We start from the raw sequence: 57,671 nt of genomic DNA on the forward strand, positions 1-57,671 counted from the left end.
TCCTAAATAACCTCAGTTCCAGCCGACACACAGCATTTGGGCAATGTGTATTACTCCAGCGAGCCATTTCAGGCGCGCTCTTAGCGTAAGCGAAATCCAGCGCTTACGGAGACTTATGCGTGAGGGCTCTCCCGAACGCATTAGTCGCAGTTAGCGATTAGTTCGCTGCAGCGTTGCGCCGGCGAGTGAGTAATACACATTGTCCAAATGCGTCCCTCCTGAAGAACTTTTAACCAACTAAATAGCAACTTAAAAGAGGCCATTGCGAACTCATTTCCAGTCCGCAACGGCCTCCCCTTAAGGAGTTTTATTTACTTTCTTTCACGCTCTTAAATCGCCCCAAGAATCCGTCTGGCATTATCAATCCTCTCCTGCGTAGGAGTTTTCACGCCCTCCAGCGGATAAGGAATCCCCAGCTTTTCCCATTTAAAAATGCCAAGAGTATGATACGGAAGAACTTCCACGCGCTCAACGTTTTTCAATGTATGGATAAAATCTGCCAGCTGATGCAGATACTCATCCTTATCACTTCCTCCCGGTACCAATACATGCCGGATCCAAACAGGCTTACCCATATCCGAAAGCTCACGGGCCATGGCAAGAATATTCGTATTGGTCTGCCCGGTAAGCTTCACATGCTCCTGCTCATTGATCTGCTTGATATCCAGAAGCAGAAGATCTGTATACTTCATCAGCTCCAGCCACTTAGAATGCCACGGCACCTTAGTCGTATAAGGATTTCCGCTGGTATCCAAAGTAGTATGGACTCCCGCTTCCTTTGCCTTACGGAAAAGCTCTGTGAGAAAATCCATCTGCAAAAGTGGTTCCCCGCCGCTCACCGTGATACCACCCTTATCTCCCCAGTAAGACTTAAACCGAAGTGCTGTCTTCAAAAGCTGATCCGTAGTGTACTCTTTTCCATCTGTCATATTCCAGGTATCCGGATTATGGCAGAACTGACAACGCATAGCACAGCCAGAAAGAAAAATCACATATCTCACTCCAGGTCCGTCCACAGACCCGAAGCTCTCCAGAGAATGAACATAGCCTTTTAACATTTCTAATTCCTTTGCATTCATATTTATAAAAAGGACATGCAACCTCTAACATATATTGTATTGCATGCCCTTTTGTTTCGCCGATACTATTTTAAAATATCAGACTTACATTCTGTCGTGGCAGGTTCTGGCAATAACATCCAACTGCTGCTCTCTTGTCAGATCGATAAACTTAACTGCATAACCGGAAACACGGATAGTGAAGTTTGCATACTCCTCTTTTTCCGGATGCTCCATAGCATCGATCAGTTTCTCTTTGCCAAATACATTTACGTTCAGGTGATGTGCACCCTGGTTGAAATATCCGTCCAGTACATGTACCAGATTATCTGTACGCTCTTCATCACTATGTCCAAGAGCTTCCGGATTAATGGTCTGTGTATTGGAAATTCCATCCAGTGCATCCTCATAGTCAAGCTTTGCAACAGAGTTCAGTGAAGCAAGAAGTCCGTTCTGCTCTGCTCCGTAAGATGGGTTTGCTCCAGGTGCCAGAGGCTCTCCAGCCTTTCTTCCATCCGGAAGAGCTCCGGTAGCTTTACCATAAACAACGTTAGAGGTAATGGTAAGAATAGAAGTGGTTGGCTTGGAATCACGGTAGGTATGGATGTGTTTCAGTTTATCCATGAAGGTGGAAAGCAGATTTCTTGCAATCTCATCTGCTCTGTCATCATCATTACCATAGCGTGGGAAATCACCCTCAACCTGGAAATCAGTGGTAATTCCATCCTCATCACGGATAGCTTTTACCTTCGCATACTTAATAGCAGACAGAGAATCTACTACATGTGAAAATCCAGCAATACCTGTTGCAAAAGAACGCTCAACCTTGGTATCGATAAGCGCCATCTCAGCTGCCTCATAGTAATATTTATCATGCATATAGTGGATCATGTTCAGAGTTCCTACATACAGATGAGCCAGCCAGTCCATCATCTGGTCATATTTCTGCATAACCTCATCATAATCAAGATACTCGGAAGTGATCGGCTTGTACTCCGGTCCTACCTGAGTCTTTAACTTCTCATCCACACCACCGTTGATCGCGTAAAGGAGGCATTTTGCAAGATTTGCACGAGCTCCAAAGAACTGCATTTCCTTACCAGTCTCAGTAGCAGATACACAGCAGCAGATGGAATAATCATCGCCCCATACCGGACGCATAACATCATCGTTCTCATACTGGATAGAACTTGTTGTAACAGAAATATTAGCAGCATATTTCTTGAAGTTTTCCGGCAGCTTGGAAGAATAAAGAACAGTAAGGTTTGGCTCCGGAGCCGGTCCCATATCCTCAAGAGTATGAAGGAAACGATAGTCATTCTTGGTAACCATATGGCGTCCGTCAACACCAATACCTGCAACCTCAAGAGTTGCCCATACCGGGTCACCGGAGAACAGCTGGTTGTAGGACTCAATTCTTGCAAATTTAACCATACGGAATTTCATTACCATGTGGTCAACAAGCTCCTGTGCCTCTTTCTCAGTGATCACGCCATTCTTAAGGTCTCTTTCAATATAGATATCAAGGAATGTGGAGATACGTCCAACACTCATTGCAGCACCATTCTGGGTCTTAATTGCTGCAAGATATCCAAAGTACAGCCACTGGAATGCCTCATGAGCATTCTTTGCAGGCTCTGAAATATCATAACCATAGACCTTTGCCATCTCTTTCATTCCTTTAAGAGCGCGGATCTGATCTGCGATTTCCTCACGAAGCTGGAAATCATAACGTCTCATACCCTGGCGGTCGCTGTCTGCAAAGTCTTTCTCCTTGCCTGCGATCAGAGCGTCAATACCGTACAGAGCCACACGTCTGTAATCGCCAACGATACGTCCACGTCCATAAGTATCCGGAAGTCCGGTAAGGATGTGGCTGTGACGTGCTCTTTTCATTTCTGGTGTATAAATGTCAAAAACGCCCTGGTTATGTGTTTTGAACTCATATTTTGTAAACATATCGTGGATCTGAGGATCTACCTTGTAGCCGTACATTTCGCATGCCTGCTCAGCCATTTTGATTCCGCCGTATGGCATAAATGCACGTTTCAGAGGCTTGTCTGTCTGAAGTCCTACAACCTTCTCAAGATCCTTCAGGTCTTCAGAAATATATCCTGGTCCGTATGCGGTCAGGCCTGTGACAACCTTTGTCTCCATGTCAAGCACACCATTGTTGGCACGCTCTGCTTTCTGCAGCTCCTGCAGCTTTCCCCACAGTTTGTCAGTAGCCTCGGTCGGGCCTTCCAGGAAAGAATCGTCTCCGTCATAAGGGGTATAATTGTGACGGATAAAATCACGAACGTTAATTTGTTCTTTCCAACGACTTCCTTCGAAGCCTTCCCACTGTGCAAAATCTTTCATTCTTGTACCTCTTTCTTTATTTTATAGTTCTCCGCGTATATTGAAGAATTGTTATTAGTTTAACGATTGTAGTATACGAGATTGTTATTTCTTAGTCAATCGGTTTGGGGAATGCTTTTAATAAAGTACAATTTATCTGGTAAAAAATGGATTTCCCTATATATAAGTCCTATATTATGTACTTTAATTCATTTTTCCATTTGTAAGTCCCATTTTCACTGTAGTAAATACAGAGAAATATTCTCGATATACTTTGTTAAATTTTATCAACTTAATTGAAGGGGGCTATCGCTTAACGAATGAATTTTCGTGAAGCTCTCGATGGTCTTATCTGTATCGCCATGTTCAATGCCATCGCGGAGCGTGTTGCTGTGAACGAAGTGGACAATAACTTATACTCCTTTCTGCTTGCTAAAAATTTAAGTATTTGTTTTACTATTATCTTGTCATATGTTATCCTATTCTTACAACATTAAGGGGGAAACAAATGTAATGGAAAAGAAATCAAACCATTTTTCAGGACAGCTTGGTTTTGTCCTGGCTGCAGCCGGAAGTGCTGTAGGAGTGGGAAATTTGTGGAGATTCCCATACCTTGCCGCAAAGGACGGAGGCGGCTTATTTTTAATTATCTACCTGATTCTGGTACTAACCTTCGGATTTGCCCTTCTCACCTCTGATATTGCGATCGGACGGCGTACACAGAAGAGTGCCATCGGAGCCTATACCCAGATGCGTCCCAGATGGAAGTTCCTGGGAATCCTTACCTTCCTTGTACCAGTGCTTATTATGACCTATTACGCGGTCATCGGCGGATGGATTACCAAATATGCGGTGGTATACATAACCGGTCAGGCACAGGCAGCTGCCGCAGATGACTATTTTACAGCCTTTATCACCTCTTCCACTTCACCGGTGATCTTCGCACTGCTTTTCATGGGGGTTACTGCTTTCATTGTATACAATGGCGTGGAAAAGGGGATTGAAAAAGTATCCAAATGGATGATGCCGGTCCTGCTAGTTCTGGTCGTAGTGATTGCAGTGTATTCTCTTACGATTTCACACACGGATGCTTCCGGTCAGCTTCGCACCGGCTTACAGGGATTTCTTTACTATCTGACGCCGGACCTTGAAGGACTGACTGTGCAGCGTTTTCTGCAGATTCTGCTGGATGCCATGAGCCAGCTGTTCTTTTCACTCAGTGTATCCATGGGAATTATGATCACCTACGGCTCCTATGTAAAACCTGAAGTGAACCTAAACAAGGCGATCCATCAGATTGAAATTTTTGACACAGGTGTTGCCTTTCTTGCAGGTGCCATGATCATCCCTGCAGTATATGTTTTTTCCGGCACTGAGGGAATGGGTGCCGGACCAAGCCTGATGTTTATTTCCCTGCCAAAGGTATTTTCTGCAATGGGAAAAGCTGGTACCTTCGTAGGAATCCTGTTTTTCGTAACTGCTATTTTTGCAACCTTGTCTTCCTGTATTTCCGTACTGGAATCTATTACCGCAAACTGCATGGAAATTTTTCATACCAGCCGTAAAAAAACAGTTCTTGTTTTATCTGTGATCTACCTTGCAGCTTCCGCAGTTATCGCTTTGGGATACAGTATTTTCTACGTGGAAGTGAAGCTTCCGAACGGTTCTGTAGGACAGCTTCTTGATATTATGGATTACATCAGCAACAGTGTTATGATGCCGTTTATTGCACTGCTTTCCACGATTCTCATCGGCTGGGTCGTAACGCCGGATTATGTGATTAGCGAAATGGAAAGAAGCGGGGATAAGTTCCGTAGGAAAAAATTGTACCGCGTCATGATCCGCTTTGTTGCACCGGTTATGATGTTTATTCTGTTTTTACAGTCTACAGGGATTTTATCTTAAACTGCAGAGCATGTTTGAGGAAGACTTTCTGCAAGATGTGCCTCACAATTTGTGAAAGATTATATTGTAAAAAAACATCCAGCCTGCCATCGTTATATGGAGACTGGATGTTTTTTATAATTTGTAATTGTAAAGATACTGAAGCTTTATTAATTTCTCACTGCCAGCGGTGTTCTGCCTCTTCGATTTCCTCAATAAACATTAAAAGGAAGCTGATGAGAAGCAGGATGCTGGATACCCAGATGGCTCTTTCGCCGTAAGCCATTGAAAGTCTGCCGCCAATTCCTGCGCCAATGGCAAACAGGAAAATAATGGCGAAGTAGCATAAGGCCTGACGAAGCAGGCGTGGCTTTCTTTCACGCATGTAAGCGGAAAGAGCGGCAGTGCCGCTTCTCAGATTTCCGATACACATGGTGCTGGCATAGGCATTTCCTTCAACCTTTCGGAAGGTCTGCACCTGAAGGGCGCAGGAGAAGGATACCAGGGTGGTGGCAAGCACGTTCAGGTTCCCTGGGATGAAGCCAACCAGAAACAGCAGGATGATCTCTACCAGAAGGATTCCCTGGCGCCAGTGAAGGCGTCTGGCATAGCGGAATTTTTCCTGAATGCGTTCCGCTAACAGAACTCCAAGAAAGAATGCGGTCAGGGGAATGAGATAATGCAATCCTGCTTTCACTTCGCCGTTCATAAACCGCTCACTCATCAGTACCACGTTTCCGGTCTGGGCGTTGGAGAAAACGCCATCGCGGGTAAAATAGGTATAGGCATCCTGAAATCCTCCTGACACTGCAAGGAATGCACTGTTTATGAATGCTTCTGAGGTCTGTACCCTTTTATGATGGTCCATAATAAGCTCCTTCTTTCGTCTTTCGTATACATATCTTCAGATTATAGAATAAATAATGCTTTCTGTAAACATCTATTTTGATATGTGGAGTATATATATCTTATATGCCTGGAGCGTATTTGAAAAAGACTTTCTGCAGGATTTCCGTCACAATTATTAGTTTTCTTTATGCGCTTCCAGATACTCTTTTCTTCCCTCTTCATAAAGATTGTTGCCTTCGCTGTCAATAATGACTACAAGGGGCATATCTTCTACGTAAAGCTTACGGAGAGCTTCTGCGCCCAGATCCTCGTATGCGATAAGCTCCGCTTTTTTGATACATTTGGCAAGAAGGGCGCCGGCACCGCCGATGGCTCCGAAGTAAACACCGTGATATTTTTTCATGGCTTCTACTACTTCAGGCAGACGCGCTCCTTTGCCGATCATTCCGCGGGCTCCTACAGACATCATGGTTGGTGCGTAGGCATCCATACGGCCGCTGGTAGTTGGTCCGGCAGATCCGATGACCTGACCTGGTTTTGCAGGAGTTGGTCCTACATAATAAATAGTTGCATCTGTTGGATCAAAAGGAATCTTTTCGCCTTTTGCAAGAGCCTCACACATACGCTTGTGACCTGCGTCACGGGATGTGTAGATGGTTCCGGTAAGGAGAACCTGATCTCCTGCGTGAAGGGTTTTTGCCAGTTCTTCCGTCAGAGGCAGTGTAATATGTCTTCTTTCCATGATCAGATCACCTCCGTTTTGTGGCGGGTAACGTGGCAGTTGATGTTGACTGCACATGGCATTCCCGCAATGTGAGTAGGCATTGTCTCAATATTCAGACCGATGGCTGTGGTCTTTCCGCCAAAGCCCTGTGGTCCGATTCCAAGCTTGTTTACTTTCTCCAGCATTTCATCTTCCAGCTCTGCATAGAATGGATCCGGATTGTGGGAATCCAGAGGACGCATCAGTGCCTTCTTTGCAAGAAGAGCACATTTGTCAAAGGTTCCACCGATTCCAACCCCTACAACCATCGGAGGGCATGGATTCGGGCCTGCTGTCTCAACGACTTCCAGAATGAAATCTTTGATTCCCTGAAGTCCTGCAGATGGCTTGAACATACGGATCATACTCATATTCTCACTTCCGAAGCCTTTCGGGCCCACTGTGATCTTCACTTTATCGCCAGGAACGATTTCTGTATAAATCATAGCCGGTGTATTGTCTCCTGTGTTTCCACGACGTACAGGATCTTTTACAACAGATTTGCGAAGATATCCGTTTGTATATCCGCGGCGTACACCTTCATTGATGGCATCAGTAAGATCTCCGCCAACAAAGTGCACATCCTGTCCGATTTCCAGGAACACACATGCCATTCCTGTATCCTGACAGATCGGTACATTTTCGTTATCTGCAATATCAAAATTCTCAATAATATTGTCAAGAATACCCTTGGCAATCTCTCCGTCTTCGCATGCGCGGCATGTTTTGATAGCGCATTTTACGTCTTCCGGAAGATGTTCGTTTGCTTCGATACAGAGTTTTTCGATGACGTCTGTAAGTCTGCTTACTTCTACTTCACGCATTTTGGTAAGCTCCCTTCTTTCATTTCTGGCATACCGCCAAAAGGCGACATATCCTTTTACATTATATAAAAAGCTTCCGATACCGGCAATTTAACGGTACCGGAAGTTCTTTTTAACTATCTGGTTATTATCTCTGCTCATGACGGGCATAGTTTGGAAGCAGTAACGGAGATACTTTATCGGTCTCTGCTCCTGCTGCTTTTAACTCTTTCTCATATGCGTAAATATGATCCAGGTTCATTTCTCCAAGCTCTACCTCTTTGCATTTTGCAGCTGCCTTTTTACCGGCATTTCTTCCGAATACGATTACGTCCAGAAGAGAGTTACCCATCAGTCTGTTTCTTCCATGGATTCCGCCTGCAGCTTCTCCTGCAACCAGAAGGTTCGGGATTTCTTTGGTAAATCCGTCTCCATCGATTTCCAGACCACCGTTCTGGTAGTGAAGAGTAGGATAGATCACGATCGGCACTTTTCTCATGTCAACGCCGTAGTTCATGTACATACGGAACATTGCCGGGATTCTCTTCTCAATAGTTCCCTCTCCTCCAAGGATCTCAATCATCGGAGTATCCAGCCATACACCTTTCAGTCCGCCAGGAACCTCTACGCCACGACCTTCCTCACACTCACGGATAACACCGGAAGCATTGACGTCACGGGTTTCCAGAGGGTGAATATAGGCTTCTCCGTTTGCATTTACAAGCTGCGCGCCAACGGAACGAACTTTCTCTGTTACCAGTGCGCCAAGGATCTGGGACGGATAAATGGCACCAGTTGGATGGTACTGGATGGAATCCTGATAAAGAAGGGAAGCACCTGCTCTGTAACCAAGTACAAGACCATCTGCGGTTGCGCCGTAGTGGTTAGAGGTAGGGAATCCCTGATAGTGCATTCTTCCTGCTCCGCCGGTTGCAATGACAACTGTTTTTGCTCTTGCGACGGAGTAATCGCCGGTTTCCATGTTAAGAAGAACAGCACCTGCTGTCTGTCCTTTTTCATCTTTCAGAAGCTCCACAGCGGAAGTAAATTCTACTACCGGAATGCCAAGGTTCAGAACCTCGTCACGGATAGTACGCATGATTTCAGATCCGGAATAATCCTTTGCAGCATGCATTCTCTTTCTGGAGGTTCCGCCACCGTGTGTGGTGATCATGGTTCCATCGTCTTCTTTATCGAACTCAACGCCAAGATCGTTCAGCCATTTAATTGCATCCGGAGCTTCCATTACAAGTCTCTTTACCAGCTCTGGCTTTGCAGCAAAATGTCCGCCGCCGAAGCAGTCCAGATAATGCTGTACAGGAGAATCGTTTTCTTTGTCAGCTGCCTGGATTCCGCCTTCTGCCATCATGGTGTTGGCATCACCGATACGAAGCTTGGTCACGATCATAACGTTGGCACCTGCATTGTGTGCTTCGATGGCACAGGAGGAGCCTGCACCGCCGCCGCCGATTACAAGTACATCTACATCATAATCGATTTTGTTAAGGTCAATTTTTTCATTCAGAAGACGGCTTTCGGAGTGAAGCATTTCTGCCAGCTCCAGCGGTGCCTTCTGTCCTTTGTTTGGTCCTACTTTGATTTCTGCAAATGCATCCGGGTTATAGTCTGGATGGAATTTCTTAAGAAGAGCATCTTTCTCATCAGCGCTCAGACGTCTTGGCTCTGTTGCCATACGCTGTGCTCTTGTAGCCTCTACCTTTTTGATGGATTCCATCATATTTTCTGGATATGGTGCGTACATGTTTTTATGCCCTCCTTATTTCTCAATTTCTCTGTTGTTATAAAGTTCTTCCATGTCTGTGATCGGTTTCTGCATGATCTGCTCGATCAGATCATCGTATTTGCCTTCATGGATCTCTTCTACACGTTTTTCAAGATGCTCACTCTTAGGAGCAATGTATTTTCCTGTGAGACGTCTTGCAAGAAGACCTACCATCGGGTGAGAGATACCTGCCGGACATCTTACGGAACAGCATCCGCAGCTTACGCAGTCAAAGGATTCTTCTGCACATTTCTCAAGCTCGCCTCTCTGTGCATATGCGATGTACTGCATTACATTTAAGCCCTGGGTACATGCTTTTGTACATGCGTTACAGCCGATACAGCTGTAAATTTCCGGGTAGAGCTCCATCATGACCTGCTGGTTTGGCTGAAGGTCTTCGATGTTGTAGAGTCTCTTGTCTGTAGGGAAGAACGGGATGCTTGCTACATACATGCCTTCCTGTACCTGCGTCTGACAGGCAAGACAGGTTTTCAGTTCGTTGTCGCCTTTGATTCTGTAGATTGTGGCGCAGGCGCCGCAGAAGCCGTGACGGCAGCCGCAGCCGCGTTTTAAAGTGTATCCGGCATATTCCATGGCCGTCATAATGGTCAGGTCAGCTGGTACGGTGTATTTTTTACCGAAGAAATATACGTTTACCATATTTTCCATTTTGGGAGTTCCTTTCTTCTGATTGTCTAACTCTATCTCTTACAAATTGTGTTACTCAGGATAATAATAATTACAACATCTATGACAATTAAAACTAATAGCACATAAACAAAACTGGATGGCAAAAAGCTTTCAAATAGTCCGGTTATCAGAAGGAGAATAGCGATCACGCCCATTCCAATTCCGTATACACGGCACAGCTTTTTCTCATCATATCTGGCTTTCTCTTCTTTTGAAGCAGTGTTATAGCCAGAAATAAATTTGCTGCCATGACCACTTAGTAAAGCAATGGTCAAAATTACAAAGACAGCAAAGACGCCCCAGAGTATCCAGTCTGATCCATGAGCTGTATCTGCCAATGTCATAAAAATCCCCCTTGTATTTACTGAAACTTTTGGGTTTACTTAGTACTCGTCAGGTAACTGGTCAATCTCGTCCATTCTAAATACCGGTCCGTCTTTGCAGACATATTTAGATCCAATGTTGCAGCGTCCGCATTTACCAATACCGCACTTCATGCGAAGCTCCAGTGTTGTGTAAACCTGGGTTCTTGTAAATCCAAGCTCCTCAAGGCCCTGAAGTACGAATTTGATCATGATCGGCGGTCCGCAGACTAATGCGACTTTGTTGGTGTCGAAGCCGATTTCTTTCAGATAGGTTGGTACGAAACCAACATGTCCGTCCCAGCCTTCCTGCTCACGGTCGATGGTCAGGTAGACGTTTACGTCTTTTGCATTCATCCACACTTCCTGGATTTCTTTTAATTTTACAAGATCATCTGCGGAACGGGAACCGTAGAGAATATCTACAGTGCCATAGTCATCGCGATTGTCAAGAACGTAGTTGATTACGGAACGAAGTGGTGCAAGACCGATACCACCGGCGATAAACAGAAGATTTTTCCCCTTCAGCTTATCCTCTACTGGAAAATGGTTTCCATATGGTCCACGAACTGTGATCTCATCTCCCACCTGAAGGCTGTGAAGATAAGAGGTCAGCTCACCACATTTCTTAATACTGAATTCCTGATACTCTTTATTCGTAGGTGAGGAAGTAATGGAAAACATACCTTCGCTTACACCTGGGGCGCAGACCATGGCACACTGACCAGGCATATGTTCAAAAAGCTTTCCTCCATCCGGTGCTGTTACACAGAATGTTTTTACATCCGGAGTCTCCTCATGAATATTTGTGATCACACCAACCTGTGGAATCAGAGTATCCAGAGTATAATTTTTATGACAAGTACACTCGCTCATTACTTTTCACCTCCATGCTTTTCAAAAGCCTTAATCACCTTCACGATATTTAAAGATGACGGACATTTTTCCACGCAGCGGCCACAGCCTACACAGGAGTACATACCGTTGTTATTAGCAGGGAAATATACAAGCTTGTGCATAAATCTCTGACGGAATCTCTGCAGCTGGCTGGTACGGTTATTTCCGTGAGCCATCATTGTGAAATCGGAATACATACAGGAATCCCAGCAACGGTAACGCTTTACACCGTGTCCTGTGTCGTAATCCTTGATGTCATAGCACTGGCAAGTCGGACATACAAAGGTACAGGTTCCGCATGCCAGGCATGGTTTATATAAAGTCTCCCAGACAGGAGAATTAAACTTCGCATCTGTAGCATTTCCATCCCATCCTTCCAGGGAAAGATGTGTATATGGAAGCTTTTCTACAATGTTATGGATTGCTTCTTTTTCAGCATCCACTTTTGCCTGATCGCCGTCAGCCGGGGTAAGAAGTTCTTTTACAGCTTCTGTAAGAGCCTCTCCTTTTTCCGTAAGGGCTTTCCAGTAAAGGCTTCCCTCCACCATCCAGGCTGCTACATCGGCAATTCCTTTTCCATCGGCGTCTGCTTCCGGATCTGCTGCATCTGTTCCAAAAACCTTACAGAAACAGGATTCCTCCGGCTCATGACAAGCCATGGCAACGATGGTTCCATGGTCTCTTCTTGCTGCATAGAAGGTATCAACAGGATCAGCAAGAAAAACCTTATCCAGAACTGCAACACCTTTTACATCGCAGGCCTTCATGCCAAATACAACAAACGGACGACTTCTCAGCTCTTCCGGCTCTACGGTCAGCTTCTTTCCATCACGAACACAGGTGTAAAGTGTTTCGCTCTGTGGGAAAAAGGCGTCTTTGCCGGATTTTACGGTTTTCAAGGTCTCAAGGTCTGCCTCTTCTTCTTCATTCCAAAGGCCGAAGTTGGTCTGTCCTGCCTTTTTGATCGGAAGGATCAGATCTTGGCTTTCTGCGATTTTCCGGAATAATGCTTCCAGATTTTCTTTTTCAATCTTATACATACATTATCCCCTTTCTGCCACTACACCTGGCTCTACATCATCAAATGTAAAGCTGGTCAGCGGGCCTTTTGACTCAGCATCTGCTCCTGCCTGATATTCGCCGTAGAAGGTATCAATATCTTTGATAAATTTACGGTTAAACAGGTGAAGCGGAATCCCCTGCGGGCAGACACGGCTGCACTCACCGCAGTCTGTACATCTTCCTGCAACGTGGAATGCACGGATAATGTGGAACATTTTTTCTTCAAAGGAATCCACATTTGCCTTCTGCGCACTGTCAAACTTGGTGCTGTCGAATACACATTTACGACAGCTGCAGGCTGGACATGCATTGCGGCATGCATTACAGCGGATACATTTACTGAGCTCCTTCTGGAAAAATGCGAAACGCTCTTCCGGGCTCATTTTCTCAATTTTCTCCACTTCTGCGAAACGGTCTGCATCCTTTGTATCCTTGGATTCGCCGATGATCTCATCATAGATCATATGCTCTTTTCCTTTGCATACATGGCAGCGCTCCATCATTGCATCCTTGTAAGCAACTGTTTTGTCACCGTAGATTGTGGAAACGTTAAGTGTTTCACAATCATCGGTAAGCTCAGCGCCGGAAATGCTCTGGATTCCCTTGATGCCCATTTTACGAAGCTTCTCCACATCCAGCTTGCCTTTACAGCCAACACCGATAATGTAGGCTTTTTCACGGTCTACACGGTGTTCCTTGATCAGCTGGTTAAAGCTGTAGGTATCACAAGGCTTCAGACAGACAAGAGTTTTTCCCTCTAATTTGGAAGCCTCGATCATCATTTTACTTAAGTTCTGTCCGCAGAAACCATTATAGACAAATTCGTCCAGGCTTTCAGCGGTTTCGAAATATGCTGCTTCCGGATTGTAAGGCAGGTCTCCGGCTTTCCAGCCAAGAACACGTGCTACGGTTCCATCAGCCAGCAGTTCTTTTGCACGAGCGATCAGTTCCTGCATCTTAAATCCTCCAATCTGACGTTTTTACCCAGAGAATGGATTTTTTCCACAAATTCATTCATGGTCTGGGAGAATTTTACACCTTCTGCGGCAGATACCCACTCAACACGGGTACGGCCATTTTCCACACCAATGAAGTCCAGCATGGAAAAAAGAAGTGTCATACGTCTTCTCGCATAATAGTTTCCGGTTGTGTAGTGGCAGTCTCCCGGATGGCAGCCGCACATGATCACACCATCAGCACCTTTTTCAAAGGCACGGAGGATGAACATTGGATTTACACGGCAGGAGCATGGTACACGAATGATCTTTACATCAGCCGGATAAGAAAGACGGCTGCTTCCTGCAAGGTCTGCGCCTGCGTAGCTGCACCAGTTACAGCAGAATGCCACGATCTTCGGTCTGAATTCTTCTTTTGCTTCTATCGACATATTGCATCTACCTCCGCTAAAATCTGTCTGTTGGAGAATCCCTGGAGATCCATTGCTCCGGACGGGCAGGTTACGGTACATGCACCACAGCCCTGGCAAAGAGCATTGTTTACAACAGCAATTCTTCTTGTCTCACGGATTCCGTGGTCATTTACCTGTTTTTCCTCATAGGAAATCGCACCATACGGACACACATTTGCACACTGGGAGCATCCGTTGCAAAGAAGCTCGTCAGAATGTGCGGTACATGGGTTGGTGGTCAGCTTGTCTTTTGCAAGAAGGCCGATTGCCTTCACTGCTGCTGCGCCAGCCTGTGCAACTGTCTCCGGAATATCCTTTGGTCCCTGGCAGACACCGGAAAGGAAAATACCAGCTGTAGGGGACTCTACCGGACGAAGCTTTGCATGTGCTTCTGTGAGGAAATTGTTGGTATCAATACTTGCGGTAAGCATAGTTGCAATTTTTCTTACATCCTTGTTTGGCTCGATGGCAGCTGCAAGAACTACCATATCAGCCTCCATAAGAATCTGTTTATTTTCAAGCAGGTCAGAAGCCTGAACCATAAGAGTTCCATCTGGCTGTGGGATTACCTTTCCAACCTGGCCTTTTACATAATTTACACCGTAGTCTTCAACAGCTCTTCTGTAGAACTCATCGAAGTTTTTGCCTGGAGTACGAACGTCAATGTAGAAAACAGTTACATTTGTATCCGGGTATTTGTCACGGATCAGCATTGCATGTTTTGCAGTGTACATACAGCAGATCTTGGAGCAGTAGCTCTTTCCTCTTTCATCAGAGCAACGGCTTCCCACACACTGTACAAATACAATGTTTTTCGGAGCTTTTCCATCGGAAAGTCTCTCAAGATGCCCCTTTGTAGGTCCTGCTGCATTCATGATACGCTCAAGCTCAAGAGAGGTGATAACGTCCTTACTCTGGCTGTAAGCGTACTCATCATATTTATCCAGCGGAATCACGTCAAAACCGGTTGCAACCACGATTGCACCATATTTCTGTGTAACGATCTCATCCTTCTGCTCATAATCAATTGCACCTGCGGCACAAACCTTGGAGCAGACACCGCATTTTCCGGTTTTAAATTTGGTACAATGCTCGCGGTCGATTACCGGAACATTTGGGATAGCCTGAGCGAACGGAATGTAGATAGCACTTCTGTTATTCAGACCGCGGTTAAATTCGTTTGGATTTTTCTTGGACGGACATTTCTCAGAACAAACGCCGCATCCGGTACATTTGCTCATATCCACGCTTCTTGCTTTCTTGCGGATATCAACGGTGAAGTCACCTACAAAGCCGCTTACCTTCTCAACTTCACTGTATGTATAGATGTTGATTTTCTCATGTGCTGCTGCCTCTACCATTTTCGGTGTAAGGATACATGCAGAGCAGTCCAGAGTTGGGAAGGTCTTGTCCAGCTGGGACATTCTTCCACCGATACTTGGAAGCTTCTCCACAATATCAACCTCATAACCAGCCTCTGCAATGTCAAGGGCTGACTGGATTCCGGCAATACCTCCGCCGATTACAAGAGCACGTTTGGTTACAAGGCTCTCGCCTGGCTGAAGAGGAGCATCCAGATTTACTTTTGCGATTGCGGCTCTTGCAAGGATCACTGCCTTTAAGGTAGCCTCTTCCATATCCTTGTGGATCCAGGAGCAATGCTCACGGATATTGGCAATCTCTACCATATATGGGTTTAATCCCGCTTTCTGTGCTGCCTTTCTAAAGGTAGCCTCATGCATACGCGGGGAACAGGAACAGACTACGATTCCTGTCAGATTTTTTTCATGGATGGCGTTAATGATCTTGGCCTGTCCTGCTTCGGAGCACATGTACTGATAATCTTCCGCATGAACAACGCCTGGCTCTTTTGCTGCCATCTCTACTACTTTTTTTACATCAACTGTGGCTGCAATATTGGTACCACAATGACATACGAATACACCTATTCTCTGCACCTGTTTTTCACCTCCTGTATCTTCTGAATGCACTTACCAGCAGCTGCTGCGGTGTGTCTTCATCAAGCAGCTCCGGAATTTCGTCTGCGGTCAGATAGTTCTGCCCACGCTCGCGGACAACCAGCTGTCTGGCTGCGTCGATCAGTTTTCCCGGTTTAACATCTCTTGGACAGCGTTCTACACATGCAAAGCAGGAGAGGCATTTCCATAAGGATTTTGACTGTGCAAGAGCTTCAATGTCGCCGTTCTGTACATAAGTTACAAACTGGTGAGGCTTGATATCCATCTCGTTAAATGCAGGACAGGTTGCGGAGCATTTGCCGCATTTCATACATTTCAGGGGATTTACTCCGGAAATTTCTTTGATTCGCTCTGCTGCATTCTGGGTATTTCCATATGTATAAGCCATTACTTCGCCACCTCCTCTTTTACTCCGAGAGCTTCTGCAAGAAGTTCTGTAAAATAGTAAACAGGAAGATCGCCGTTTCCGTTCTTTTTCAGGTTATACATGCAAAGTGGACAGGCTGTGATCAGCATATCTGCTTCAAAGCCCTTTGCACTGTCCATGATCTTTTCACACATATTCTGTGCCATTTCTTTTTCTTTCAGGGAAATGTAGCCGCCGCAGCACTCATTGCGGTATGGGTATACCACAGGCTCTGCGCCAAGGGCACGGATGAAGTCTTCCATAATGGTGGGATTCTCCGGATTATCAAATGCCATGATCTTTCCTGGTCTTAAAAGAAGGCAGCCATAATATGCACCGATTTTTTTGCCAGTTAAAGGATTTACCACTTTCTTTTTGATCTCATCAAATCCAACTTCATCACGGAGTACTTCCAGATAATGAAGGACATTTGTCTCTCCTTCATATGGAGTATCCAGTTTCAGATAATTATTTGCTCTGGTGCGGATGTCGTCCACGTTTTTCATGTCGTCGTTCACACGTTTGAGCACATGATGACAGGCTGAACAGACTGTGATCAGATCCTGTCCTTTTTCTTTTGCGTCATTTAAAGCCCGGACGGAAGAAAGTTTGGTGGCAATCTCATCGCTGCCAAGAGGATATACGCCGCCGCAGCACTGCCAGTCTTCTATCTCTTCCATTTCGAAGCCCAGTGCTTTTGCAGAAGCTCTGGCATAGGCATCCAGATCTTTTGCCTTATTCTTCAGGGTACATCCTGGATAATAACTGTACTTCATGCTTCTTGTTCCTTTCTTGTCACTGTTCACTAAATGTGCTTTTCTAAATTCACATATGTAAACAGCAGCTATTTGGGTTGCTTTCGCAAAGTGGAACCCGACTTACCGCTTTCCACGATAGAAGCCGGGGATGTCTTTGCTGGTATAGTTGAATGTAATGCTTCGATTCTGCACTTGAAATTATTTTTTTCTTTACAAAATGCACTCTACAAAGCTAAGGTGAAAAATTACTGTTTCTTCCGTTCACATCTGTCTGCTTCGCGGAATAATATCTGGGAACAATAACTTTTAAAGCTCAATCTGTGCGATTACTTCCTTCAGGGCATCGGCACTCTTCTTCAGCAATGCAATTTCCTCTTTATTCATACGCATCTGAACTTTTCCCTGTGTTCCATTTGGTCCTACAAGAGTAAGGGTACTCAGGCACACATCTTCGATTCCATACTCACCGTGAAGCATGGAGGATACAGTTGCAAGGGAATCGGAAGCTGCCAGGATCAGACCTACCAGCTGGCAAACAGTAGCAGATACTGCGTAGAAGGTTGCGCCTTTCTTTGCAATAACTTTTCCGCCGGATTTCTGTACATATTCCAGCATGGCTTCTTTATCCAGAGGTTTCACATCCTTGCCGTGAGCTTTCATTTCTTCATAATACTCATCTGTGCTGAGACCGGAAATGTAAGCGCCTGTCCATGGAATGAAGGAGGTGTCTCCGTGCTCGCCAAAAACATAAGCGTGGATATTTCCCTGGGCTACTTTGAAGTGCTCGGAAAGTCCATAGCGAAGTCTTGCTGTATCAAGAATAGTTCCGGATCCCATGATCTGATTCTCCGGAAGACCGGAAATCTTGGTAAATACATAGGTCATAATATCTACCGGGTTGCTTACGATAATATACTTTGCGTCTGGAGCTTCTTTTACGATCTGAGGAGTGATGCTCTTCAGAATGTTTACGTTTGTCTGAGTAAGCTCAATTCGTGTCTGTCCTGGTTTACGGGCGATTCCGGAAGTAATGATCACGATGTCTGAATCTTTGGCATCTGCGTAATCTCCGGCCACCAGAGATACAGGGCTTCTAAAGCAGGTTCCCTGCTCAATGTCCATAACCTCTCCTTCAACCTTCTCCTTGTTGATGTCGATCAGAACAATCTCGGAAGCGATCTCATCGTGTGCCAGTGTGTAAGCGATAGTGGAGCCAACGCTTCCAGCTCCGATAATGGTAATTTTGCTGCTCATAAAAAACTCCTTTCATGGGGTTGTGGGATTGTGTCAACTTTTCCCTCTGTTTTGTTACTTTTCCGTGGGATTGGTTGGTTTTCCCTGTGTGATGTCCTTTGTTTCTTGTTTATTTTTTAACAATCACAGTTAGAAAAAAAGCGGGTAAAAACTTTATTTTCTGCCTTGTGACATGGCCTAAACCAGAAACACAGAGAATTTTCTTCCTGTTTTCCTGGTTCAAGTCATGTCACTATGTGTTTCTTGACAAACAATTCTCAACAAAAGGACTTTTCCCTCTTCGTCTCCGCATAAAATATTGGTTTTCTCCGCTCTCATTAAGATACCACAATGACAATCTTTTAACAACTATTTTTTTTAATTTTTATCATTATTTTGGGGCTTCTACATATTGCATAAATATAGGGGCTCTGTTTTGTATGATTTTATGTAAGTTACTTCTGTAAATCCCATTGTCCCCAGATTGGCGTCTCCCTTTTTCAGATATGCATTAATTTCCTTATTATTTACAATTTCCTGGTACTTCAAGTAGATCAGTTCTCCTTTTTAGCTTGTTTCTCAGGATAATTATAAGGGGAAAAAAGCATGTTGTTGTCTTAGCCATGTAAAATTTTGTTTAAATTTTGAGAAGAAGAAAGCACCTGTCGGTTACGATTCGACAGATGCTTTTTTCTAAAGCATGTTTAAAAAATTATATATCTCACCAATGCTTTTTTCCTACCCGAATCAGCAGGCGTACAGATTCACAATATTCTTCAGATTCTCCACCGCATAATCCATTCCTTCAACGGTAATGTGTTCGCATGGACCGTGGAATGCATATCCGCCAGTTCCAAGGTTCGGACAGGGCAGTCCCATGAAGGAAAGCCTTGCGCCATCTGTGCCGCCGCGGATTGCAACTGTCTTAGGATTCAGCCCGGACTGCTGGACGGCTTTCTTGGCGTTATCGATCAGGTGCATGCAAGGCTCGATCTTCTCTTTCATGTTGCGGTACTGTTCTTTGATGGTGAGGGTTACGGTACCTTCGCCGTATTTCTCGTTGAGAAGCTTGACGATATGTCTCATCAGCTCCTGGCGGCAGGCGAACATGGCGCTGTCGTGGTCACGGATAATGTAGTCAAGGCTTGCAGAAGACACATCTCCGCTCATTTCACAGAGATGGAAAAATCCCTCATACTCTTCTGTGTTCGCTGGGGTATCTCCTGCCGGAAGCATGTTATTGAACTCCATGGCAACCAGGGCTGCATTGATCATGGTGTTCTTACTGCTGCCCGGGTGTACAGAAAAGCCTTTGATCTTTACTTTCGCACCTGCGGCATTGAAGTTCTCATACTCGATCTCATTCTCCGCACCGCCATCTACAGTATAGGCAAAATCTGCTCCAAAGTCTTCTACATCGAAGAAGTCTGCGCCGCGGCCCACTTCTTCATCCGGGGTAAAGCCGATACAGATTTTTCCATGAGGAATGTTCTCTGTGATCACCTGCTCTGCCATAGTCATGATCTCAGCCACACCAGCCTTGTCATCTGCACCAAGAAGGGTGCTTCCGTCGGTGGTGATCAGGGTTCTTCCTTTTAAAGATGCCAGATGTGGGAAATCTTTCAAGGTAAGAGCATATTCACTGTCTCCCAACTTTACATCACCGCCGTCGTACTCCGGGATGATCTGTGGATTTACGTTTTCTCCGGAGAAATCAGGTGCTGTGTCCATATGTGCGATAAAGCCAATGGCTGGTTTCTCTTCCAAGCCTTCTGTAGCCGGGATCACGCCATAAACATAGCACTTGTCATCAATGCGCACGTCCTGAACCCCTATTTTTTTCAGTTCCTCTGCCAGCTGGTTTCCCAGGTCAAACTGACGGCTGGTGGATGGCACGTTCTCCTGCTCATCCTCGCTTGTGGTATATACTTTCACATAATTTAATAAACGTTCGTATGCACGCATTTTTGCTTTTCTCCTTCTCATGTATTCTTTATTTTCAAGCAGCTCGGCTAAATAATTTTACAGCTCTTCCAGTTTCTCCAGTTCCCCGCCAAATGAAGTATCCATACATTCTTCAAAAGACGCTTCCTTCTTCATCTTCTCCAGTGCCACTCCCGCCTTCTTTACAGTCTGCACCGTTCCGGCACCTGCTATGCAGCCGCCAGGACACGCCATGCCTTCCAGCAGATATCCGTTGTATTTCCCTGCTTTGGCTGCCATCAGCATCTTTTTACACTCCTGAAGTCCGTTAGCACTGACTATCTTCACCTCGCGATCCGGATCCATTCGCTTTACAGCTTTCACAACTGCGGCTGCCACACCGCCGCTAACAGCGAAGCCACGACCGTCACTACTGGCCTGGGTAAGAGGCTCTTCCTCCGGAAGGCTGGCGAAATCAACATCCTTAGCATCAAACATGCCTTTCACCTCTTCAAAGGTGAGAACGAAGTCCACATAGCTTCGAACCGACTTACGGCTTGCCTCCAGCTTCTTGGCTGCACATGGTCCTACAAACACGATCTTGCAGTCTGGCTCTTCCTGCTTCAGAAGTCTGGCAGTCAGTACCATGGGAGTAAGCGCCATGGAAATGCAGTTGGCAAGCTGTGGAACCGTCTTTTTTGCCATAACAGACCATGCCGGGCAACAGGAGGTTCCCATAAACGGAATTTTCTCTGGCACTTCCTTCATGAAGTCCTTAGCCTCCTCAATGGTACAAAGATCTGCACCCACAGCCACTTCCTTAATATCCGTAAATCCAAGCGCCTTAAAAGCTCCCCGAAGCTGGGTATTCTTCAATTCCGGTTCAAACTGACCTGCCACAGCCGGCGCTACAATGGCATAAACTGGTGTATCACTTTTTAATGCCATAATGGTCTGATAAATCTGTCCCTTATCTACAATGGCACTGAACGGACAGCTTACCAGGCACATTCCACAGGAAACACACTTGTCATAGTCGATCTCTGCTCTTCCATACTCGTCTGAATGGATGGCATTCATTCCACAGGCCTTGGCACACGGACGCTCCTGCTTGATAATGGCATTATATGGACAGGATTCCAGACACTTTCCACATTTGATGCATTTCTCCTGATCGATCACAGACCGCCCGTTTTCCATGTGGATAGCCTGCTTGGGACAGACCTCCTGACAAGGATGTTCCAGACAGCCCTGGCAGCCCTCTGTGACAATCACACGCTTCTCCGGACAGGAGTTGCAGGCGAATTTAATAATATTGATAAGGGGCGGCTCATAATATTTCTCTTCGATCAAGCTGGCTTCTACGCCCTTGGAAATTGGCGCATGCTCGGAAATGTTTCGAAGAGGCAGTCCCATTGCCACACGCAGTCTCTCTCCTACGATAGCTCTTTCCAGAAAAATACTGTCACGATATGTTGCAATCTCTCCTGGAAGAATTTTGTACGGAAGATCATCCATCTCTTTCTCAATGTCGCCCTCATAGGCAAGACGAGCAATCTCAGTAAAAATCTGGTGTCTGATTTTTGTCTTTGATGAGTATAGTCCTCTCATTCTTTTTCTCCTTATGCTGTAGTATTTTGCACCAGCCAGATTTTACCGCAATCAATCTAACTGTCTTTATAAAGTTTTCTTTCTCCGCTTTTTTAAATAGTTGATATAAATTCATCAAGTATTTATTATACCACCTATCATACAAAAAAATTATAATTTAAGCAAATCTTTTTCCAATTTTTTTCCTGAAGCATGTATGAAAAAGGCTTTCTTTTAGTGTGTTAAAAGTTGTTCAAATGTGTCCCTCCTGAAGAACTTTTCACCCTCCCAACACATTAAATAAGAAATGCGCGCAAAAAAAGACACTGTACAGATTTCTCCACACAATGTCTTTCTTCAAAATTTTCACATAAAATATTATTTCATCCACCTATCTGGCAATCCAGATCACAGACAGAATGTACTGCTTTTTTCAAAAGTTCCATATGCTCTGGTTCTGGAGGAAGTATCTCCGGCAGCTTGTATTCTCTTCCAAGCCAGTCGTACTTATCCTGTCCCAGACGGTGATAAGGAAGAAGGTGAATCTTCTTCACACCTGGCAATGTAGATGCAAAGGAAGCAATAGACTTGATTTCCTCCACACTGTCATTGAACGTTGGAACGACAGGTACACGAATCACCAGATTGGTCTGGCCAGAAAGAGCTACCTTTCTGGCGTTCTCCAGAGCCAGTCCATTGGGCTTGCCTGTAAACTGCTTATGCTTCTCCTGATTGGTATGCTTGATATCCATCAGGTAAGTATCCAGATAAGGCAGTACCATCTCTATATTTTTCCAGGGAACACAAGCCATACTCTCGATAGCTGTATTAATTCCACGCTCTTTCGCTGCGCGAAGAAGGTCACGGGCAAATTCCGGCTGGCAAAGACATTCACCACCGGAAAGTGTCATTCCACCGCCGGAGCGGTAGTAATATGGACGATCCTTCTCTACCAGTTCGATCATCTCGCAGACCGTTACGTCTCGTCCCATGGTCTTCACGCCGTCTGGAGTTTTCATTGTCTGGATCTTATATTCCTGGGATTCCGGATTGCAGCACCACTGGCATCTGAGCACACAGCCTTTCAAAAACACAATGGTACGGATTCCAGGACCGTCATGGATGGAATAGCGCTGGACGTCGAAAATACGTCCTGTAGTGTCTAAATATTCCATAGATTTCTCCATTATACGGAAGTGCCAGCAGACTTCTCTTAACGAAGCCACCAGCAATTCCATTTATATTTTTCGCAGAAAGTTCCCATTCACAGCCACACTTATCATCTCGCTAAGAAGTGAGCTATGGGGCAATTATAACTCTCCTGCATAAGAGTCTGCTGACTTTCTTTTTAGAATCCCTGCTCAGTTCTTCTGATAATGTCATCCTGCAGAGATTTGGAAAGTGTAGTAAACAGTGCACTGTAACCAGCCACACGTACAACCAGATGCTTATAGTTCTCCGGATGTGCCTGTGCATCCAGCAGTGTCTCTCTGCTTACAACGTTAAACTGCATATGCATTCCCTTCTGATCGAAGTAGGAGCGGATCAATGCAACGAACTTCTCAAGACCCTCACGTCCAGACAATGCTGACGGATGGAATTTCTGATTGAACAAAGTACCATTGGATACGATAAAGTGATCCAGTTTCGCAACAGAGCTTGCTGCTGCAGTAGGTCCGTTCACATCCTTGCCTGCGGATGGGGAAACACCATCTGCAACCGGAGTGTGTGCATATCTTCCATCTGGTGTAGCACCAGTCTGTCCGCCAAGGGGTACGTTTGCAGATACCGGATAAAGTCCCGCCTGGTACTGTCCGCCTCTTGGGTTCTTAAAATTCTGTAACGGTCTTGTGTATGTGTAAGCTACGTCTCTTGCGAAGTAGTCAACCTCCGGAATGTCATTTCCGAATTTCGGAACTTCTGCGATCATGTCGTGAATTTCCTGATATCTTGCCATCTTCTCAGGTGCCATCTGGGCATTCATAACAGATTTCAAAACTGCAGCTGCTGTATCCGCATCAACCTTGGCACCGCTCTCGGTCATCTCTCTTAAGATGCCGGTTGTGATCTCTTTCACAGACTGCTCATCCAGTCCTTTACCATAGTTCCATGCAAGAGCTTCTTTCAGCTCCTCCATTGTAAACTTCTTCTCCTGGTAAACCAGCTGGCGAATCGCATAGAGGGAATCTGCCATGTTTGCAATACCAAAGCCCTGGGGACCGGTAAAGTTATAAACTGCGCCGCCTTCCTGTACGGTCTTTCCACGTTTGATACAGTCATCGATCATACTGGAAAGGAATGGAAGCGGACAACGCTTTGCATGAGCCACGTCAATGGCATTATCTGCATTTACAAGAAGGGAAATGCAGTATTCCATCTGTTTCTTGTAAGCATCATAGAATTCATCAAATGTAGCCATCTGGGTTACATCGCCGGTAGGAATTCCGACCATCTCGCCCTGATCCATACCATTGGCAAATACAAGCTCCAGCGGACGGCACATATTAAAGAATGCTGCATCATGCCATCCCTCTGTCTTACCTGCTTTCTGTGGCTCTACGCAGCCGATGATATTATACTCACGGGCATCTACAAGGGAAAGTCCTCTGTTCTGCAGTGCCGGGATGATTACCTCGTCGTTATAATAAGCCGGAAGTCCGATACCCGTTCTGGTAAGCTCTGCTGCCTTGATCAGAAGGTCATGAGGAGAACCATTCCATACACGGATGGAAAGGGACGGAGCCGGAAGATGTACATGCATGGATGCCTCAATACACATAAAGGAAAGGTCATTGGTCACATCATTGCCATCTTTATCCTGACCTCCTACGATCAGGTTCTGGAACAGACTGTAGCCTGCGAAACCTTCTGCAGATGCTGCGTCACGGACTTTATTCAGGTCATTTAATTTTACCCAGATGCAATCAAGAAGCTCCTGGGCTGCTGTTCTGGTAATCGCGCCGCTCTCAATATCCTTCTTATAATAAGGATACATATACTGGTCGAAACGTCCTGGGGAAATGGAATGTCCGCTAGACTCCATCTGGAGAAGCTGCTGCACAAACCAGAAGGACTGACACGCCTCCCAGAAATTGGTAGCTCCCTTCGCCGGAACCTTGCTGCAATTGGATGCAATCACAAGAAGCTCTGCTTTACGCTGTGGATCTGTACATTTCTCTGCCATTTCAAGGGCAAGCTTTGCATATCTGTCTGCATAATCAATCACTGCCTGGCAGCTCATGATAACTGCTTCCAGGAAACGGGAACGCTCTGCGTAATCTCCATCCCCCACATTGCATTTATCCAGCTCAGCCTGTGCTTTCGCCATAATGCCTTCGTATCCGATTTCAAGAACTTCCCAATACTTTACAGTAACGTGTCCTACACCATTGTAGAAATAATTTCCTGGTGTAAAAATATTATGATCGATGGCACGAATGGCTTCTGGTGCCATATATGCTGTGGCAAGCTCACTGGTAGTCTTGCCTTTCCAGTATTTGTGTACCTCGCGAAGATCTGCTTTGGCCTCCTCTGAAATATAGAATGGATCAGCAGTTCTGGTGGCAACCGTATCCAGCTCATCTTCCAGCCACTGGAATGAGAATTCCGGGAATGTCTGGCATCCTCTCGGTGCAATGGAGTTACTTCCCACGATCAGTTCCTCATCACGGATGATGATCGGAATATTATGTAAAATGTGGGAAAAAGCTTTCGCTCTTCTGGTAATGATCGGCTGGTCTTCCGTCTCCTTATAGGACTCTGTGATCAGCTTCGCTCTGTAAGATTCGATCTCCGGCATCTTGGCATAGAGATGATCTACCAGACGGGTAATTCTGGAAGATTTCGGAATCTCACTTGAATTGTATTTTTCCATGGTTCTCCTTTCTCATGGATGTCCCGGCATATGAAATAGTATTCTGTATCTCCAAAACACAATATTCTCTCTGTCGGCAACATAAATGTCCGTTGTTCCATGACATAGTTTTCTATGCTCATTATACGTCATTTGCTATGCGGTGTCAACATAATTCAACACTGTTTTTGTTGCTTTGGTTGGTGTTTTTGGTTGATTTTTGTGGTTTTTCGTTGTTTTTATTAAGATACCAGGTTAAACAAAAAGCGTTTTCCGATTTTCATATTTTGATTTCAGAAAACGCTAAAAAAAACTGCCATATCAGATTTCTCCAATATAGCAGTTTCCTCATTTTCTTATTTACCAGCTATGTAAAAATACCTGTACCTCATTCACAGCTCAATGGCAGTGTCCGCCGCAGCTTCCACAGTTACCATTGCAGCCTTTTCCGCTTTTTTTATCTTTTACAATGCTTCTGATTGCAAGACCTGCGATTGCAACTACGATAGCGCCTACAACTACTGTTCCCATACTATACTCCTTTCCGGTTACCCGAAACGCATTTGCCAGAGACTTCTGTCTCCTTTTACAAACGCTGTACAAAATTTCACCAACAAACATAATCATGATTTATATTGTTAGTATATTCTAACATCTATTAGATGTCAATATTTTTTTTGTGTTAGCAACTTTTTTATACGCTCAGCTTCATCTGTCCATCTTTAATATATCCCATATTCCGCATTCCACGATAGATCACATAAGACAAAAGTCCTGGAAGCAGGAAATGAAAGACTACGATTTTCAGAATAACCAGAACTGGGGATTCGGTTGCCACCATGGTCTGATAAGTCATGATCTGTCCAACCAGACCTGAGGTTCCCATTCCGGAGCCTGTCGCATTGTTTGTCATATGGAAAGGCCCGATAATGGCAATTGGGCCTAAAATAGCAGATGCCAGTGTAGGAGGCAGCCAGATCAGCGGACGCTTCATAATATTAGGGATCTGCAGCATGGAAGTTCCGATTCCCTGGGCAAAAAGACCGCCCACGCCATTATCCTTAAAACTTGTCACTGCAAATCCAATCATCTGACAGCAGCATCCGATCGTTGCCGCACCCGCTGCCACGCCATTCAGCCCCAGAATAATTCCAAGAGCAGCAGAACTAATTGGCAAAGTCAGTACCATTCCCATGATGACAGAAACCACAATTCCCATCAGGATTGGCTGCTGCTCAGTTCCCCAGTTTACCAGGTTGCCAAGCCATGTCATGAAGCTTGATACTCCCGGTCCTACCAGTATCCCTACAGCACCACCGGAAAGGATGGTGATTGCTGGTGTAATAAGAAGATCCAGTTTTGTTTTTCCGGCAACCAGCCTCCCAATCGTAATTCCCACATATGCAGCCACAAACGCTCCAAGAGGCTCGCCAGGACCGGATAACACTAATGCCCCTGTATCAGACAACAGGGTTCCTGCAATAAGGTTTGATGCATAAGCCCCAATCATTCCTGCTGCCGCAGCCGACAACAGCACATAAGTAGATTCCCGGAATTTATACGCAACACCGATGCCGATTCCGGCACCTGTAAGCCTCTGGGCAACCACTGCAAATGCACTTAAATAAGTGCCATATGTACCGCCCATCAAATCACCAATCTGTTTCAAAATAGTTCCGATGATCAAAGTAGAAAACAACCCCAAAGCCATTCCGCTTAAACCATCAATAAAAATATTGTTTAAAACCTTCTTTATCGCTTTCATACTCTCTCCTTGTCCCCACCATCTAAAGCATGTAAAAAATTAATCTTGCAATCTGCAAAATACACCGAAAAGTGGGGCATGCAGACTGCGAGATTGTTTTTTCCGAACACGCTCTAATATAGATCCATCTTCTTCCTTCCCAGTTCAAGAAATACCTTCGTCCCTTTTCCAAGCTCCGACTCTATCCTGATTCCGTGATCCAGCCTTTTCATAATCTTTCCGCAAAGATAAAGCCCAATTCCAGTAGACCTGTTCTCTTCACGTCCATTATAGCCAGTAAACCCCTTTTCAAAAACCCGGGGCAAATCTTCGGCACGGATTCCAATTCCAGTATCTTCGATCACCAGCGTATGCGGCCTGGATTTGCTCATATAGATGGATATTTTTCCTTTTTTTGTGTATTTCAGTGCATTTGATAAAATTTGTCCCAACACAAAGCCAAGCCATTTTTCATCTGTAAGCACCGTTTCCGATACCTCTTGATACTCCAGAGAAAGCTTTTTCCCAATAAATATTCTGGCAAATTTGTGAATCTGCTCACGAATCAGAGAATCCATATCCATTTCCTCAAATCGGATGTCTGAAGCCATATCCTCCGTTCGAAGATACCCCAGCACCATCTCCACGTACTGCTCCACCTTAAAAAGCTCATTCTGAATCTCCTGAGGTCTGGGCTTCTCTTCCTGAAGAAGCAGTCTTGCTGCAGCAATAGGTGTTTTGATCTGGTGAACCCACAGCGTATAAAAGTCTGTCAATTCTGTACCAAAAGCACTTCTCTGATTTTCAGCCTCTATTCTCTTCTCATCCAGACTACGGCAGATTTCCCGGTAAATAGCCTCATTTTCATTCTCCGGAGCCTCCAGATATTCTTCTGAAAAATTGCCGCAGTCTCTTATGTAAAGCAGACTTTCCTGCTTTTTCCGGTATTTATGGTAATCCCACATAAGCCCCAGGCCTGTCAGCAGCATTTCAAAAACCGCCACATAACCTACAGGCTCCAGCGGAATATCATACAGAAAAAGGATTCCAGCCGTTACCGCTACCATAAGTAAAGCCAAAACACCTGTTTTCCATCTGGTTTTCAGATATTTAATCATACCATGTACCCCAGGCCTTTTTTGGTGATAATGAAGTTCTCTACACCCAGACCTTCCAGCTTCCGACGGATTCTTGTGATGTTTACTGTCAAAGTATTGTCATCCACAAAGCTGTCGCTCTCCCACAGTTTTGTCATAATCGACTCTCTGGATACAACATGCCCCTGATGTTCAAATAGTATCTGCAATATCTTCAATTCGTTTTTCGTCAGGTCTGCAAGCTTTCCATCCACTGAAATCGTCCCATTTCCAGGATTCAGCACTACGCCGCCCCTTTCCAGAAGACTGTTGTTCTGACCAAAGGCATAGGTTCTGCGAAGCACAGCCTGCACCTTCGCAGTTAACACATCCAGATCAAAAGGTTTCGCGATAAAATCATCTGCACCCCGGCTCATGGCCATTACCATATTCATATTGTCAGCCGCTGAAGACAGAAACATCACTGGTACCTGTGAAATTTTGCGGATTTCCTCACACCAATGAAAACCGTTAAAAAACGGCAGTTTCAAATCCAGCAGCACCAGCTGTGGATCTTTTTGCACAAACTCCTGAATCACATGAGTGAAATCTTCGATCTGAAAGACCTCATATCCCCAGGATTCCAAATGTCGCTTTACTATCTGTACAATAATTTCGTCATCTTCTATTATTAAGATTTTATACATTTTTAATCAAGTTTTTCTTCTAAACGGACATGTCTGCCTGCGCAGACATCACCCCAAATGAAAGTCGATTGTTCCGCGCCTTTAGCGCTACCGCGCAGGACTTTTATCCTAAATATGCCTTCAGTAATTTCAGTGTATTCTTCGCTCCATCCCTGTGTGACCGCTCGTATCCATGAGATGCGTAAACTCCCGGTCCGATCAGACCATGCTTCATATCATAGCCTGCTTTCAGTGCTGCATCCACATCAGAGCCATAATGAGGATACACATCCACAGCAAACGCAATGTCATTCTCCTGTGCAGCCTTGATCAGACCGGAAACCACCTGGTAATCATATGGTCCCATACTGTCCTTAGCGCAGATTGAAACCATGGTTTCATCACATTCCAGGCCTTTTCCAACACATCCCATATCTACGGAGATCATCTCTGTCACTCCATCTGGGATAGCGGCACATCCACCATGTCCCACTTCCTCATAAGAAGTGATCAGTACATAAATGGTACGCTCTGTCTGAATTTCTTTCTCTTTCAGATATTTAGCATAGCCGAGAAGAATAGCAGTGCTGAATTTATCATCAAGGAAACGGCTCTTGATGTATCCGCTCTCAGTCACAACTGTCCTTGGATCAAAGCAGACAAAATCGCCTGTCATGATTCCAAGTTTTTTCACATCCTCTTTATTCTTCACCGGCTCATCAAGAATGGCCTCCATCGTCTCATAAGTACGTTTGGTATCGCTATACTCGCCGTTTACATGAACAGACGCATTCTCCAGCTGGAAGGTTGCATCGTATACTTTGCCGGATTTTGTATAAACCTTGCAGTTCTCAGCCTCCGCATTGTTTGGGTTCATGCCGCCGATATTAGTCAGTTTCAGATGTCCGTTGTCCATGATCTGGCAGACCATTCCGCCAAGAGTATCCATGTGAGCTGCCAGAACCACTGCATTCTCATCGTCTTTTCCTCCAAGCTTTACAAGCACAGCCCCCTTCTGGGTGATCTGCGGCTCATAGCCCAGCTTTTCAAATTCTTTTTTTACAAAATCTGCTGCCATGTGGGTAAAACCACTTGGACTTGGCACTGAAAGCAGATCCTGTGCTGTTTTCATAATGTAATCTGTGTATTTTCCCATGATATTCTCTCCTGTTTCTTACAAATTTTAGTCTTCTTACCTATCGTTCTTCACTTTCTGTATAGCAATGCGCCTCACAGAAATTACTTTTAAGCGATAACATTATATGATACCAGTGTCAAAAGGTCAAAAAGCTGTTCGTGCTTGCACGATAAGGCTTTTGAACTTGGGACACGCCAAATATGAGAAAGTAGCGATTTACGCAGTAAATCAGCGGATTTCGAATATTTGGAGGATTGCGGGAGCTGCGTAGCTGCGTAGCAATCTGGGTATCAAATGAGTGTCAAAAGACCTTTTGACACTCATATCATTATATTTACTTATTATCCTCAAATGTGATAACTTTATAAACCCATACTTTTTGCCAATTCCACAGGTCTGGCTGCGTCACATAAGCTTCCCATGAATTTCCTGCGGCACTCTGGCTTTCACCAGAATTCCAGTATCTGTGTACTCCTCCGAAAGCAGCTGCCCATATTCCCGGATCAGCTGGATCTTGCCAGCCTCCTGATAGGAAAAAATTTTTTCCACATAAATCTGCTCTTCAGAAAGGATTTTCCCCAGAAGCTGCTTTAAATCCTCCAGACCTTCCCCTGTTTTGGCCGAAACCTTAAGAGTATGGTCTGCCATACTGTCGCGCATGCGGATTGCTGCACCCACATCGACCTTGTTAAATAAAGTAATCGTCTTTTTGCCCTGGACACCAAGCTCCTGCAGGGTATCATAAACAACCTCCATCTGCTGTACCGCCTGAGGATTCGAACAGTCTACCACATGAATAATATAATCTGCATATTTCGCTTCCTCCAGGGTACTCTTAAAAGCTTCAACCAGATTATGCGGCAGTTTACGGATAAATCCAACAGTATCTGTAAGCAGGATCTGCTGTCCGTCATCTAATGTCAATGCTCTGGTTGTAGGATCCAATGTGGCAAACAGCTTATCCTCTGAAAGCACTCCGGCTCCAGTGAGGGTATTTAACAATGTAGATTTACCTGCATTGGTATAACCTACAATAGCAACAGTCTTCATCTTTCCCCGGGTACGTCCGGTACGGAGCAGCTCTCTGTGCTTCTCTACCTGGGAAAGCTCTTCCTTCAGCGCTGTGATTCTCTTTCGGATCAGACGACGGTCACTCTCCAGCTTCTTCTCTCCAGGACCTCTGGTTCCAATTCCTCCTCCAAGTCTGGACAAAGACGCACCTAGTCCTACCAGTCTGGATGCTCTGTAACGGAGCTGTGCCAGCTCAACCTGTATCTTTCCCTCGCTGGTAGTGGCATGTTTTGCGAAAATGTCAAGGATCAGAAGAGTTCTGTCCATTACCTTACATTCCAGCTCATGCTCCAGATTGTTCATCTGTGCCGGGGAAAGTTCATCGTCACAGATGATTCCTGTAGCATCCGTGGCCAGCATAAGAGCACGTACCTCCTCGATCTTTCCTTTTCCAATATAAGTTCCAGGATGTACAGTCTCACGGTTCTGGATAATTTTTCCCACTGTCTGAGCTCCGGCAGTATCTGCAAGCTCCTCCAGTTCATCCAGGGATTCTTTCACATTATCGTTCTCATCCAGCTGAACGCCAACCAGAATCACCTGCTCCTGTATTTCTTCAATATATTCCATAAATCCTCCTTCCGGATCATCCATAAACTAACTTTCAGTTACTTTTCTATCTGAAAATCATCTGTTAGAGTATAACACAAACCCATTCCTTTTGGGAGAGGTATATTTCAGTTACTGTTCACTGGTAACGTTCCGCGAGGCGTTTTTTGTGAACATAGTTCACAGAAAACCCGAGAATTGCGGCGCGAAATCATGCGAATGCATGATTTCTGTGCATCGCGAAGCGCGTTACTGTGAACGGAGTGAACAGTAACATATTTCAGATCTGAAAACAACAACTACAGTTCAGATCTCATATAGTATATAATAATAGTAAAAGACCCAAAAAGGAGGAACCTATGAAAAAGAAAAATCTCAAAACTCTTGCAGCATGCCTTTGCCTGTCCTGTACACTCCTGACAGGTACTCTTCCCACCCAGGCAGCTGCTCGGACATCTGTTTCCCAAACTGCGAAATCTTCTTCCACTGACACCAATAAGAAGCCCCATTCCGGTAAGGGACAGGCTTCCAGTTCCTCTTCTGGTACCTGGAAGACCATCAAAGGCCGCCACTACTATTACAATGCCCGCGGCAAGAAAGTCAAAGGCAAAGTCAAAATCGGATCCCGCTATTACTTTTTTGACAAAAATGGAATTCAGCGTTACGGCTGGAAAAAAATCAAAAATGATTACTACTTTTTCCGTATCAGCACAGGAACCACCGGCGCATACATGCTGACCTCCACCACTATAAATGGTATCGCCCTTGATGCTTCCGGACGTGCCAGCAAATCCGGTTCTAACCTGCGCAAGCTGAAGCTAATGACAGAAGCGAACAAGATTGTAGAAAAGATCAGCAGACCAGGAATGAACAAAATGCAGCGCCTCCGTGCCAGCTTTGATTACGTCAAGAAGCAGTACACCTACTATTGCTGGCGTGAATTCAGAAATACACAGGACTGGGAAAAGGATTTCGCCGAAGATATGTTTTTCCGCGGCGGACGAGGTGACTGTGTTTCCTATGCAGCAGCTTTCGCCTACCTCGCAAACGCTGTAGGCATGAAAAAAGTTTATGTAATCTGCTCCGGCGGTCACGGCTGGGCTGAAATTGGTGGAAAGGTCTATGATCCTGACTGGGCGCTTGTAAGCAGCGTGGATTCCTACTTTGCAATGTCCTACGATCTCAGTGGCGTGAACGGCCGCCCCATGTATCGTGGCAACCGCCTTTATGTAAAAAAGATCTGAGTATATTACCAAAAAAGGATTTGAAATCCGGCATTCAATATTGCCTCAGATTTCAAATCCTTTTATGATTATAAAAATAGCTTCAAGAACCTTCTCTGTTTCCTATTCATTACTTCCAGTCCTGGATTTCAGGAAATCAAGCTCTTTCGCAGCTTCTTCATCCTCCGGATACATTCCGACATAAGACACAGCTTTCTCCTGCGCTGTGGAAAAATCCAGTTTTTTCTCATAAGCTACAATTTCATTAAATAACAAGCTCTGCATTTCATCATCGGAAGCAATGGAAATTCCGCTGCTGATATTTTCCAAAGCAGAATCATAATTTCCTTCTGCCATATCGCACACTGCCAGTCCATTGTATCCCTGTGCGGCAGTCTGTGTCTGATCCCCGGACGTATCATCCAGCTTCTGATTGATGTACTGCTGGTACATTGCCCGGGCATTTGCGTAATCTGACTGAGCGCCATAGACCATTCCAAGAACCAGAAGTGCCTCTGTACTTCCCTGATTGGAAGCATCTGTCAGCTCCTTCTGGGCATTGGTATAATCTCCCATATAGTAATAGATTCTTCCCCGGCTGCAAAGATCCTCTGCTCCCTTTGCCTCTGTGGACAAAACAGCCTCCAGATATCTGGTTCCATCCGCTTCCATGTCCTTATCCAGGTACGTCTCGTAGATCTGGATGGCCCGGTCATAGCTGGAATCTTCCCCATATGCCTGCTCAAAATCAGAGGCAGCTTCATCATAGCCATCCATTTCCAGGGCAACCTTTCCAGTAAGAAACCAGGCATCTGCATCCATCTCATAATTCTGGGCAAGCACCTGACAGTCTGCCATGGCATCATCCAGATACCCAGCCTGCAAACGTGCTGTAGCGCGATACAGATACAGGTCCCGGGCCATACTTTTACTTACTTTCTCCTCGCCAAGAGCACTGGTAAAGGCAGTAATGGCATCCTCATAATTTCCCAGACGCAGCTGACAGATTCCAATCCCGCGGTAAGACACTGCAGGCTTCACACCATTATTCACAGAAGTAGTAAATTCATCCAGCGCATACTCATAGCTGCCCTGCTCCAGATCTTTCTCTGCTTCCTTAAAAATCTGCTGTTTTTCATTATCACAGCCAGCCAGAAGGGAAAGCCCCATGACCGCTGTCAATATTAATGCTGTTTTTCTGATTTTCATTCTCAACCAACGATCAGTCCTTCGGCTTCCATTACTTCCACAACACTGTCTACATACTGATGGCAGAGCTCATCTGTCTCGGCCTCCACCATAACACGGATCAGCGGCTCTGTACCACTCTCGCGGACCAGAATACGTCCGGAATCGCCAAGTGCCTTTCCTGCTGCTTCGACTGCTTCAACCACCTTCGGGTTCTCACGCGCAGTCTTCTTATCTGCTACACGTACATTTCGAAGAACCTGAGGATAAACCTTCATCTCTTTGGCAAGATCACATAAGGTAGACTTCTTATCTACGCATGCTTCCATGACCATAAGAGAAGTAAGGATACCATCACCTGTAGCTGCATAACGGCTGAAAATAATATGTCCGGACTGTTCTCCACCAATGCTGTAGTTATTTGCCATCATATTCTCGGCAACGTATTTGTCACCAACGGCAGTCTGCTCATAACGCATTCCTTCACGCTCCAGAGCTTTGTAAAGTCCCATATTGGACATCACTGTGGTAACAACAGTATTTCCATTCAGTTTCCCCTGCTCTTTCAGATATTTACCGCAGACATACATAATCTTGTCACCATCGATGATATTTCCACGATGATCAACTGCGATACAACGGTCAGCATCTCCATCATAAGCAAATCCGATATCCAGGCCATTGTCTATCACATATTTCTGAAGGACTTCGATATGGGTGGATCCACAGTTTGTATTGATGTTAGTTCCATCCGGCTGATTGTTGATCACATAAGTTTTCGCCTGAAGTGCCTCGAAAACACTTTTTGCAATTGCGGATGAGCTTCCGTTGGCACAGTCAAGTCCGACTTTTACATTTTTGAAATCACGGCTTGGAATGGAGATCAGATATCCGATATAGCGGTTTCGTCCGGAAGCAAAATCAACAGTACGTCCAATGTCTTCTTTGCGTGCAAGAGGAAGCTCCTCGATCTCGCCATCAATGTAGGCCTCAATACGCTCCTCGATCTCAGCCTCAATCTTCTGTCCGTTTCCATTCAGAAGCTTGATTCCATTATCATAGAATGGGTTATGGCTTGCGGAAATCATAATACCGCAGTCAAAATCCTCTGTACGAACCGCAAAGGATACACTTGGAGTAGTGGTTACATGCAGAAGATAAGCATCTGCTCCGGAAGCGGTAAGTCCTGCAACAAGGGCATACTCAAACATATAGCTGCTTCGTCTGGTATCTTTTCCGATTACGATCTTCGCCTTATGGTCACGTCCATAATACCAGCCTACATAACGTCCTACTTTAAACGCATTATCAACTGTCAGCTGAACATTCGCCTCACCACGAAATCCGTCTGTTCCAAAATATTTTCCCATATCTAATTATCCTCCTTGCTTATTACACCTGAAAGCATATAGGAATCATACATTCTTTTCCATATTTTCAGGCAAAACTGCAAACAATTACAATATACAGTATCCGATAATCTTATTTGTAAAGTCCGTTTGGATATACGCCAGCCTCGGTAAGCTCTTTAAAGGCTTTGATCACAACCTCTTTATCTTCCTGGTAAGTTACACCAAACCAGGTATCCTTTGTCTCAAGCACATCCACCTGGGCAGTTCCCTTCTGGATCAATGTATCGATCATAACCGGAAGAAGATACTCTGCCTTGATATCACCAGCTTTTACATTCTGAAGAAACTCTACAAATCCATCGTATAAAGTATCCATAAACGCAGGAGTCAGTCCCCACATGTTCATGGAAACAAGCTCATTTAAATCAAGCTTCTCTGCCGGCTGGCCATCTTCGCGACTCTCAGCGCCATCTGCTGTTTTAAAAATATTGTGTGTCTCGGTAACCCCTGTAAGCTTTCCGTCTGTAATGTGGCAAAGTCCTCTTGTAACACTTCCATTATCACTTAAGGTGTTTCCAAGACGGAAACCTGCCATGCAAATATGCAGAACATCATCTGCTGGCTGCTCCCGAACCAGATAATCATGTACTTTTACGTATGCTTCCTTTCCATAATAGTCATCTGCATTGATAACTGCAAATGGCTCTGTAAGGAACTCTCTTGCACAGATAACAGCATGACCAGTTCCCCATGGTTTGGTTCTGTCTGCCGGTTTCACAAAGCCTTCCGGAAGCTTCTCCATTTCCTGATATGCATACGCAACTTCTGCGATCTTCTCTACTCTTGCACCAATGGTGCTTTTAAATTCTTCTTCCAGATCCTTACGGATAATAAATACAATTTTATTGAAGCCAGCCTCCAATGCGTCTCTGATGGAATAATCCATAATGATCTCACCATTTGGTCCAACTGGTGCAAGCTGCTTGATTCCATTTCCAAATCTGCTTCCAACTCCGGCTGCCATAATTACAAGAGCTGTTTTTTTCATAGGTAATACCCTCCCATTTTTCATATGATTGTTGTTTTAGAGCGTGTTTGAAAAAGGCTCTAAGTTTACTGTTCCTGCAGATTGCTCAATTTCGCTGCCTGGTCTGCTGCGATCAGGCTGTCGATGATTTCATCCAGATCTCCATTCAGAATGTTATCCAGTCTGTGAAGTGTAAGTTTGATACGGTGATCTGTTACACGTCCCTGTGGAAAATTGTAGGTTCTGATCTTCTCAGAACGATCACCTGTACCGATCTGACTTCTTCGCGCCTCTGCTTCTGCGTCATGCTGTTTGGCCAGCTCCATCTCATACAGACGTGAGCGAAGAACCTTTAACGCCTTATCTTTATTCTTCAGCTGGGACTTCTCATCCTGACAGGAAATTACGATTCCTGTAGGAATATGGGTCAGTCGTACTGCGGAGTCTGTAGTATTGACGCACTGTCCGCCATTTCCGGAAGCACGGAATACGTCGAATTTACAGTCGTTCATATCCAGATGGAAATCAATCTCCTCAGCTTCCGGCATAATTGCAACCGTACAGGTGGAAGTATGGATTCTTCCGCCGGATTCCGTCTCCGGAACCCTCTGTACCCGGTGTACGCCACTCTCATATTTCAGTCTGGAATAAGCTCCGGCACCGTTTATCATAAAGGTAACCTCTTTGAATCCGCCGATTCCATTCTCGTTTAAGCTCATCATCTCTGTTTTCCAGCGCCTGGATTCTGCATATTTTACATACATTCTGTAAATCTCAGCTGCAAAAAGAGCAGCCTCATCTCCACCGGCACCGGCGCGGATCTCCACGATAACGTTCTTATTATCGTTAGGGTCCTTAGGCAGAAGAAGGATCTTCAGTTCATGCTCCAGCTCTTCCACACGCTTCTTGGCATCGGAAAGCTCTTCCTTGAGCATTTCTCTCATATCCTCATCCTTCTCCTCTTCCAGCATGGAAAGGCTGTCCTGAATGGTTTCTTTATTTTTCTTATATTCCTTATAGGTATCCACAATTGGCTGCAGGTCGCTCTGTTCCTTCATAAGCTTCTGGAAACGATCTGGATTAGATGTTACATCTGGCTCACCCAGCTCATTCAGAACTTCCTCGAAACGTATGAGCAAATCGTCCAACTTGTCAAACATGGTTTTCCTCCTGTTATGTTCTTCTCTTTACTTATATAAAACTATCGTCTGCCCAACACAACTCTATCAAGTCCCGTCAGGTCTTTAACAATCTGTACATCAAAAAAGCCATTTTCCCGCATCAGCGCCTTTACAGCTTCGCCCTGATCATATCCGATTTCAAACAGCATCCAGCCATTTTCCTTTAGGAAAGCCTTTCCCTCCGATACGATTTTTCTGTAAAAATACAGACCATCTTCATGGCCATCCAATGCAAGTCTTGGATCGTGATCCCGCACTTCTTCCATAAGCTCTTCAATCTCTGCGCTTCTGATGTAGGGGGGATTCGAAATAAGGATATCATACTGAGGCATATCTTTGCCAGTGTTTTGTTGAAAAAAAGCTGACGAAAACAAGTCGCTTTCCACGAAAACAGCTCTGTCTGACACTTCCAGGCTTACCGCATTCTTATCTGCCACCTGAAGAGCAAGTGGGGAAACATCAGCACCCACACCATATGCATCCCCGGTAAGTGCCAAAAGACTTAAAAGAATACACCCCGATCCGGTGCACATATCCAGAATCCCTGGTGTCTTTTTCCCCTTCATAACTTCCAGAGCCTTCTCCACCAATGTCTCCGTATCCTGCCTCGGAACCAGTACGTTTTGATTTACATAAAATTCAAATCCCATAAAATATGCCTGATGGGTAATATGCTGCAAGGGAACATGACCGGCTCTTTTTCGGATCAGTTCCCGGTATCTGTCCGCTTTTTCCTCTTCAATCCCGTCAGCTGAATGAGCGAAATAAAAAGCCCTGTTCATTCCTGTCACATGCTCCAGAAGAAGCCAGGCATCCAGCCTGGCTTCCTGGATCTTATGCTGTTCCAGAACCTTGGTTCCTTCTTTTAATAGTGTTTCCAGAGAAGTCATTGTGCAGCTCCCGTTTCCGGTACATTCCCGGTACGTTCTTCACTCTCCCCGCTTTCAGATTGCGCGGAAGCAGCGGAAAGATCACCGTTTTCTTTGTTCTCATATGGAATATCCAGATTGAATTCTGTCTTTAAATATGCTCTCCAGTCAAACACAGCCTCCACAGCCTTAATAGCAACCTCTGCCATATCAGCTGTAGGCTCCTTAGTAGTAAATTTCTGCATTGCCATACCTGGCTTGCTCATCATCAGGGCAAATTTGCTGTCAGTTCTTCCTGCCCACTGGATAATCTCAAATGAAATTCCGGATACAATAGGCACCATAAGGAGACGTCCAAAAAGACGCAGCCAATATGAAGGTACCAATACGAAAATAAAATGCAGGAAAATACTTACCAGCATAACCAGGAATAAAAAGCTTGTTCCACATCGCCTATGGAATCTGGAGCTTTCCAGTACATTCTCCACTGTCAATGGCTTGCCATTCTCCACACAGTTAATACATTTATGCTCTGCTCCATGATACATAAAGGTTCTCTGGATATCCTTCATTCTGGAAATCAAAAGCATATATCCCATAAATAAGCCCAGCTTCACAAATGCTTCCACAATAGTAACTATCACCTCGGAAGCACCTACCTTACGGCAAAGGCTTGCCAGCGCATAAGGCAGAAGCATAAATGCGGCAATAGAAACCACTATAGAAACAGCTACTGTCGCATAAAGTAAAACCTTAAATGCCCTGTCCTCTTTTTTCTTCTTAGCCTCCATTTCCTCCGGAGAAAGAGCTGCATTCTTCTTAGTCTCTTCCTCATCCTCCTCATCACCTGCAATCTCTGCTGAATACATCAGGCATTTAGTTCCTGTTACCAGAGAATCGATGAAGCTGACCATTCCGCGGATAACGGGCTTGCGCCAGATCTTTGCCTTGCCAAAGATACATTTGTAATCTTCAACCTTTACTTCAATTTCTTTATCAGGACGGCGCACTGCAATGGAATATTTGTCCTTATGACGCATCATAATGCCCTCCATTACAGCTTGTCCACCGATGTTAGATGGTTTCATTTTATCCTCCGTCTCATAAATTCAGTCAAATTACAAAGAAAGGTTGAGATTTCCCAACCTCAACCTTCTCATTCAGTAATATTCAAATTATTTATTCAGGCCATATCTCTCGTTGAACTTATTGATACGTCCGCGAGCCTGAGTAGCTTTCTGCTGTCCTGTATAGAACGGATGACATTTGGAGCAGATTTCTACGTGGATATCCTGCTTGGTAGATCCTGTTACAAAAGTATTACCGCAGTTGCAGGTTACAGTTGCCTGATAGTAATTCGGATGGATTCCTTCTCTCATGATTTTCACCTCTCTATATTTATTCTATTTTATTTGCGTTGAATCTGACGAATTCACACTTTACACAGCCTACTGATTATAGCATGGCGTTATGAGAAATGCAAGTTATTTATAAAAATTTCTAAAACTAATCCCAGATAATATTCTGCACGGTGTTTTTTGTGAACATTACAATTTCTGTTTTTTTACCATTTGCACAAATTCAGCATTATTTGCAGTACGTGCAAACATGTTCAGGATCTGTTCCACTGCCTCATCAGACTTCATTCCGTTAAGAGCCTTTCGCATAATATATACAGCTTCCTGCTCGTCTTTGCTCAAAAGCAGATCTTCTCGTCTGGTACCGGATTTCTGAATGTCGATGGCCGGGAAAACCCGTTTCTCCTGAAGCTTGCGGTCAAGAACAAGCTCCATATTGCCGGTTCCCTTGAATTCTTCGTAAATAACGTCGTCCATTTTGCTTCCGGTGTCAACCAGTGCAGTGGCCAGAATGGTAAGGCTTCCTCCCTCACGCATATTACGTGCTGCACCAAAAAAGCGCTTCGGCATATGAAGTGCTCCCGGATCAAGACCTCCTGACAGAGTTCTTCCACTTGGGGGAACAACCAGGTTATAGGCTCTTGCCAGTCTGGTAATGGAATCCAGAAGGATCACAACATCCTGCTTATGTTCTACAAGGCGGCGTGCACGCTCTACAACCATCTCGGATACACGCTTATGATGCTCCGGAAGCTCATCAAATGTGGAATAAATAACTTCCACGTTCGGTCCCTGTATTGCTTCCCTGATATCGGTAACTTCCTCAGGACGTTCATCAATAAGAAGAATGATCAGATGCATATCCTTGTTATTCTTAAGAATAGATTTCGCAACATCCTTGAGCAAAGTAGTTTTACCTGCCTTAGGCGGGGAAACGATCATACCACGCTGTCCCTTTCCGATAGGGCTGATCAGATCTACGATACGCATGGCAGTAGTTCCGCCAGGCCGCTCCATGATCAGACGTTCATCTGGGAAGATTGGGGTCATATTTTCAAAATTGTATCTCTTCTGTCCCTCACTTGGATGGAAACCATTGATAGACGTCACATACAAAAGGGCACTGAATTTCTCCCCCTGTGTTTTAATACGGATATTTCCCTGAATAATATCCCCTGTCTTCAGATTGAATCTGCGGATCTGTGACGGAGAAACATAGATATCATTTTCTCCCGGAAGATAATTCTCACTTCGGATAAATCCAAACCCATCCGGCATAACCTCCAGAATTCCATTGGCCTTTTCGCCACTGTCAAGCTGGACCGTTTCAGCCGGAACACTGTAAGCGTTGCTTACATCCTCTTCTGTACGGTTCTCACTGGCTGCGCCTGTACGGGGCTGTTCCGTTTCCTCAGGTCTTAATTCGGCTGGCGGAACCACTTCTACAGGTTTCGCTACAGGAGTGCGCTTCACGAAGTTCTCCGGTCTGTTTTCCCCATTATAACTGTTCTGGCGTCCTGCATTTTCATTTCTGCCATAATTATTGCTGCGGTACTCAGGATTACGCCGTATAATGGTACGGGATCTGGTTGGTGCTTCTCTTCTCTCCGGTGAAGAAACACTTCCCGTATTTTCTGTTTTTTCTGCTGCCACAGGCTCTGGTCTTGCAGGTATGGTATTCTCTTCTGCTGTTCCGGAAATAGTCTGCTCATTTTCTGCAGTCTGTTCTTTCCTGTCCTCTTCCAGCATACGTTCAATTAATTCAGGCTTTCTCATAGTAGAAATGCCCTTCAGTCCTCTGGCTTTTGCCAAGTCTTTCAGCGTAGCCAGGGATAATGATTCATACTTTTCTTTCATCAATCATCTACCTCTTCGACTAATACAATTCTAAAACACATTTCAATTTTGATTTAACGGGATACAAATGTCTGATTAGACAGAAGCTATATACTGAATTATAAAAACATCCTTCAAAAAACTTATTAAAGTTGATTCTAACACATTTCAGGCGCCGTGTCTACATCCATTCCAAATATATATTACTGTTCACTTAGGACCAGTGACCCCAATATATCTATCCCTGCCTGCAAGAAAGTGATAACCTTTGTTTTGTATTATACACACCTAAGGTTTTTCATTGCAAGAATTTTCTGTCGACACATATCCAGACTCTTCGACATAGTTACTGTTCACTCCGTGACCAGTAACACGCTTCGCGATGCACAGAAAGACGAACCTTCTTGTGACAAGCACAAGAAGTAGCGTTTGCTGCGCAAACTTAATTCTCGGGTTTTCTGTGAATTTTGTTCACAAAAAACACCTCGCGGAATGTTACCAGTGAACAGTAACTCGACATATATAAGATTACGGCTCTCCCGGTGACAAAAAGGTAAGTACTATCTGTCACTTACCTTTTTATAAAACACTATTTTCCCGCGCCTGTGGTATCCACAGTAAAACACCCGGAGATATTTCTCCGGGTGCCGGTCATCTTTAAAATCATTAGTTCCAGAACGCTCCATAAATCTTCTGGATCTTAGCGATCTGTGCATCTGTAATCTGATTCAGTGCATTCTGAACAGCTGCATAAGTCTGTGGTCTGCTACTCTTCAGGGAAGCATTGTTCAGGATGTAATCCTTAACAGATTCTGCAAAATATTCGGAAGCATTCTGTGTTACATAGGCTTTATTAAAAGCTGTAACATTTGCCTTCTCAGCTGCAAAAATGCTCTGGAAGCTTGCTGTCTTATCTGCATTTCCTGCGATAAATGCAAGGAAATGACCCAGCTCATGATAAACAGAATCATCAATCTGCTTCATTGTAATAGATCTTGATCTTGCATCAAAATATCCTGAATAGTTGACGGATGGATCAACAACAAGCTTAAATCCCAGCTGCTGATATGCTGCAATTACACGATTGTCCATCTTGCCTGCAACACTTGCTACATTTTCCTCGTGTTTGCTCTGGTTCTGTGAAGAGCTTGCTGCTGCAGTTACCTGGGCAGCGGAAGCACCAGAAGAAGTAGTGCTTACAGCGGTCTCATTGTCAATTGATACCTGCTGTGTAGTTGTTGTCTGAACAGTTGTTGTGATCTTGGATGTAACAACTTTCTTTTTGGATTTCTTGGTGTATTTCGCTGTTGCTTTGGTAACAACGGTTGTCTTGGTATCTACTGTTGTATTACCGGATTTATTTGTTTTATTGGTTACTTTTGTTTTAGTTTTCAGTTTCTTGGTGTAGCTCTTCTTGGAAGCCTTTTTTAATTTAACAGTCTTCCTGGTTGTCTTGGTACTGGAGGTAGTCTTCACAGTAGTCTTCGGCTGGGAAGCCAGTGGAGTTTCATCTTCTATGATGGAAGTCTCCATGATCGGATCTGTGTAACTGGGGAATTCAGGTGTTTCTCCTGTTCCTGAGAATAATGAAACGCCGCCGATCACTGCTGCCAATGCTATAGCAGCACAACTGGAAACAACTTTTTTATTTGCGAGCCACTCTGTTAATTTCTTTCCTTTCATAAATAACACACCTTTCTTGAACCATAATGTAACTGACTTGCCGCTATCTGGAAACTATCAGTCCCATCAGTTTGTGGAAATAAAAAAACCGTTTATCAGATTAAATAAACGGTCGCCACAAACAGAAGAACCACGTCTCCTGTCATATTACATTACCTAATCAATATCAATGCGGCAACCGGCTGTCATAGTCTTGAGACCTTAGACCCTTGGCTTTGCGTCCCTGTCTTTCAACAGGTTTGCCTTTTATTCACTTCTTATAATAAAGCAAACTGTCACTTTTGTCAACGGAATTCCCTTGTTAAAACTTACAAAAATCCGTCTAAAAAGTACGAAAACAAAAAAATCTGTAAAAATATCTGAGCGGATCGTAACGCATGATAATCCTTCTCAAATATTTTCACAGATTCCTTTTCGATGTAATGGATAGCAACAAACACACCTTACAGCTTGCGTGTAGACTCCCGCTCTATAAGAGTTCCGCTCAGTATTTGCCGTTTCACTACCTTTTTCCGGTCGATCAGATCAAACAAGGTACGGACGCTCTGCAGGGCAGTTTCCACTCTTGGATATTTCAATGTGGTGATGGATGGATGATAATATTCCGCAATGTCCTGACCATCTGCTCCTGCCACACAATAATCCTCCGGTACTCTTTTGCCGCTGTCAATAATTGCTCTGCAGGCGCCTACCGCCAGAGTATCTGAAATTGCATAAATACAGGAAAAATCCACCCCCGATTTCAAAAGCTCACAGGTACAGTTATAACCATTCTCAATCGTATAGATTCTTTTACCTGGTTTTAAACGAATTATAAGCTTCTCATCATACTCCAGTCCATTTTTTTCCAGTGACCTTTTATAGCCATTGAGATGGCATCTTCCAAGACCTTCATCTCCGGAAGTAATAAAGGCGATCCTTTTATGTCCGCAGCTGCACAGATAATCAACCATACTCTGGCTCTCAATCTCTGTATCAGTCGTCACAAGGGCACTTTTAGGATAAGTTCCTGTATCCTCCGGAACTGTTTTTCCGGAACCACTGATCACATACGGAACTCTCAGCATTCTCAGCCTTGACTCGTCATAATTATACATACCTCCAAGAAATATGATTCCTTTGACTTTTTTCTCTTTTTCCAGCTGAAGGGCAAGCTCAACTTCGTCTTCATCATCTGCTACATTCTGCAATACCAGGCAATATTTCCTGTCACGGACTTCCCGCTCCAATACATGAAGCATAACACCCCAGTATGAGTTGCTGATTTCTTTTATTATAACTGCGATCGTATTGGAATCAGCCCTTTTCAGATTTTTCATCCTTTTCAATATGACAGGATGCTTTTCCAGGCATCTGAAGACCTTCCTTTTTCTCTGCTGTAAGCCTTTCTTCCTGAACCCCTACTTCATATTCCACAATTTCCGCAGCATCTTCACTTTCACTTACCGCAAAAAGCCGGTTCTTCACCAGACAAATCCAGGAAGGATTCTGCATTTGTATGATAAGAGGAGTTCCTGCAACATCTCCCAGGATCTCATTATACGGAATCAGATAGATACCTTTTCCAAGCTCCTGCTTCTCCAATACAGCAGGGGCATCATGCTGTGTATAGGTTCCGACAAGCAAAATATCCATGCTTTCTTCCATCTCCTTTGTTAATTCCTTTTACTGGAATTTCAGTTCATCTGACAATTCCACAACCATGTGTAATTCACCAGGTGACATCACCTTTTCTCCATGAATTACCACATTGTCAAAATAAAAGCCATGAGGTCTGCACACTTCATTTTTCATCTCAAAGCCACGTATAATGGATACTGGAAAAGTGCCTTCTGTAATTTCAATATTTTTAAAGAAAATATCATTTACCATGCCTCTTTCCCTGTCTCGTGAATACTTGGAATCAAGAGTTTTAATATCAATAAATTTTTCCTGGGCATCTTCAATTCGGATGTTTTCATAAACAATATCATGTACATGGGCACGGTCAGCGTTATGAATTGTCAGTACTCCACCTGACTGATTGCCCTCATACTGGCAATGTACAACATCACAATTTCTGAAAACAACATCTGTAATTTCGTCACATCTGGTTTCATATCCGATTTCAAGTGTGTTTCCAAATTCTGCATTCCAGAACAGGCAATCCTCAACAAGGATATGTCTCACATCTGTGCAGCCTGACGGATCCTGGAATTCCACAGCCTTAATAGATATACAATCATCATTTGCCCTTATAAAGCAATTACGAAGCACTACATTCTCACATCCGACTATATCGACGCCATCTCCTGTGATCACTTTTCCCAGAACATTTACATCTTCAATCAGAACATTTTTACATGCAACCGGAACAATATGCCAGGAACCACCATCCAGAAGTGTGATTCCGCGTATTTCAATGTCCTCACCCAATACAGGAACGATCAGCTGCTCTGCACCATTTTCATCCCATGCATGCCAGTTTCCTCCATACAGGATTCCGTTTCCCAGAATACGGACTCTGTCTGCCATTCTGGAATAGATTCTTCCACTTACAACTGCTCCGTACTCTATATAAACAGTTTCGTCAGAATTAAGCTGAAGGCATCCCACGTTATAGGCTTTTCCGCTTTCAAATACATAAGTGGCATTCTCAGGCTTCGGTATGTATTTTCCCGGAAGAACATAAAGTGGTGACTCCAGTTTATCGTCCAGTTCAAGAGTAATTCTCTTTCCGGCAGGAAGGCTTATGCTGATTTTGTTTCCCTCTTCTTTGAATGGTATCTGTGCAGCTGCAGGACGGATAACAGCTTTCTGAAATGGTTCGTTTACTGTAACTTCTACCTCTGCCTTTTCATTTTCATCCAAGAAAGAAACAAAATCAAAAAATTCTGTATGATATACTCGCTGTTCCTTTCCGTTTACCTTAACCTGATACAGCTCTGATACCGGAATATCTTCTACCGATTCCAGTTCATACAATGGTTTTTCTCTTATCTCGCGCGGTACAAATTCCTGTTTTTTCGTCATTATGTTTCTCCTTTATTTTTAATTTATTTTCAAATTCATGATTATGTTTATAAACATTACTATACAATGTTTTTCTTTTTTAGTAAAGTGTTTTATTTGACAAGATACTCCTCTTATTTTTATGCATTTTGTATAAGTTCTTCTGTTTTTTTTAATTATTATTTGACTTATTTGTTTGATACATATATACTATAAGTTACTAAACAACCTTATTTGAAAGGAAACATTATGGAAAAACTTCCTGCATACAAGAAATGTTATAACAAATTAAAATCCGATATAGATAATAACGTTTATCCCATAGGTTCCTATCTTCCCACAGAAGATGAGCTTGGAAAAATGTTTTCGGTAAGCCGTACGACGGTCCGGCATGCCATTGACCTTTTGGTTAAAGACAAACGCATAAAGGTAAAGCAGGGTGCCGGCACACAGGTGATCAATCCCAAAGAACGAGAGCTTACCAGCTTCTCAAAATTTCATAACGTAATAGACATAAACACTCTGTTTCCGGATAATGCCGCCCTGACCATCAGCGGAACCTGGATTGACCGTATTCCTGCAAACAGCCAGGTCGCCAGTGCGTTGGACCTTAATGAAGGAACAGAAGTCTTCCGCCTTCAAAGAGTGGTTTCCTCCAATGAACAGCCTGTGATAATTCAGACAAATTATATCCGTATTGATTTTTTCCCAGATTTAGATACCTACCGCGAACAGCTTGTAGATCTCTATTACTTTATTCAGAAGCACTACGGAATTAAATTTGAAACTGGCGAAGAACACATCAACATCAGCTCAGCTGATTTCCTTGATGCACAGATTCTCAACATTGAACCGGGATCTCCTATTTTTTTCAACACCAGAACAGCACACTGTTCACTGGGTCCTATGGAATACCTGGAAGCCAGGATCCGTCCTGATCTGTGCCATTTCGTGGTTCGTATGAAGGAACCACCAGCATGGTACGATCTTCCCGAATTTCAAAAATCCCTGGAACGTGTTTGAAAATGAATGATCAACTTATAAAAAGGAGCGGCGCTATGTCTAAACGCATTTCGGCCCTTCTGCTTTGCTTATTTCTATTTTTCCTGCTAATAGTTTTCCCAGCTGCAGGCTGCGGTCAGAACAGCAGCTCCGGTTCCGGCGAAGAACCGCCTGTTTTTTCCCCGCTGAAGGTTCTGGTTCCGGAAGCTCCTGGAACAGACACCATAGGATATTCACCTCTGATACTGGATATTTCAAATATCAGTCAGGGATATCTGACTGCTGTCAGTGACAGCAATGGTACCACCAAAAACATCCAGCTTTCCGCGGATGACGGCGTTGTTTATTCTTATTTTGTAAGCTCCGGCGAAAGTGCTGTCATTCCGTTTACCAGTGGAAGCGGCACCTACCAGGTATCCTGTTATGAGCAGGTAAACGGCAGTCAGTATGCCGCACTTTTTGCCCAGGCTCTGGAGGTTTCCCTGGAGAATGAATTTCTCCCGTTTTTGTATCCGAACCAGTATGTAAATTTTACCCCGAACTCAGAAGCCTGCAAGCTGGCTCTTTCTCTTCTGGCAGAGGATGCCACGGAACAGGAAAGCATTGACACCGTTTTCCAGTATGTAACCCAGCATGTCACCTACGACGAGGACAAAGCAGCCACCGTTGAGACAGGATATCTTCCTGACATAGACGAAACCCTCTCTACCGGAAAGGGAATCTGTTTTGATTATGCTGCCTTGATGACGGCAATGCTGCGAAGCAGGGATATTCCCTGTAAGCTTCAGATCGGATATGCAGGTGACATCAAGCATGCCTGGATCGATGTTTACATACGTGGAAAAGGATGGGTGGAACAGGCGATTACCTATGACGGGGAGAAATGGAACCGCATGGATCCAACCTTTACCGCCAACAGTGAAGATGAAGAGCTTATCAATTCCTATATCGGTGACAGCGCAAATTATACGCTGCAGTTTACCCGATAGCACAACGAAAAACGCCTCGCAGGTTCATGGATTTTTTCAGGATCTGCCTGATGTTTTTTCAGAGAGGACTTTATATGATTACCAAATTAAACAATCGGGAGCTGTTCCAATTCTGTGAACAGTTTTCCATCATATTACGTTCCGGAATGTCCGCCATTGAGGGACTTGCCATCTTAAATGACGACAGCCAGACAGAACGGGGCAAAGAAATTTTGACCTTTCTTTATAAAGACATGGAGGAATCCGGCTCCCTGGCGCACGCCATGGAGCAATCCGGTGCTTTTCCTGCTTCTGCTGCTGCTTATGTACGCACCGGCGAAGAGACAGGCTGTCTGGATGAGGTTATGAAGGGTCTGTCTGCTTTCTATGCGAAGGAGATTCAGATCACAGACCAGATTCAGAGTGCAGTCGCCTATCCCCTTGTTATGCTGGGCATGATGACTGCGGTTATTGTAATTCTTCTTGTAAAGGTTCTCCCGGTTTTCCGCCAGGTTTTCCGCCAGCTTGGACTGGAAATGAGCGGGATCTCCGGTGCCCTTCTTGGAATCGGCGAAACACTTAGCCGCTATTCTACTGCCTTCCTTGTTCTTCTGGCCGCGATGATCGGCTTTATCCTTTTCCTGGTTCTTCACCCAAAGGGGCAGGAACTGATCCGCAAAATCGTCTGCCGTTTTCCCGGCATGAAGGAAATTCCGGTAAATTTGGATTACAGTCGTCTTTGCCAATGTATTTCCCTGGGAATCCGAAGCGGACTTTCCCCTGAGCTTTGTGTGGAGCTGGCAGTGGCTGTGGTTACCCAGACTGAGATCAGGGAAAAGCTTGCTTCCATTCAGAAGCAGCTCGCGGAAGGATATGGATTTACAGAAGCCATCACGGAATCCGGACTTTTTAAGGCTATGGAGCTTCGTCTGATCTCCCTTGGTTTTCAGGCTGGTGCATCTGACGAAGTAATGGAAAAACTGGCTGAGCAGTATGAAGAAAAATCCACAGACTCTGTTTCCCACATTGTGTCAATTTTGGAGCCTACTATTGTGATCGTCCTTTCAATTTTGGTAGGACTGGTCCTTCTTTCTGTTATGATGCCGCTGCTGGGACTGTTATCTGAAATGATCGCATAACAACTGTAAGGGAGAGTGAAAATGGATATATTTGAAACCAGACTCATTCGTGTCAGGCGGATTTTCCGCTTTATTGTTCCAATCCTGTTCGCTGCAGTCCTCTGCCTGATCTTCTATCTTGGAATTGCACGTACACAGACTGATTCCCTGGAAAAAGAACAGGTTACTTTAACGCAGGCACTTGAAGGAGGTGCCATCCGCACCTACGCCCTCACAGGCCAATACCCTCAGAGCCTGGATGAATTGCTTTCAGATTACCATATTACCTATGATTCTGAGAAATTTGTGGTAGAATATGTTCCAAACGGATCCAATCTTCTGCCATCGATCAGCGTACTTCCGGTAAATGCCAGAAAAGGAGGTGCCAGATGAATTCCAGATTTACCCGGAAGAACCACAGCATTGATTCACTGGCAGCCCTGCTGCTTTTTGCAATGTATGTGCTGTTTCTTCTATTTCTGATGCTTTTTGGTGCCGGGAACTATCAGGCCTCTGTAAAAAGCCTGGACACTAATAACAATCTTTATACGGCAGCCTCTTACATCACTACCAAGTTTCGTCAGCACGATATTCCCGGAATGACCTCCCTTACAGAGCTTCAGGGAACACAGGTTCTTTGCTTTCAGGAAGCTATTGAGGGGAAAGATTACTGCACTTACATTTATTTTGATGGCAGTCATTTAAAAGAGCTTTTTACAGCATCGGATTCCCAGGCCGATCTTTCTATGGGGACCAACCTTGCACAGCTTCAGGATTTCCAGATTGACGCTTTAGAAAACACTTTTTACAGAATCACATTAACGGACACAGATGGACATTGTTCCAGTTTTCTGCTTCATCCAGGGGTTCCTGCCTGATTCGCAGGCTCCTGAATTTGGGGCAGGTCACTTCTGAATGATGTGCTGAAAGGAAGTTTTTATGAAAAAAATCACTACCCATTCCAAATCCGGGCTTTTTCTTATGGAAATGATATTTGTCCTTCTTTTTCTTGGGCTGACCTGCGGTGTCTGCGTAAGACTGTTTGCGGCTTCCTACATGACAAGGGTACATGCCCGGGAGGACTCTCATATCCAGGAACTTATCACCAGCGCCGGTGAAATTCTGGAAGGAACTGACGGCACTGTTCAAAATTTTCTGGCACTGATGCCAGATGGAGTTGCAGATCAGGACAGTATTTGCTATTATTTTGACAAGCACTGGCAGAATGCTTCCGAAGAAAGTGCATTTTATAAAATGAGGCTCGTCTGCTCTGCTTCTGACAAGGTCAAAGAAGTTCACATTACTTTCGAAAAACTCCAGAATGCAAATGAGGAAACCAGCCTTTATACACAGACAATTCGCTTTCCAGTTTTTTCCACAAAGGAGGTAGCAGATTCATGAAAGAAAAGAATCATCTTTTTTCTGCAACTGGAATTCCTTCCCTTTTTCTAATCTTCGGAGTTCTTATGCTGGTGATCCTGTCCTTGCTTGGCTATGGTACTTCCAGGCAGGATCTGCGCACCAGCAGCCTTTCTCTGGAGCAGACCTCAGCCTATTATAATGCCTGCAGTGAGGCAGCTGATTTTTACTCAGAGCTGGTTCAGACATTGGAGGGATTTCAGACGCAGGCAAAAACAGAGACTGCATATTACCAGCTCGTCTCCGATTATCTGAACTCACAGGAGAATGTAGAATGGGATTCAGAGGAACATACTGCTGAATATGTGAAAACATTTTCCGACACCCAGAGTCTGGCTGTAAAAGTTTCTGTATTCTGGACTGACCGTACAGCTGATTCCACAGCCTCTGATACCGCTGCTTCTGATACCGTTGCCTCTGATACCGCTGCTTCTGATACCGTTGCCTCTGATACCGCTGCCTCTGATACCATTAATGCAGGATTGGACATGACCAGCAGCAATATCGCCGGAATCCTCTCCTGGAATACGGTTGTAACTGCAGACTGGAATCCGGACAACAGCCAGTCTGTCTACAAAGGAGAATAATTTTATGGAAGAAAAAGTAAAGGCTTTTCTGGAGCTTGCCACTCAGAAAAAAGCCTCTGATATATTTATTATTGCCGGTCGTCCCCTTTCTGTAAAAATTGACGGAAAGCTCTGTACACTGGATGGTTTTGAAGAACGGCTCATGCCTCCGGAGACAGATGAATTTATCCGGATCATTTACAAGCTTGCTCACGACCGGAATATAGAACCTATGCTGGAAACCGGTGACGATGACTTTTCCATGGCTATCCCTGGTCTCTCAAGATTTCGTGTAAATACATACCGGCAGCGTGGTTCTCTTGCCGCTGTCATCCGTATTATTGCATTTAATCTGCCTGATCCGCAGGATCTGCACATTCCTCCAGCTGTTATGGAAGCAGCTGACCTTACCAAGGGAATGGTTCTGATCACAGGTCCCGCCGGAAGCGGAAAATCCACCACCATGGCTTGTATCATCGACAAGATCAATCACAGCCGTGAAGGCCATATCATCACGTTGGAAGACCCTTTGGAATACCTTCACAGACATGACAAATGCATTGTCAGCCAGCGCGAGATCTGTACGGATACTGCCAATTATCTGGTTTCCCTGCGTGCCACCCTGCGTCAGAGTCCGGATGTGATCCTTCTTGGAGAAATGCGTGACCACGAGACTATCCAGACTGCCATGACTGCTGCTGAAACCGGACATCTGATTCTTTCCAGCCTTCATACTACCGGAGCTGCCAATACCATCAGCCGTATTATGGATGTTTTCGAGCCCAGCCAGCAGCATCAGATTGCCATTCAGCTTTCCATGGTTCTGCAGACGGTCATTTCCCAACAGCTGGTGCCGGATGTGAATGGACACAATATTCCGGTTTTTGAGATTATGAGGCTTACCCCTGCCATCCGAAATATGATCCGCGACAACAAGATTTATCAGATTGACGGTGTGATCGCCTCTTCCTCCCAGGCAGACATGAAATCCATGGATAACAGCCTGCTGGAGCTTTATCGAAACCGCCAGATCACAAAAGAAACTGCACTTAAATATTCATCTAATCCGGAAATGTTAAAACGGAAGCTCATGTAATGGGCTTCCGTTTTTTTAATATCCGAAGGTTGTCCTGCTGCAAAAAACTTTATAGTTTTTACTATGTGCAGACTATCTTCTATTCCACAATGCTTTACTGTAAATTCTATTTCTTTTCTGTAATTGATTTCCTACTTTCTTGTAACTGTCGCCGATACTTTATACTTTCCCTTTACAACACCATTTGGTTCTTTTACATAAGCACGCACATAATAACGGTACTTCTTTCCTTTTTTCACCTTCTTGTCTGTCCAGGTGGAAGTTTTCCCCTTCTTAATAGTAGCGGCCAGCTTATATTTTCCGCTTCCAGTCTTCTTGTAAATGTAATAGCCATCACACTTCTTCTGTGCCTTCCACTTTAATTTCAGACCTTTCTTCGTATTGGAAACCGATGAGACCGTCTGCCTGGAGGGTGCTGATTTATACTTTCCACTGGACTTGTAACTGCTTGCCACTGTTTTCTTATCCACAGTACAATAAGCTCTTACTGTATACTCATAAACGGTAGTTGATTTTATCTTTTTATCTTTGTAGGATGTAGTAGCTGCTTTCTTTATGTTTGCAAGCTTCGTCCATTTTCCAGAGGATGTTTTCCTGTAAACCACATAGCCTGCTGCACCGGAAATCTTATTCCAGTTTACTGTATTGTAAAGTCCGGAAGAAACCTTCACCGACACAGACGGAGTGGCAAGCATTGTCTTAGCCGCAGCTTCCGCGGTATAATCGGAATATTTTGCAGTACCGTTCACCATACTGTACGCACGGATCTTGTATGTATACGTAATTCCCGGCTGAACCTTCGTATCTGTCCAGGAAGTATCCGACCAGGAGGCTGTCTCCACCTTCTGATACTCTCCGCCGGAGGTTCTTCTATATATCTGATATCCGGAAACTCCAGCTGCTTTACTCCAGGTCAGACTGATCTGGTTATAGGCTCTGGCTGCTGCCTGGAACGAAGCGGGTCTGGTTACATTCACTGCGTTGCTCAATGTTCTTGTGTGAGCTTTTATTCTTACACAGGCACTTGGACTGGTTTTGAAAAAATCACTCCAGCCATTTTTTTCATGGTAACAGAAGCTCTGATTCTCCTCCAGACCTGCCTGAAATTCTACCCAGTCATAGGCACTGTTGGTCTCGCACAAGTATTCCACTGTGTCGGAACCGATATTGGTGATCACTACCGAATAAAGAGTTCCATTCATCAGATTTACCTCTGGCACTTCCACTGTGGAAATACCGGCATGTTCCTGATAAAAAGTAACCGGATTGGCAAATGCCGGAGTTCCGCTTACCGGATTGCTCTTATCCTTCAGATTTGTATAAATCTGAATGCTGTAGCTTCCTCCGTCAGTGTAAGTAGCCAGAACCACTTCTCCAAGGGCTTCTCCATTCCCATTTCCGGCTTTTGCCTGAAAAACATTGGCAATGGAGGAAATCCCACTGCTGCCGGAAGGATACAGCTTCAGCTTGCTCAGTGCACTGGAACCGTCATAGAAATAGTTGTTCCGGTACTTCGGACTGGTGGTGGCTTCTGCTGCTACAATATTATAATTGCATTTATTCTCATAGGAAATATAAAAATAACCGGCTTCTCCCCAGTCATCTCCCCAGCTGTTTCTGGCGATCCATGCCCCATTTGAAGTAACATTGCTGGCAGAATTGAAATTTTCCCTGGAATAATTGTCATCCCAGCCAATCAGAGTTATTGCATGGTTCACGCCTGCACTTCCCGGGTAGCTGTATGCATACGTATACGGATTATAATAGGTATCATACATTCCAAAGGACATGGAGACAGAGCCATATTCTGATATCAAGCTTTTAATATTATTTACAGAATAAGAAGTAAACGCCGCATTTTCCAGATAGGCTGTGGTCTGGTATGCCATTTGGGAAGACGGCACCTTGTCAGAGTCTAGGGTATGATCTGCATTTGTCTCATAAGGAACCTGGGATTCCAAAGCCATACCGCTCCACGTACTCAAGAAAATGGCAGCCAGAGTCTGATTTCCTCCATCTCTGTAGGAATGGAGGATATTGTTTTTGTCGTTGGCTGTATTTCCAAGAGGATCGTTCCTTCGATTGGCAAAGAAATATGCCAGATGTTCTTCTGACAGATCAAACAGCCCAGCTCCCGCCTGAAAAAATGAGATTTCCAGGTTGGCAGCCAATGTGTATGCCCAGCACATATTGGAAGGCTTTTGATTTCTCACCGGGATGGAAAGACTGCTTCGGGGATCGTATTTCGCAGGATAAGACGCAGCTCTGGCAGCACCTACGCTTCCTGTATCACCGTTTCCATTGCCAGCTGGCGGGTCTACATAGCTTAAGGGCTGCAGCTCACGGATCGGCTCCAGCTGAGCCTCAATCTCCGCATCGGTCAGATCGTCTTCATTTTTCTCTTCTTCGGCAGAATCCGGATCCATGCTGCCAAAGCCAAAATCTTGTTCCTGAAGTTCATCAGTACCACCATCTGAGAAACCGTCTGACAGGTCTTCCGATTGGGAGGGATTTCCATCTGTCATGCCTGTGAAGCTGGCATTGCCTGACTGACCGGCATCGTCTTCCGTACTTCCATTGCCAGCCTGGCTGTCATCGCCTTCTGCACTTCCATTGCCAGCCTGACTGTCACCGTCTTCTACACTTCCATTGCTAGCCTGGCTGTCATCAGCTAAAGTGCTTCCGCTCCCTGACTGATCATCACCTGCTGAAAAATCATCCTGCACATAAAACTCTTCCGCAGTCATCGCATCCGACGGCACAGCTGATGCAGCGTCTCCTGCGCTTTCCATTTCCACACTTTCCGTCCAGACCATACTCTGCCCGGCAATATCTGCTGCCTGAATAGGCAAGCCTGTAAAAATCAGGGACTGGGCAAGTAACAGACTTACAGCTGCTTTTTTCAATAATTTCTTATATTTCATATTTACTCCTGTCGTTCTGAGCTTCCTGTTCCGGAGTATTTTTCACACAGGCTCCAGAGCGTATTAAAAAATCACCAGAACAGAATTTTCGTTCAAACAGATATTTTTCACTTATTTATGATTTTTTAGATATTTTTCCAGAAAATGTATTAATTTCTCCATTTCTTCCTGAGTCCCTACCGTGATCCGCAAATGATTGTCAATCCTCGGCTTCGGGAAGTATCTTACATAAATATGCTCCTGACGAAGGGCCTCAAAAATTTCTTTGGCCGGACAGCTTTTGTGAGAAGCAAAGATAAAGTTGGTCTTAGAATCCGGGAATGTGAAACCAAGGGCAGCCAGTTCTTTCTTCGCCCATTCTCTGGTAGCAATAATCTTCTCACAGGTTTCTGTAAAATATGCTTTATCCTGGATAGCTGCCACACCGGTTGCAAGAGTGGTACGATCCATAGTGTAGGAATTGAAGGAATATTTTACATCGTTCAGAAATCTGATCAGCTGTGGATTGCCGCATGCAAAGCCGATACGCATTCCAGCCATGGAACGGGATTTGGAGAAGGTCTGGACTACCAGAAGATTGTCATATTTCTCTATAAGCTCCAGTGCTGATTTCGCTCCGAAATCTACATATGCTTCATCTACGATCACAATGACGTCCCGGTTGTGTAAGAGAATCTCCTCGATGTCACCGAGGGGCAGCTCCACTCCTGTAGGTGCATTGGGGTTCGGAAAAATAATTCCACCGTTTTCTCCGAAGTAATCTTCTTTGCGGATACAGAAGTTCTCATCGAGAGCTTTACATTCATATGGGATTCTGAAAAGATCCGCCCATACGTCATAGAAAGAATAGGTGATATCTGGAAAAAGGATCGGTTTATCTGAGTTAAAGAAGGTGAGGAAGCTCATGGCAAGTACATCATCTGAGCCAACACCTACAAAAACCTGCTCGTCTTTCATTCCATAGCTCCGGGCAATTGCATGTACCAGGTCGCCAGCTGTAGGGTCCGGATAAAGGCGGAGGGTATCTGGCTGAATCTCGTGTAATGCTTTCTCCACGCCTGGTGCAGGGGGATATGGGTTCTCGTTTGTGTTCAGCTTGATCATGTCCGGCTGATTGGGCTGCTCGCCGGGTGTATAAGGTACTACTTTACGAATGTTTGCTTCCCATGTATTCATTTCGGTCCATCCTCGCTTCTTCGTATTTTTATTATAATTTCTTTTTGAAAAAATCTGTAGTATGCATGTTTCTGCATAGTTATTAGTATTTTACTTTTTTCCTTGGAGTTTGTCAAATTTCGTTGTGGGGTGTTGCGGTACTTCTTTCTGCGGTTATATTGCTATTTTGTGGATTGGTCGTTATTCCGGACGCGATTTCACAATGTATATTCACCGCCGCGCGTCGCAACGTTCCGGCAAGCTAATGACTAACTACGACTAAGACGCTCAGGAGAGCCTTCGCGCCTAAGTCTCCGTAAGTCATGGATCTCTCCTCCACTAAAACCGCTCCTGAAATGCGCGGCTTGCGAATATACATTGCAAAATCGCTGGCTGCTGGAAAGGGAAGAAAGAAACTATAACGACAACAACGGGGGTGGGGTGACGTAGTTGGTATCCCGCAACTTTATTGTTTTTTTAATCTATCGCTGTCAGGAAAGTATCGGGAAACCAATCACTCCCCCTTCGTTAAAAGTTCTTTTCAACCAGCAAGTCCCAGCCAGTACACAGCATTTGGGCAATGTGTATTACTCCAGCGAGCCATTTCAGGCGCGTTCTTAGCGTAAGCGAAATCCAGCGCTTACGTAGACTTATGCGTGAGGGCTCTCCCGAACGCATTAGTCGCAGTTAGCGCTTAGTTTGCTGGAGCGTTGCGCCGGCGAGTGAGTAATACACATTGTCCAAATGCGTCCCTCCCGAAGAACTTTTTAACCATAAAAAAGCCCTTTAGGAATTTTTATTGACTTCCTA

Annotated in this window: 50 protein-coding genes and 1 riboswitch; of the genes, 10 read left to right on the forward strand and 40 right to left on the reverse strand. The window is 44.6% G+C overall.

The genetic code is table 11. The annotated features are described in order from the left end of the window. Positions 1-329: 329 nt before the first annotated feature. On the reverse strand, positions 330-1,058 hold the full coding sequence (pflA, locus tag ABHC48_RS08355; RefSeq protein ID WP_195699518.1) for a pyruvate formate-lyase-activating protein: 729 nt from the start codon (positions 1,056-1,058) through the stop codon (positions 330-332). Between the two features lie 105 nt (positions 1,059-1,163). Then, positions 1,164-3,419 carry a formate C-acetyltransferase gene (pflB, locus tag ABHC48_RS08360; RefSeq protein WP_173718182.1) on the reverse strand — a complete coding sequence of 752 codons (2,256 nt, stop codon included), beginning with the start codon at positions 3,417-3,419 and terminating at the stop codon, positions 1,164-1,166. Positions 3,420-3,911: 492 nt separating this feature from the next. Between pflB and ABHC48_RS08365 the strand changes: the two genes are divergently transcribed. Continuing rightward, positions 3,912-5,303, forward strand: a complete 1,392-nt coding sequence (locus ABHC48_RS08365) for a sodium-dependent transporter (protein ID WP_195699519.1) — start codon at positions 3,912-3,914, stop codon at positions 5,301-5,303. Positions 5,304-5,460: 157 nt separating this feature from the next. Here ABHC48_RS08365 and ABHC48_RS08370 read toward each other — a convergent pair whose 3' ends face one another. The 24 genes from ABHC48_RS08370 to hflX form a co-directional block, all read right to left on the reverse strand. Next, positions 5,461-6,150, reverse strand: coding sequence for a YoaK family protein (locus ABHC48_RS08370; protein ID WP_118578147.1), 690 nt, complete (start codon positions 6,148-6,150; stop codon positions 5,461-5,463). 156 nt (positions 6,151-6,306) lie between these two features. Continuing rightward, positions 6,307-6,873 (reverse strand): Fe-S-containing hydro-lyase, encoded by a 567-nt coding sequence (locus ABHC48_RS08375; protein ID WP_118578146.1) that lies wholly within the window; start codon positions 6,871-6,873, stop codon positions 6,307-6,309. A gap of 2 nt (positions 6,874-6,875) precedes the next feature. Continuing rightward, positions 6,876-7,718 carry a fumarate hydratase gene (locus ABHC48_RS08380; protein WP_148461094.1) on the reverse strand — a complete coding sequence of 281 codons (843 nt, stop codon included), beginning with the start codon at positions 7,716-7,718 and terminating at the stop codon, positions 6,876-6,878. A gap of 127 nt (positions 7,719-7,845) precedes the next feature. Next, positions 7,846-9,459: an FAD-dependent oxidoreductase gene (locus tag ABHC48_RS08385; protein ID WP_118578144.1), complete on the reverse strand. Its 1,614-nt coding sequence runs from the start codon at positions 9,457-9,459 to the stop codon at positions 7,846-7,848. Between the two features lie 15 nt (positions 9,460-9,474). Beyond that, the gene (locus ABHC48_RS08390; protein WP_118578143.1) at positions 9,475-10,149 is read right to left on the reverse strand and encodes a 2Fe-2S iron-sulfur cluster-binding protein; all 675 of its coding nucleotides are present in this window, start codon (positions 10,147-10,149) and stop codon (positions 9,475-9,477) included. A gap of 32 nt (positions 10,150-10,181) precedes the next feature. Next, positions 10,182-10,514 carry a DUF3784 domain-containing protein gene (locus ABHC48_RS08395; RefSeq protein WP_173716027.1) on the reverse strand — a complete coding sequence of 111 codons (333 nt, stop codon included), beginning with the start codon at positions 10,512-10,514 and terminating at the stop codon, positions 10,182-10,184. Between the two features lie 39 nt (positions 10,515-10,553). Beyond that, a complete protein-coding gene (locus tag ABHC48_RS08400; RefSeq protein WP_148461092.1) occupies positions 10,554-11,408 on the reverse strand; it encodes an FAD/NAD(P)-binding protein in 855 nt (284 codons plus the stop codon). Beyond that, positions 11,408-12,469, reverse strand: coding sequence for a 4Fe-4S dicluster domain-containing protein (locus ABHC48_RS08405; protein ID WP_195699520.1), 1,062 nt, complete (start codon positions 12,467-12,469; stop codon positions 11,408-11,410). The genes ABHC48_RS08400 and ABHC48_RS08405 overlap by 1 nt, the downstream gene beginning before the upstream one ends. Positions 12,470-12,472: 3 nt before the next feature. Next, entirely contained in the window at positions 12,473-13,447 is a 975-nt protein-coding gene (locus tag ABHC48_RS08410; protein ID WP_195699521.1) for a 4Fe-4S dicluster domain-containing protein, read from the reverse strand. Continuing rightward, the gene (locus tag ABHC48_RS08415; RefSeq protein WP_118578139.1) at positions 13,435-13,878 is read right to left on the reverse strand and encodes a hydrogenase iron-sulfur subunit; all 444 of its coding nucleotides are present in this window, start codon (positions 13,876-13,878) and stop codon (positions 13,435-13,437) included. The genes ABHC48_RS08410 and ABHC48_RS08415 overlap by 13 nt, the downstream gene beginning before the upstream one ends. After that, on the reverse strand, positions 13,869-15,857 hold the full coding sequence (locus ABHC48_RS08420; RefSeq protein ID WP_173718187.1) for a CoB--CoM heterodisulfide reductase iron-sulfur subunit A family protein: 1,989 nt from the start codon (positions 15,855-15,857) through the stop codon (positions 13,869-13,871). The genes ABHC48_RS08415 and ABHC48_RS08420 overlap by 10 nt, the downstream gene beginning before the upstream one ends. A 7-nt stretch (positions 15,858-15,864) precedes the next feature. Then, positions 15,865-16,266: a 4Fe-4S dicluster domain-containing protein gene (locus tag ABHC48_RS08425; protein ID WP_118578137.1), complete on the reverse strand. Its 402-nt coding sequence runs from the start codon at positions 16,264-16,266 to the stop codon at positions 15,865-15,867. Continuing rightward, positions 16,266-17,060 (reverse strand): CoB--CoM heterodisulfide reductase iron-sulfur subunit B family protein, encoded by a 795-nt coding sequence (locus ABHC48_RS08430; protein ID WP_118578136.1) that lies wholly within the window; start codon positions 17,058-17,060, stop codon positions 16,266-16,268. Before ABHC48_RS08430 ends, ABHC48_RS08425 begins: the two co-directional genes overlap by 1 nt. A 288-nt stretch (positions 17,061-17,348) precedes the next feature. Further along, positions 17,349-18,296, reverse strand: a complete 948-nt coding sequence (locus tag ABHC48_RS08435) for an L-lactate dehydrogenase (protein ID WP_118578135.1) — start codon at positions 18,294-18,296, stop codon at positions 17,349-17,351. Positions 18,297-19,022: 726 nt separating this feature from the next. Next, positions 19,023-20,240 carry a peptidase T gene (gene pepT, locus ABHC48_RS08440; protein ID WP_195699522.1) on the reverse strand — a complete coding sequence of 406 codons (1,218 nt, stop codon included), beginning with the start codon at positions 20,238-20,240 and terminating at the stop codon, positions 19,023-19,025. Positions 20,241-20,297: 57 nt separating this feature from the next. Continuing rightward, positions 20,298-21,809 carry a 4Fe-4S dicluster domain-containing protein gene (locus ABHC48_RS08445; RefSeq protein WP_195699523.1) on the reverse strand — a complete coding sequence of 504 codons (1,512 nt, stop codon included), beginning with the start codon at positions 21,807-21,809 and terminating at the stop codon, positions 20,298-20,300. A gap of 362 nt (positions 21,810-22,171) precedes the next feature. After that, complete coding sequence (locus ABHC48_RS08450; RefSeq protein ID WP_195699524.1) at positions 22,172-22,963, reverse strand: glycyl-radical enzyme activating protein; 792 nt, start codon at positions 22,961-22,963, stop codon at positions 22,172-22,174. A 173-nt stretch (positions 22,964-23,136) separates the two neighbouring features. Further along, entirely contained in the window at positions 23,137-25,662 is a 2,526-nt protein-coding gene (locus ABHC48_RS08455; protein WP_195699525.1) for a glycyl radical protein, read from the reverse strand. Between the two features lie 378 nt (positions 25,663-26,040). Next, positions 26,041-26,172: a FeoB-associated Cys-rich membrane protein gene (locus ABHC48_RS08460; RefSeq protein WP_173736128.1), complete on the reverse strand. Its 132-nt coding sequence runs from the start codon at positions 26,170-26,172 to the stop codon at positions 26,041-26,043. A 163-nt stretch (positions 26,173-26,335) separates the two neighbouring features. Then, positions 26,336-27,406: a PTS sugar transporter subunit IIC gene (locus tag ABHC48_RS08465; protein WP_173736127.1), complete on the reverse strand. Its 1,071-nt coding sequence runs from the start codon at positions 27,404-27,406 to the stop codon at positions 26,336-26,338. Positions 27,407-27,519: 113 nt separating this feature from the next. Further along, positions 27,520-28,503, reverse strand: a complete 984-nt coding sequence (locus tag ABHC48_RS08470) for a sensor histidine kinase (protein WP_148461081.1) — start codon at positions 28,501-28,503, stop codon at positions 27,520-27,522. Continuing rightward, complete coding sequence (locus tag ABHC48_RS08475) at positions 28,500-29,168, reverse strand: response regulator transcription factor (protein ID WP_118578126.1); 669 nt, start codon at positions 29,166-29,168, stop codon at positions 28,500-28,502. The genes ABHC48_RS08470 and ABHC48_RS08475 overlap by 4 nt, the downstream gene beginning before the upstream one ends. 103 nt (positions 29,169-29,271) lie before the next feature. After that, on the reverse strand, positions 29,272-30,303 hold the full coding sequence (locus ABHC48_RS08480; RefSeq protein ID WP_173716016.1) for a M42 family metallopeptidase: 1,032 nt from the start codon (positions 30,301-30,303) through the stop codon (positions 29,272-29,274). A 387-nt stretch (positions 30,304-30,690) separates the two neighbouring features. After that, positions 30,691-31,926 carry a GTPase HflX gene (gene hflX / locus ABHC48_RS08485; protein WP_195380137.1) on the reverse strand — a complete coding sequence of 412 codons (1,236 nt, stop codon included), beginning with the start codon at positions 31,924-31,926 and terminating at the stop codon, positions 30,691-30,693. Between the two features lie 338 nt (positions 31,927-32,264). On the opposite strand from hflX, the gene ABHC48_RS08490 reads away from it, so the two are divergent. Further along, the gene (locus tag ABHC48_RS08490) at positions 32,265-33,149 is read left to right on the forward strand and encodes a transglutaminase domain-containing protein (RefSeq protein WP_195699526.1); all 885 of its coding nucleotides are present in this window, start codon (positions 32,265-32,267) and stop codon (positions 33,147-33,149) included. A 102-nt stretch (positions 33,150-33,251) separates the two neighbouring features. Here ABHC48_RS08490 and ABHC48_RS08495 read toward each other — a convergent pair whose 3' ends face one another. The 12 genes from ABHC48_RS08495 to ABHC48_RS08550 form a co-directional block, all read right to left on the reverse strand. Further along, a complete protein-coding gene (locus tag ABHC48_RS08495; RefSeq protein ID WP_173773968.1) occupies positions 33,252-34,337 on the reverse strand; it encodes a tetratricopeptide repeat protein in 1,086 nt (361 codons plus the stop codon). A 2-nt stretch (positions 34,338-34,339) separates the two neighbouring features. Then, positions 34,340-35,686, reverse strand: coding sequence for a phosphoglucosamine mutase (glmM, locus tag ABHC48_RS08500; RefSeq protein WP_148461077.1), 1,347 nt, complete (start codon positions 35,684-35,686; stop codon positions 34,340-34,342). 112 nt (positions 35,687-35,798) lie between these two features. Then, complete coding sequence (locus ABHC48_RS08505) at positions 35,799-36,716, reverse strand: sugar phosphate nucleotidyltransferase (RefSeq protein WP_195699527.1); 918 nt, start codon at positions 36,714-36,716, stop codon at positions 35,799-35,801. A gap of 65 nt (positions 36,717-36,781) precedes the next feature. Further along, positions 36,782-37,855 carry a peptide chain release factor 1 gene (prfA, locus tag ABHC48_RS08510; RefSeq protein WP_118578120.1) on the reverse strand — a complete coding sequence of 358 codons (1,074 nt, stop codon included), beginning with the start codon at positions 37,853-37,855 and terminating at the stop codon, positions 36,782-36,784. A gap of 41 nt (positions 37,856-37,896) precedes the next feature. Next, positions 37,897-38,766 (reverse strand): peptide chain release factor N(5)-glutamine methyltransferase, encoded by an 870-nt coding sequence (prmC, locus tag ABHC48_RS08515; protein ID WP_118578119.1) that lies wholly within the window; start codon positions 38,764-38,766, stop codon positions 37,897-37,899. After that, positions 38,763-39,833: a DUF1385 domain-containing protein gene (locus ABHC48_RS08520; protein ID WP_195477851.1), complete on the reverse strand. Its 1,071-nt coding sequence runs from the start codon at positions 39,831-39,833 to the stop codon at positions 38,763-38,765. The genes prmC and ABHC48_RS08520 overlap by 4 nt, the downstream gene beginning before the upstream one ends. An 87-nt stretch (positions 39,834-39,920) precedes the next feature. Further along, positions 39,921-40,124 (reverse strand): 50S ribosomal protein L31, encoded by a 204-nt coding sequence (gene rpmE, locus ABHC48_RS08525; RefSeq protein WP_173716501.1) that lies wholly within the window; start codon positions 40,122-40,124, stop codon positions 39,921-39,923. A gap of 168 nt (positions 40,125-40,292) precedes the next feature. Next, positions 40,293-41,960 (reverse strand): transcription termination factor Rho, encoded by a 1,668-nt coding sequence (rho, locus tag ABHC48_RS08530; RefSeq protein WP_195699595.1) that lies wholly within the window; start codon positions 41,958-41,960, stop codon positions 40,293-40,295. A 645-nt stretch (positions 41,961-42,605) separates the two neighbouring features. Next, complete coding sequence (locus ABHC48_RS08535) at positions 42,606-43,622, reverse strand: hypothetical protein (protein WP_227200204.1); 1,017 nt, start codon at positions 43,620-43,622, stop codon at positions 42,606-42,608. A 170-nt stretch (positions 43,623-43,792) separates the two neighbouring features. Further along, positions 43,793-43,876: riboswitch (cyclic di-GMP riboswitch) on the reverse strand. Between the two features lie 189 nt (positions 43,877-44,065). Continuing rightward, positions 44,066-44,941 (reverse strand): substrate-binding domain-containing protein, encoded by an 876-nt coding sequence (locus tag ABHC48_RS08540; RefSeq protein WP_187565094.1) that lies wholly within the window; start codon positions 44,939-44,941, stop codon positions 44,066-44,068. Beyond that, a complete protein-coding gene (locus ABHC48_RS08545; RefSeq protein WP_195699528.1) occupies positions 44,919-45,257 on the reverse strand; it encodes a beta-propeller fold lactonase family protein in 339 nt (112 codons plus the stop codon). The genes ABHC48_RS08540 and ABHC48_RS08545 overlap by 23 nt, the downstream gene beginning before the upstream one ends. Positions 45,258-45,287: 30 nt before the next feature. After that, positions 45,288-46,634, reverse strand: coding sequence for a glycosyl hydrolase family 28 protein (locus tag ABHC48_RS08550; RefSeq protein ID WP_195699529.1), 1,347 nt, complete (start codon positions 46,632-46,634; stop codon positions 45,288-45,290). 228 nt (positions 46,635-46,862) lie between these two features. On the opposite strand from ABHC48_RS08550, the gene ABHC48_RS08555 reads away from it, so the two are divergent. From ABHC48_RS08555 to ABHC48_RS08590, 8 genes are all read left to right on the forward strand, one after another. Next, complete coding sequence (locus tag ABHC48_RS08555) at positions 46,863-47,636, forward strand: GntR family transcriptional regulator (protein ID WP_148461064.1); 774 nt, start codon at positions 46,863-46,865, stop codon at positions 47,634-47,636. A gap of 35 nt (positions 47,637-47,671) precedes the next feature. Continuing rightward, positions 47,672-48,604, forward strand: a complete 933-nt coding sequence (locus ABHC48_RS08560) for a transglutaminase-like domain-containing protein (protein WP_195699530.1) — start codon at positions 47,672-47,674, stop codon at positions 48,602-48,604. A gap of 74 nt (positions 48,605-48,678) precedes the next feature. Further along, positions 48,679-49,722 (forward strand): type II secretion system F family protein, encoded by a 1,044-nt coding sequence (locus ABHC48_RS08565; protein WP_195699531.1) that lies wholly within the window; start codon positions 48,679-48,681, stop codon positions 49,720-49,722. Between the two features lie 21 nt (positions 49,723-49,743). Then, positions 49,744-50,094 carry a hypothetical protein gene (locus ABHC48_RS08570; protein ID WP_118584198.1) on the forward strand — a complete coding sequence of 117 codons (351 nt, stop codon included), beginning with the start codon at positions 49,744-49,746 and terminating at the stop codon, positions 50,092-50,094. Further along, on the forward strand, positions 50,091-50,579 hold the full coding sequence (locus ABHC48_RS08575) for a DUF4860 domain-containing protein (protein ID WP_173716506.1): 489 nt from the start codon (positions 50,091-50,093) through the stop codon (positions 50,577-50,579). Before ABHC48_RS08570 ends, ABHC48_RS08575 begins: the two co-directional genes overlap by 4 nt. A 61-nt stretch (positions 50,580-50,640) precedes the next feature. Beyond that, positions 50,641-51,102, forward strand: coding sequence for a hypothetical protein (locus ABHC48_RS08580; RefSeq protein WP_195699532.1), 462 nt, complete (start codon positions 50,641-50,643; stop codon positions 51,100-51,102). Then, a complete protein-coding gene (locus ABHC48_RS08585; protein WP_195699533.1) occupies positions 51,099-51,707 on the forward strand; it encodes a hypothetical protein in 609 nt (202 codons plus the stop codon). Before ABHC48_RS08580 ends, ABHC48_RS08585 begins: the two co-directional genes overlap by 4 nt. Before the next feature lie 4 nt (positions 51,708-51,711). Then, a complete protein-coding gene (locus ABHC48_RS08590) occupies positions 51,712-52,782 on the forward strand; it encodes a PilT/PilU family type 4a pilus ATPase (RefSeq protein ID WP_173717895.1) in 1,071 nt (356 codons plus the stop codon). 131 nt (positions 52,783-52,913) lie between these two features. Here ABHC48_RS08590 and ABHC48_RS08595 read toward each other — a convergent pair whose 3' ends face one another. Next, the gene (locus tag ABHC48_RS08595) at positions 52,914-55,706 is read right to left on the reverse strand and encodes a C1 family peptidase (RefSeq protein ID WP_195699534.1); all 2,793 of its coding nucleotides are present in this window, start codon (positions 55,704-55,706) and stop codon (positions 52,914-52,916) included. A gap of 111 nt (positions 55,707-55,817) precedes the next feature. Next, positions 55,818-56,882: a histidinol-phosphate transaminase gene (gene hisC, locus ABHC48_RS08600; RefSeq protein ID WP_195699535.1), complete on the reverse strand. Its 1,065-nt coding sequence runs from the start codon at positions 56,880-56,882 to the stop codon at positions 55,818-55,820. Positions 56,883-57,671 lie beyond the last annotated feature (789 nt).

Source organism: Ruminococcus sp. 1001136sp1, from assembly GCF_039841815.1.
Lineage (GTDB): Bacteria > Bacillota > Clostridia > Lachnospirales > Lachnospiraceae > Blautia_A > Blautia_A faecis.

Coding starts and splice junctions, on each gene's coding strand:
- pflA (WP_195699518.1), bottom strand. CDS start 1,058: ATGTTAAAAGGCTATGTTCATTCTCTGGAGAGCTTCGGGTCTGTGGAC.
- pflB (WP_173718182.1), bottom strand. CDS start 3,419: ATGAAAGATTTTGCACAGTGGGAAGGCTTCGAAGGAAGTCGTTGGAAA.
- ABHC48_RS08365 (WP_195699519.1), top strand. CDS start 3,912: ATGGAAAAGAAATCAAACCATTTTTCAGGACAGCTTGGTTTTGTCCTG.
- ABHC48_RS08370 (WP_118578147.1), bottom strand. CDS start 6,150: ATGGACCATCATAAAAGGGTACAGACCTCAGAAGCATTCATAAACAGT.
- ABHC48_RS08375 (WP_118578146.1), bottom strand. CDS start 6,873: ATGGAAAGAAGACATATTACACTGCCTCTGACGGAAGAACTGGCAAAA.
- ABHC48_RS08380 (WP_148461094.1), bottom strand. CDS start 7,718: ATGCGTGAAGTAGAAGTAAGCAGACTTACAGACGTCATCGAAAAACTC.
- ABHC48_RS08385 (WP_118578144.1), bottom strand. CDS start 9,459: ATGTACGCACCATATCCAGAAAATATGATGGAATCCATCAAAAAGGTA.
- ABHC48_RS08390 (WP_118578143.1), bottom strand. CDS start 10,149: ATGGAAAATATGGTAAACGTATATTTCTTCGGTAAAAAATACACCGTA.
- ABHC48_RS08395 (WP_173716027.1), bottom strand. CDS start 10,514: ATGACATTGGCAGATACAGCTCATGGATCAGACTGGATACTCTGGGGC.
- ABHC48_RS08400 (WP_148461092.1), bottom strand. CDS start 11,408: ATGAGCGAGTGTACTTGTCATAAAAATTATACTCTGGATACTCTGATT.
- ABHC48_RS08405 (WP_195699520.1), bottom strand. CDS start 12,469: ATGTATAAGATTGAAAAAGAAAATCTGGAAGCATTATTCCGGAAAATC.
- ABHC48_RS08410 (WP_195699521.1), bottom strand. CDS start 13,447: ATGCAGGAACTGATCGCTCGTGCAAAAGAACTGCTGGCTGATGGAACC.
- ABHC48_RS08415 (WP_118578139.1), bottom strand. CDS start 13,878: ATGTCGATAGAAGCAAAAGAAGAATTCAGACCGAAGATCGTGGCATTC.
- ABHC48_RS08425 (WP_118578137.1), bottom strand. CDS start 16,266: ATGGCTTATACATATGGAAATACCCAGAATGCAGCAGAGCGAATCAAA.
- ABHC48_RS08430 (WP_118578136.1), bottom strand. CDS start 17,060: ATGAAGTACAGTTATTATCCAGGATGTACCCTGAAGAATAAGGCAAAA.
- ABHC48_RS08435 (WP_118578135.1), bottom strand. CDS start 18,296: ATGAGCAGCAAAATTACCATTATCGGAGCTGGAAGCGTTGGCTCCACT.
- pepT (WP_195699522.1), bottom strand. CDS start 20,240: ATGCGTGCATACGAACGTTTATTAAATTATGTGAAAGTATATACCACA.
- ABHC48_RS08445 (WP_195699523.1), bottom strand. CDS start 21,809: ATGAGAGGACTATACTCATCAAAGACAAAAATCAGACACCAGATTTTT.
- ABHC48_RS08450 (WP_195699524.1), bottom strand. CDS start 22,963: ATGGAATATTTAGACACTACAGGACGTATTTTCGACGTCCAGCGCTAT.
- ABHC48_RS08455 (WP_195699525.1), bottom strand. CDS start 25,662: ATGGAAAAATACAATTCAAGTGAGATTCCGAAATCTTCCAGAATTACC.
- ABHC48_RS08460 (WP_173736128.1), bottom strand. CDS start 26,172: ATGGGAACAGTAGTTGTAGGCGCTATCGTAGTTGCAATCGCAGGTCTT.
- ABHC48_RS08465 (WP_173736127.1), bottom strand. CDS start 27,406: ATGAAAGCGATAAAGAAGGTTTTAAACAATATTTTTATTGATGGTTTA.
- ABHC48_RS08470 (WP_148461081.1), bottom strand. CDS start 28,503: ATGATTAAATATCTGAAAACCAGATGGAAAACAGGTGTTTTGGCTTTA.
- ABHC48_RS08475 (WP_118578126.1), bottom strand. CDS start 29,168: ATGTATAAAATCTTAATAATAGAAGATGACGAAATTATTGTACAGATA.
- ABHC48_RS08480 (WP_173716016.1), bottom strand. CDS start 30,303: ATGGGAAAATACACAGATTACATTATGAAAACAGCACAGGATCTGCTT.
- hflX (WP_195380137.1), bottom strand. CDS start 31,926: ATGGAATATATTGAAGAAATACAGGAGCAGGTGATTCTGGTTGGCGTT.
- ABHC48_RS08490 (WP_195699526.1), top strand. CDS start 32,265: ATGAAAAAGAAAAATCTCAAAACTCTTGCAGCATGCCTTTGCCTGTCC.
- ABHC48_RS08495 (WP_173773968.1), bottom strand. CDS start 34,337: ATGAAAATCAGAAAAACAGCATTAATATTGACAGCGGTCATGGGGCTT.
- glmM (WP_148461077.1), bottom strand. CDS start 35,686: ATGGGAAAATATTTTGGAACAGACGGATTTCGTGGTGAGGCGAATGTT.
- ABHC48_RS08505 (WP_195699527.1), bottom strand. CDS start 36,716: ATGAAAAAAACAGCTCTTGTAATTATGGCAGCCGGAGTTGGAAGCAGA.
- prfA (WP_118578120.1), bottom strand. CDS start 37,855: ATGTTTGACAAGTTGGACGATTTGCTCATACGTTTCGAGGAAGTTCTG.
- prmC (WP_118578119.1), bottom strand. CDS start 38,766: ATGACTTCTCTGGAAACACTATTAAAAGAAGGAACCAAGGTTCTGGAA.
- ABHC48_RS08520 (WP_195477851.1), bottom strand. CDS start 39,833: ATGAAACCATCTAACATCGGTGGACAAGCTGTAATGGAGGGCATTATG.
- rpmE (WP_173716501.1), bottom strand. CDS start 40,124: ATGAGAGAAGGAATCCATCCGAATTACTATCAGGCAACTGTAACCTGC.
- rho (WP_195699595.1), bottom strand. CDS start 41,960: ATGAAAGAAAAGTATGAATCATTATCCCTGGCTACGCTGAAAGACTTG.
- ABHC48_RS08535 (WP_227200204.1), bottom strand. CDS start 43,622: ATGAAAGGAAAGAAATTAACAGAGTGGCTCGCAAATAAAAAAGTTGTT.
- ABHC48_RS08540 (WP_187565094.1), bottom strand. CDS start 44,941: ATGAAAAATCTGAAAAGGGCTGATTCCAATACGATCGCAGTTATAATA.
- ABHC48_RS08545 (WP_195699528.1), bottom strand. CDS start 45,257: ATGGATATTTTGCTTGTCGGAACCTATACACAGCATGATGCCCCTGCT.
- ABHC48_RS08550 (WP_195699529.1), bottom strand. CDS start 46,634: ATGACGAAAAAACAGGAATTTGTACCGCGCGAGATAAGAGAAAAACCA.
- ABHC48_RS08555 (WP_148461064.1), top strand. CDS start 46,863: ATGGAAAAACTTCCTGCATACAAGAAATGTTATAACAAATTAAAATCC.
- ABHC48_RS08560 (WP_195699530.1), top strand. CDS start 47,672: ATGTCTAAACGCATTTCGGCCCTTCTGCTTTGCTTATTTCTATTTTTC.
- ABHC48_RS08565 (WP_195699531.1), top strand. CDS start 48,679: ATGATTACCAAATTAAACAATCGGGAGCTGTTCCAATTCTGTGAACAG.
- ABHC48_RS08570 (WP_118584198.1), top strand. CDS start 49,744: ATGGATATATTTGAAACCAGACTCATTCGTGTCAGGCGGATTTTCCGC.
- ABHC48_RS08575 (WP_173716506.1), top strand. CDS start 50,091: ATGAATTCCAGATTTACCCGGAAGAACCACAGCATTGATTCACTGGCA.
- ABHC48_RS08580 (WP_195699532.1), top strand. CDS start 50,641: ATGAAAAAAATCACTACCCATTCCAAATCCGGGCTTTTTCTTATGGAA.
- ABHC48_RS08585 (WP_195699533.1), top strand. CDS start 51,099: ATGAAAGAAAAGAATCATCTTTTTTCTGCAACTGGAATTCCTTCCCTT.
- ABHC48_RS08590 (WP_173717895.1), top strand. CDS start 51,712: ATGGAAGAAAAAGTAAAGGCTTTTCTGGAGCTTGCCACTCAGAAAAAA.
- ABHC48_RS08595 (WP_195699534.1), bottom strand. CDS start 55,706: ATGAAATATAAGAAATTATTGAAAAAAGCAGCTGTAAGTCTGTTACTT.
- hisC (WP_195699535.1), bottom strand. CDS start 56,882: ATGAATACATGGGAAGCAAACATTCGTAAAGTAGTACCTTATACACCC.